Origin of the sequence: Citrobacter sp. Cf088, assembly GCF_030334295.1 — a bacterium.
GTDB classification, from domain to species: domain Bacteria; phylum Pseudomonadota; class Gammaproteobacteria; order Enterobacterales; family Enterobacteriaceae; genus Citrobacter; species Citrobacter freundii.
This window is the reverse complement of sequence record NZ_JAOWEE010000058.1, coordinates 172197-229867: the sequence shown is the minus strand read 5'-3', so window position 1 is coordinate 229867 and position 57671 is coordinate 172197. Positions and strand designations below refer to the sequence as shown.

Sequence of the window (57671 nt, the reverse complement as noted above, 5' to 3'; positions counted from 1 at the left end):
CGCGGGTCTTCTTGCCTGCGACTTTGATGTCGTAGCTTTGTCCAGGCGACAGCGGTTGTTCCGCCATCCAAACCACATCAATGGCTGCGCTTTGTACCGCCGGCAACGCCTCACCGGCATCAAGTAACAGGTCGCCCCGGCTGATATCGATCTCATCTTTCAGCACCAGGGTGATCGCTTCACCTGCATGCGCTTCCTGTAAATCGCCATCAAAGGTCACGATCCGCGCTACGCTGGACTCAACGCCGGACGGCAGCACTTTGACGCGCTGCCCGACCTTCACGCTACCGGAGGCCAGCGTTCCGGCATAACCACGAAAATCCAGATTCGGTCGGTTCACATACTGCACTGGGAAGCGCATCGGCTGAGTATCAATACTGCGCTGGATCTCAACGGTTTCCAGCACTTCCAGCAGCGTCGGACCGCTGTACCACGGCATACTGGCGCTTTGCGAAGCCACGTTATCGCCTTCCAGCGCAGAGAGCGGCACAAACCGGATATCCAGGTTGCCCGGCAGTTGTTCAGCAAAAGTAAGATAGTCTTCGCGAATGCGGTTAAATGTCTCTTCGCTAAAGTCCACCAGATCCATTTTGTTGATCGCCACCACCAGGTGTTTGATCCCAAGCAGCGTGGAGATAAAGCTATGACGACGAGTCTGATCCAGCACGCCTTTACGCGCATCGATCAATAGGATCGCCAGGTCGCAGGTCGACGCACCGGTCGCCATGTTACGGGTGTACTGTTCATGCCCGGGTGTGTCCGCAATAATAAATTTACGCTTCTCGGTAGAGAAATAACGGTAAGCCACGTCGATGGTGATGCCCTGCTCGCGCTCGGCCTGCAAGCCGTCAACCAATAACGCCAGATCAAGCTTTTCGCCTTGAGTGCCGTGACGTTTACTGTCATTGTGCAGCGATGAAAGCTGGTCTTCATAAATCTGACGCGTGTCATGCAGCAAGCGACCAATCAGGGTGCTTTTCCCGTCATCCACGCTACCGCAGGTTAAAAAGCGCAGCAGACTTTTGTGTTGCTGGGCAACCATCCAGGCTTCAACGCCGCCTTCATTAGCAATTTGTTGTGCAAGTGTCGTGTTCATGGCGGCTCCTTAGAAATACCCCTGACGTTTCTTCAGCTCCATGGAGCCCGCCTGGTCGCGGTCAATCACGCGGCCCTGACGTTCACTGGTGGTTGAGACCAGCATCTCTTCGATAATTTCCGGCAGCGTCTGCGCATTCGACTCCACCGCGCCTGTCAGTGGCCAGCAACCGAGCGTACGGAAACGCACCATGCGTTTTTTAATCACTTCCCCGGGTTGCAGATCGATTCTGTCGTCATCAATCATCATCAACATGCCGTCGCGTTCAAGCACCGGACGCTCCGCCGCCAGGTACAGTGGCACGATGTCGATGTTTTCCAGCCAGATGTACTGCCAGATATCCTGTTCGGTCCAGTTGGAGAGCGGGAAGACGCGAATACTTTCGCCTTTGTTAATTTGTCCGTTGTAGTTGTGCCACAGCTCCGGGCGCTGATTTTTAGGATCCCAGCGATGAAAACGATCGCGGAAAGAGTAAATACGCTCTTTGGCACGCGATTTCTCTTCGTCACGACGAGCACCGCCAAACGCGGCATCAAAACCGTATTTATTGAGCGCCTGCTTCAGCCCTTCGGTTTTCATAATGTCGGTATGCTTGGCGCTGCCGTGGACGAACGGGTTGATGCCCATCGCCACCCCTTCCGGGTTTTTATGCACCAGCAGTTCGCAGCCGTAGGCTTTCGCCGTACGGTCACGAAACTCGTACATTTCGCTGAATTTCCAGCCGGTATCAACGTGCAGTAATGGGAACGGCAGCGTGCCAGGATAAAACGCTTTACGCGCCAGATGCAGCATTACGCTGGAATCTTTGCCGATGGAATACATCATCACCGGATTAGAAAACTCGGCGGCCACCTCACGAATGATATGGATGCTTTCCGCTTCCAGTTGCCGCAGGTGGGTAAGTCGTTTTTGATCCATAACCGTTCCTATGTAATGCCGTTATTTTGCTAACGATGCTCAGATAACCTGACTATAGGGAGGGCAAGAGGGCGAATGAAATTACGAATTGGAATGAGTAGTTCCTCAAAGGAATAACGATCCGGAAAAGCAAATATCAAAAAGTGCTTAAGCTACCGGATTTCGGGCATTTAGGAGCAAATGAAATTGTTTTACCTCGATCACAGTTTCATACTAGCGGCTGAAAATTTCTGCTTGGTATTTAAGGACTCATTATGTTTTCCGCAACGCGCCACCTTATTGCTGCCATGGCGCTCGGCGCGTGTTTTATCCTTCCTGCACAGGCAACATCCTCCAAACCTGGCGATATCGCAAATACCCAGGCTCGATATATCGCAACGTTTTTCCCGGGCCGCGTGACGGGATCTCCGGCTGAAATGTTATCTGCTGATTATATACGTCAGCAATTTCAGCAGATGGGCTACAGCAGTGATATTCGGACGTTTAATAGCCGTTATGTTTATACCGCCAAAGATAACCGAAAAAACTGGCATAACGTAACGGGAAGCACCGTTATTGCAGCACATGAAGGCAAAGCGCCGCAGCAGATTATTATTATGGCGCACCTCGACACCTACGCCGCACAAAGCGATGCCGATTCAGATGCCAATCTGGGTGGATTAACCCTGCAAGGGATCGACGACAACGCTGCAGGTGTTGGCGTGATGCTGGAACTAGCGGAAAAACTCAAAGACGTGCCGACGCAGTACGGCATCCGATTTATCGCCACCAGCGGCGAGGAAGAAGGCAAACTGGGCGCGGAGAACATCCTGAAGCGAATGAGCGCCGCCGAGAAGAAAAACACGCTGCTGGTTATCAACCTCGATAACCTGATTGTCGGTGATAAGCTCTATTTCAACAGCGGTAAGAAAACCCCGGAAGCGGTGCGAAAACTGACGCGCGACCGGGCACTGGCTATCGCGCATAGTCGCGGCATTGTAGCCAGCACCAATCCAGGCCTGAACAAAGACTATCCGAAGGGAACAGGATGTTGTAACGATGCGGAGGTCTTCGACGACGCGGGTATTGCTGTGCTCTCCGTTGAAGCGACCAACTGGAACCTGGGCAAGAAAGATGGCTACCAACAGCGCGCCAAAAGCGCCTCGTTCCCGTCTGGCAACAGCTGGCATGATGTGCGACTGGATAACCAGCAGCATATCGATAAAGCCTTACCGGGCCGGATAGAGCGCCGTAGCCGCGACGTAGTACGCATTATGCTGCCGCTGGTAAAAGAACTGGCGAAAGCAGGTAAATCCTGAAGAAGAAGCCCGGTAATAAGTAAACGTTACCGGGCTTTTAACAGTTAGCCTTCGTGCAGCCCGCACTCTCTTTTCAGCCCAAAAAACCGCGTCTCTTCTTCCGCCATTCCCGGCTCCCATTTGCGGGTGGTATGGGTATCGCCGACTGACAGATAGCCCTGATCCCACAGTGGATGGTACTTCAGACCATGCTTTTGCAGATACTGGTAAACCGTACGGTTGTCCCAGTCGATGATCGGCAGAACTTTAAACACACCACGCTGAATAGCCAGCACCGGTAAATGCGCACGACTGCCCGATTGCTCACGGCGCAGACCGGCAAACCAGGTCTGCGCGTCGAGCTCCTGTAGCGCCCGGTTCATCGGCTCGACTTTGTTGATGTCATTGTATTTTTCAATGCCCTCAACGCCCTGCTCCCACAGTTTGCCATAGCGCGCTTCCTGCCAGGCCGCACTTTCCTTCGCCCGGTAGACTTGCAGATTAAGCTTGAGCTTGTCCGTTAACTCGTCAATAAACTGGTAGGTTTCCGGGAACAGATAACCGGTATCGGTGAGGATCACCGGGATATCCGGGCGAACCTGATTTACCAGGTGCAGGCTCACTGCCGCCTGAATACCAAAACTTGATGACAGTACATATTCGCCAGGCAGGTTTTCCAGCGCCCACGCCACGCGATCCTCGGCGCTCAATTTTTCCAGTTGGTCGTTGGTTTGCGCCAACGCCATAACGCGTTCAACTTTCGGCAGTTCGTTCAACGCGTTGAGATCGAGTTTGGACATAAGTTCCTCACTGTTTGCCTTGCCTGATGGCGCTGCGCTTATCAGGTCTGCCGATTCAGCAGACCCGATAAATCAATTTCACATTATTCCCAGAAATCCCGGGCAGGATCGAGCACCGGGCGAATAATGCCCGCACGCACCGTAAAGTCACCGAAGCCTTCACCCGCTTCGCGCTCTTTCGCCCAGCGCCCAATCAGTTCATCCAGCGATGCCAGAATTTCCGGCTCGGTGATGTTCTCTTTAAACATCCGGGGAATGCGAGTTCCAATACGGTTGCCCCCTAAATGGAGGTTGTAACGTCCGGGCGCTTTCCCCACCAGACCAACTTCCGCCAGCATCGCGCGGCCGCAACCGTTCGGGCAGCCAGTCACACGCATGACAATATTTTCATCACTCAGGCTGTGCTTCGCCATCAGCGTGTCGATGTTGTCGATAAACGCTGGCAGGAAGCGCTCGGCCTCCGCCATCGCCAGCGGACAGGTTGGGAACGACACGCAGGCCATCGAGTTTTCACGCTGCGGAGTGACCACATTCATTAAGCCACTCTTCTGCGCAATCTTCTCGATCTTCGCCTTTTCACTCTCAGGAACACCTGCAATGATCAGGTTCTGGTTCGCGGTAATACGGAACTCACCTTTGTGGATCTTCGCGATCTCAAGCAGACCGGTTTTCAATGGACGGCCCGGATAATCCAGGATACGGCCGTTTTCAATAAACAGCGTCAGATGCCATTTATTGTCGATCCCTTTCACCCAGCCGATACGATCGCCGCGACCGGTGAACTCGTACGGGCGGATAGGCTCAAACTTGATCCCCGCGCGGCGCTCAACTTCAGCTTTAAAGGTCTCAACGCCTACGCGTTCCAGCGTGTATTTGGTTTTGGCGTTTTTACGATCGGTACGGTTACCCCAGTCACGCTGAGTCGTCACCACCGCTTCTGCCACGGCCAGTGTATGCTCAAGCGGCAGATAACCAAATTCGCTTGCCGTCCGGGCGTAAGTTTTCTTATTGCCATGCTCAATGGACAAACCGCCGCCCACCAGCAGGTTAAAGCCCACCAACTTGCCGTTTTCTGCAATCGCCACGAAGTTCATGTCGTTGGCATGCAGATCGATGTCGTTCTGCGGTGGGATCACCACCGTGGTTTTAAACTTACGCGGCAGATAGGTTTGACCGAGGATCGGCTCCTCGTCAGTGGTCGCAACTTTTTCCTGATCAAGCCAGATCTCTGCATAGGCGCGGGTGCGCGGCAGCAGATGTTCGGAGATCTTTTTCGCCCACTCGTAGGCTTCGGCGTGCAGCTCAGATTCATACGGGTTGGAGGTACACAGCACGTTACGGTTCATATCGTTGGCGGTCGCCAGTGCGTCCAGGCCGACGGAGTGCAGCATCTGGTGTACCGGCTTAACGTTCTTCTTCAGAATGCCGTGAAACTGGAAGGTCTGACGGTTGGTCAGACGAATGCTGCCGTAAATGGTGTTGTCATGGGCGAACTTGTCGATCGCCTGCCACTGTTTGGTGGTGATCACTCCACCCGGCAGACGACAGCGCAGCAGCATCGCGTGACGCGGTTCCAGCTTTTGCTCGGCACGTTCGGCGCGGATATCGCGGTCGTCCTGCTGGTACATACCGTGAAAACGGATCAGCAGGAAGTTGTCGCCTTTAAACCCGCCGGTCAGGCCGTCGTTTAAATCTTCGGCAATGGTACCGCGCAGATAGTTGCTTTCCAGCTTCATACGCTCAGCGTCGGACAGTTTGCCTTCGACCACCAATGGTCCTGGATGTTTTTCGCTCATTAGTAGACATCTCGCTGATAACGGCGCTCAATGCGCAGCTCACTTAAAAATTCATCCGCCGCTTCGATATCCATACCACCGAATTCGGCAATCACTTCCAACAACGCCTGCTCAACGTCTTTCGCCATACGATTGGCATCGCCGCAGACATAAATGTGGGCACCGTCGTTAATCCAGCGCCACAGTTCCGCGCCCTGTTGGCGCAGTTTATCTTGTACGTAGACTTTTTCTTTTTGATCGCGGGACCAGGCGAGATCGATACGGCTCAGTACGCCCTCTTTGACGTAACGCTGCCATTCCACCTGATACAGGAAATCTTCGGTAAAGTGCGGGTTACCGAAAAACAGCCAGTTTTTGCCTTCGGCTCCATCAGCCGCACGCTGCTGCATGAAAGCACGGAACGGTGCAATTCCCGTACCCGGGCCAATCATAATCACCGGTGTCTGCGGGTTTGACGGCAGGCGGAAATTGTCGTTGTGTTCAATGAACACGCGAACTTCACCTTCTTCTTCCACGCGGTCGGCGAGGAAACTGGAAGCACCACCAGCACGGGCGCGGCCTTCTATCTCATAACGCACCACGCCCACGGTGACGTGCACTTCGCTTTCCACTTCCGCCTGAGAAGAGGCAATGGAGTACAAACGCGGCGTCAACGGACGCAGAAGATCAACTAACGCCTGAGCATCCAGTTGCGCTGGGGAAAAGCGCACCATATCGACGATGGGCGTGGTGGCGGCATAATGCTGCAACTGTGCTTTGTCACCCACTAACGGCAGCAATGTTTCGCTGCGGGTTAAGGTGGCATAGTTCTCCACGATATTGCCGGTATTCACCGTCAGCTCGAAATGCCACTGCAACGCTTCAGCGAGCGACAAGGTTTTGCCTTCAACCGTCACCGGTTCATCACCTTTCAGCCACAGCAGTTCAACCAGTTCTTTAACCAGATCCGGGTCATTCTGATACCAGACGCCCAAGGCATCGCCCGGCTGATAACGCAGGCCGGAATCGCCTAAATCAATTTCAATATGGCGTACGTCTTTTTCAGAGTCACGGCCGGTAATTTTCTGATTCACCGCAAGCGACGCCGTCAGCGGCGCTTCTTTGGTGTACGGGCTGGTGTGTACTTCATTTACCGCACCGCTCGCGGCAACTTGCACAGACGGTACTGCAGGCGCACGTGCTTTCAGGACATCAATCAAACGGGCACGCCACTGCGCGGCGGCGGCCTGATATTCGACGTCGGCATCTACACGATCGAGCAGACGTTCACCGCCCAGCTCAGCCAGTTTCGCATCGAAGTCTTTTCCTGACTGACAGAAAAACTCATAGGAGGTGTCGCCAAGACCAAACACGGCAAAAGCGGTGTTATCGAGCTTTGGCGCTTTTTTCGAGAACAGGAATTTATGCAACGCCACGGCTTCTTCCGCCGGTTCACCTTCCCCTTGCGTCGACGCCACCACGATCAGCAGTTTTTCATTGGCGATTTGTTTGAATTTATAGTCGCCAGCGTTGATCAGAGTGACGTTGAGCTTCGCGGCGATCAGATCATCGCGCAGGGCTTCCGCCACACGACGCGCATTACCGGTTTGCGAGGCGGAGATAAGCGTAATGCCTGGCATTTCAGCGACAGGCGCAAGCGCCGCTGCATTGCTACCAGGCAGCTGATTCAGCACGCCCCAAAAATAGCCAGAAACCCACGCAAGCTGTGCGGGAGTGAAATCGGTCGTGGCTGCCTGAAGGCGTGCCAGTTGCTCCGGGTTTAGCGGTAGCAGAGCGGAAGGTGGGGCCTGTGTCGTCATGCGTTGTCATGTTCCAGTAAGCAAAGCGGATTTCAGCAATAAAACCCAAACTGAAGATAAGGTTAACGGCGGGGATAGTAACAATTAAAGAAGGGATAGAAATAACAAATAACCAAATGGACTAACCTGTTTTAGTTATAGTCATTAACGACAAAACCGATTTAATAACTATATGATATATAAATAGTTATCAAACATTAACAGCGTAAATATGACGTTCTGATGCTTAGCGCCCTTTTAACTAATGATAAAAATTGTGCTTTACGGTACCCTACGGCGGTTTTTCGCATTCTTGAGAGTAAATAATGTCCACCACCTTGTTTAAAGATTTCACCTTCGAAGCCGCTCACCGCCTGCCGCACGTACCGGAAGGGCATAAGTGTGGCCGCCTGCATGGTCACTCATTTATGGTGCGTCTTGAAATTACCGGTGAAGTCGATCCGCATACCGGTTGGATCATGGATTTTGCTGAGTTAAAAGCCGCGTTTAAGCCGACTTACGACAGACTCGATCACTACTATTTGAACGATATTCCTGGCTTAGAAAATCCAACCAGTGAAGTGCTGGCCAAATGGATTTGGGATCAGATTAAACCTGTGGTCCCTCTGCTAAGTGCTGTAATGGTGAAAGAAACCTGCACAGCAGGCTGCGTGTACCGCGGCGAGTGATTGTAGGCTTGCCGGATGGCAATGCGTCTTATCCGGCCTGCAACGAGCAACAAACTCTGGCCGGGTAAGCGAAACGCTCCCGGCACAGTTATCAGGCAATATTCAGATATTTATGGGTTTGCATCGACAGACGCCAGTTGCGCGCAATACAGGTATCAATACACAAACGCGTCGCATCTTCTTTCTGGCTGATTGGCTGTAAGGCGATGATTCGTGGTTTGTCGTCGCTCAGCGTCGCCAGCAGTTCATCCAGCGCTTCAATATCGCGAACGCGACCAACCGGATGTTTGATTTCATTCGCGCGCTCCAGCGCCTGCGACAGCACATCATAACCGCCACGCATATTTACCTTCGGCGATACGGTCACCCAGGTATTCGGCGTACAGCGTACTTCGTGGGTACCACTAGTTTCAATCTGGCAGCTAAAGCCGTTCTTTTCCAGCAGGTCAGTCAGCGGCATCAGGTCATGAATGCAGGGCTCGCCGCCGGTGATCACCACATGACGGGCGGTATACCCCTGACGCGAAATGACCGCCAGCAGATCCTCACTACTCGCCGCCCCCCATTTGTCGCTTTCTTTGGTCTTGGCCAGGATGCTGTACAGGGAGACTTCCCGATCCTCAAGCTTATCCCAGGTGTGTTTGGTATCGCACCAGGCACAGCCAACCGGGCATCCCTGTAAACGAATAAAAATGGCGGGGACGCCGGTAAAGTAACCCTCACCTTGCAGGGTCTGGAACATCTCGTTAATCGGGTACTGCATAGCGCTCTCAATATGGGGATAAACGATAATTATCGCAGATCCCCGCCAAAGTATCATGCCCCATCGATGCTTTACGAGGCGATCGCCGCGACAAAGCGTGCCGTTATCTGCTGCGGACGCGTGATTGCGCCACCAACCACCACGGTATAGGCACCTAATTCCAGGCATCGTGCGGCACGTTCCGGAGTATCGACGTTTCCTTCTGCCACGACAGGTACGCTGACCGCCGCCAATACCTCACGTAAAAAACCGCAGTCGTTTTCCGCCAGCACATGCCCGGCAGTGTCAGCGGTATAGCCGTAGAGCGTGGTGCCCACGCAGTCAAAACCCAGACGCTCAGCTGTCACCGCCTCGTCTATGGTGGCGATATCCGCCATCAGCAGCACAGACGGGTAGCGAGCGCGGATTTGCATAACTAATTCTTCCAGCGTTTGTCCACCTGGGCGCGGGCGCGCTGTCGCATCCAGAGCAATAATCTCCGGCTCAACGGTCATTAGCTCATCCACTTCCTGGAGCGTGGCCGTGATAAACACATCGCTACCCGGATAATCACGCTTGATAATCCCAATCACCGGCAGGGAGACGCTCTCTTTGATCGCGCGAATATCCACCACGCTGTTCGCACGAATACCTACAGCACCTCCCTGCGCTGCCGCCAGCGCCATACGCGACATAATAAACGGACTGTGCAGGGGCTCATTTTCCAGCGCCTGGCAGGAGACGATTAATTTACCTTTCAGGGAATCCAGTACAGTTTTCATTACGATAAGATCTCTTCGACTTCGTTTTTGATGATGGTGACATGCGGGCCATAAATCACCTGAACCCCGTTGCCGCGAATAATTACGCCACGCGCTCCGGTCGCTTTCAGCGCCGCTTCATCGACCTTGCTACTCTCTTTTACCGTCACGCGCAGACGTGTGGCGCAACAGTCCACCTCTTCCAGATTCTCTTTACCTCCCAGTCCGGCAATCACAGCCGCAGCACGCTCACTTTGCGGCAGGCCGGATTCAGTCGGTGCTGCGTTTTCACGACCAGGCGTCAACCAGTTAAAGCGGTTAATCAAATAGCGGAAGGTGAAGTAGTAAAGGAAGAACCACGGGATCCCCACCATAGGGACGTACATCCAGTTGGTTTTAGCTTCCCCCTGTAGCACACCGAAGAGGAGGAAATCGATAAGCCCACCCGAAAAGGTTTGCCCGATGGTGATATGTAAAATATGTGCCATCATAAACGCCATACCATCGAAGAAGGCGTGAATGACGTATAACACAGGTGCGACAAACAGGAAGGAGAACTCGATAGGCTCAGTAATCCCCGTCAGGAAAGAGGTCAGGGCCGCCGACAACAGCAGACCAGCGACAAGCTTTCTGTTCTCTGGTTTTGCAGTATGGTACATCGCAAGACATGCGCCAAGCAGGCCAAACATCATGGTGATAAAGCGCCCGGACATAAAGCGCGAGGTGCCCGCATAGAACTGCTGCGTATTCGGATCGGCAAGTTGCGCGAAGAAAATACGCTGCGTGCCTTCAACCAACTGGCCGTTGACGATTTCACTCCCGCCAAGCGCTGTGGTCCAGAACGGTAAATAAAAGATATGGTGTAACCCCAGTGGGCCAAGCATACGCAGGATGAAGCCGTACAACAGCGTACCCAGATAACCGGTCGCATCCACCAGACCACCCAGTCCAAAAATGAGTTTCTGGAAATGCGGCCAAACCACCGTCATGACCGCACCCACTACAATCGCGGCAAGGGAGCTAATAATCGGCACAAAGCGCGAACCGCTGAAGAAACCAAGGAACTGAGGCAGCGAGACTTTATTGAAACGGCTATGCAGCGCGCAGGTGACAAGCCCAATCACCACCCCACCAAATACGCCTGTTTCCAGCGTCTGAATACCCAGCGTCATCCCCTGGCCTACGGCACCGGGATTCTCGTGCGCCAGCGTTCCGTTGAGTGTCAATAAAGCGTTGATGGTGGCGTTCATCACCAGAAATGCCAGCAATGCAGCAAGCCCGGCGGTGCCTTTGTCCGTTTTCGCCAATCCTACTGCCACACCCACCGCAAAAAGCACCGACAGGTTGGCAAACACAATAGAACCTGCGCTGGTCATGATCGTGAAGATTGCCTGTAACCAGTCAACGTCCAAAAACGGATACGCCGTCAATGTGTTTGGATTCGACAGTGCACCGCCAATCCCTAACAACAGCCCCGCAGCGGGCAGTACCGCAATCGGCAGCATGAACGATTTGCCGAACCGCTGTGCCTTTTCAAACCATGCGCCCGATGAGGCGCCGCTAAACATTTGCATCATTTTTTCATCTCCCCGATTAATGATGAAAATTTTTACCATAATTAATTTTATAAATGAAAATTATCATCAAAAACCAGGAAGCCGATCATACTTTTTTAAAATGACTGGCATCTCTCCCCTGCTTTCCGCCACACTATCAGCAGAGAAACGCATTAAGGATTTTGCATGTCAGAAAATGAAAACCTGCTGCTGAGATTGCGCCAGGGCGTTGACGGATATAGCCGAACACAGCAGAAGCTGGGAGAGTTTGTGCTTAGTGATCCGGCAAAAGTTGTCTACCTGACGATTACCGAACTGGCGCGTGAAAGCGACACCAGCGAGGCGAGCGTCACACGTCTGTGCCGCACGCTTGGGTGTAAGGGTTATAACGAATTCAAAATGGCGCTGGCTCTCGATCTCCAGCAAGGACAGCCGGTAGAGCACAGCGGGGATGAAATTGACAATGTGGTCAATGAATCCGTGCAAGCGCTGCAGGACACAGCAAAGTTACTCGACAGGACATTACTGGAATCCGCCGCTCTGGCGCTACATCAGGCTCAGTCGGTACAGATTTATGGCGTAGCGGCCAGCGCTATTCTGGGGGAGTATTTACATTACAAACTCCTGCGCCTCGGCAAACCCGCGCAACTGTTCAGCGACATGCACCGCGCAGCCATGAACGCCACTACGCTTAGCAAAAATACGCTTGTGGTAGCGATCTCCAGTTCAGGCTCCACGCGCGATCTGCTGCATGTCGTGAAACTGGCGCGTAAGCAAGGCGTGCGCGTACTGGCGCTAAGTAATACACCACGCAGTCCGCTGGCTTCGCTGAGCGATATTCAACTGGTCGCAGCCAAACCAGAAGGTCCGTTGAGTGCTGGTGCGCTAAACGCCAAGGTGGGTGTGATGCTGTTGGTAGAACTTCTCACCACGTCGCTGATTGCGCTGGATGAAAAGTACAGTGATGTGAGCCAGCAAACCGCCAGCGCAACACTTCCTCTACTGCTTTAAAAGCATAAAAAAACCCGCCGCAGCGGGTTTTTACGTTAAGAGTTAAAGAACAGGATTACGCCTGACCTTTGATCTCTTTACGACCGTTGTACGGTGCTTGTTCACCCAGAGCTTCTTCGATACGAATCAGCTGGTTGTACTTAGCAACGCGGTCGGAACGGCTCATAGAACCAGTTTTGATCTGGCCTGCAGCGGTACCAACAGCCAGGTCAGCGATGGTAGCATCTTCAGTTTCGCCAGAACGGTGAGAGATGACAGCGGTGTAGCCAGCGTCTTTCGCCATTTTGATCGCAGCCAGAGTTTCGGTCAGAGAACCGATCTGGTTGAATTTGATCAGGATGGAGTTAACGATGCCTTTTTCGATGCCTTCTTTCAGGATCTTGGTGTTGGTTACGAACAGATCGTCACCAACCAGCTGGATTTTGTCGCCCAGTACTTTAGTCTGGTATGCGAAACCGTCCCAGTCAGACTCGTCCAGACCATCTTCGATGGACACGATCGGGTACTGTTTGGTCAGTTCTTCCAGGAAGTGAGTGAATTCTTCGGAGGTGAATGCTTTGTTGCCTTCGCCAGCCAGAACGTATTTACCGTCTTTGTAGAATTCAGAAGCTGCACAGTCCATCGCCAGAGTGATGTCTTTGCCCAGCTCGTAGCCAGCTGCTTTAACCGCTTCAGCGATTACAGCCAGAGCTTCAGCGTTGGAACCCAGGTTCGGCGCGTAGCCGCCTTCGTCACCAACTGCAGTGTTCATACCTTTAGCTTTCAGAACTTTAGCCAGGTTGTGGAACACTTCAGAACCCATACGAACGGCTTCTTTCAGAGTCTTAGCGCCAACCGGCTGAATCATGAATTCCTGGATGTCGACGTTGTTGTCAGCGTGCTCACCACCGTTGATGATGTTCATCATCGGAACCGGCATGGAGTATTTACCCGGAGTACCGTTCAGTTCAGCGATGTGTGCATACAGCGGCAGGCCTTTAGCAGCAGCTGCTGCTTTGGCGTTCGCCAGGGACACAGCCAGGATGGCGTTTGCACCGAAGTTGGATTTGTTTTCAGTACCGTCCAGATCGATCATGATCTTGTCGATGCCAGCCTGATCTTTAGCATCTTTACCCAGCAGAGCCTGAGCAATTGGGCCGTTAACAGCTGCAACAGCTTTCAGTACGCCTTTACCCATGAAACGGGATTTGTCGCCATCGCGCAGTTCCAGTGCTTCGCGGGAACCAGTAGAAGCACCTGACGGAGCTGCTGCCATACCAACGAAACCACCTTCCAGGTGTACTTCGGCTTCAACAGTCGGGTTACCACGGGAGTCGATGATTTCACGACCGATGATTTTAACGATTTTGGACATTAGATTTTCCTCAGTACAAGTTAAACTAAAACTCCAGACAAACAATGCACCCTGATGGGTGCATTGCCGTTCTAACTTATTTACTTCTTACTTCGCCTGACGCTTCTGATGTTCACTGGCGGCTTTCACAAAGCCGGCAAACAGCGGGTGCCCATCACGTGGCGTGGAAGTAAATTCCGGGTGGAACTGACAGGCCACGAACCACGGATGATTCGGTACCTCAATGATCTCGACCAACTGATCATCACCGGAACGGCCTGCAATACGCAGACCCGCAGCTTCAATCTGTTTCAACAGCATATTGTTGACTTCGTAACGGTGGCGGTGGCGTTCAACAATTGTCGGCGCGCCGTACAGTTGACGAACCAGGCTATCGTCGCTCAACTGACACTGCTGCGCACCAAGACGCATAGTGCCGCCCAGATCGCTCTTCTCGGTACGGACTTCGACGTTACCGTCTTCATCGCGCCATTCGGTAATCAGGGCCACCACCGGGTACTTACAGTCTGGCACAAATTCCGTGGAGTTGGCGTTGTCCATACCCACTACGTTACGTGCAAACTCAATCAACGCAACCTGCATACCCAGGCAAATGCCCAGATAAGGAATATTGTTCTCACGCGCAAAGCGCGCCGTCGCGATTTTACCTTCAACACCACGGTAGCCGAAGCCGCCAGGGATCAGGATGGCATCAAGACCTTTCAGGATCTCAACGCCACGCGTTTCGACATCTTGTGAGTCGATCAGCTTGATATTGACGGTGACACGATTCTTCAGACCGCCATGCTTCAGCGCTTCGATAACTGACTTATAGGCATCCGGCAGTTCAATGTACTTGCCGACCATACCGATAGTCACTTCGCCTGCCGGATTAGCTTCTTCGTAGATAACCTGTTCCCATTCTGACAGATTAGCTTCCGGACAGTTCAAGCTGAATCGTTTACAAATATAATCGTCAAGGCCCTGAGATTTCAACAGGCCCGGAATTTTATAGATGGAATCGACATCTTTCAGAGAAATCACCGCTTTTTCCGGAACGTTACAGAACAATGCAATTTTTGCACGTTCATTAGCCGGAACTGCGCGATCGGAGCGGCAAATCAGGATATCTGGCTGAATACCGATAGAAAGCAGCTCTTTTACAGAGTGCTGAGTCGGTTTAGTTTTGACTTCACCTGCCGCCGCCATGTACGGAACCAGCGTCAGATGCATAAACAGCGTGTGCTCGCGACCAATTTCTACGGCCATCTGGCGAATCGCTTCAAGGAACGGCAGAGATTCGATATCCCCAACGGTTCCGCCGATTTCAACCAGAACAACATCATGACCTTCACCGCCTTCCAGAACACGCTCTTTAATGGCATTCGTGATGTGCGGGATAACCTGAACGGTCGCGCCCAGGTAGTCGCCACGGCGTTCTTTACGCAGAACGTCGGAGTAGATACGACCCGTAGTGAAGTTGTTGCGGCGGCTCATTTTGGTACGAATGAAACGCTCGTAGTGACCCAGGTCCAGGTCGGTTTCAGCGCCGTCTTCGGTAACGAACACTTCCCCGTGTTGGATTGGGCTCATAGTACCTGGATCGACGTTGATGTACGGATCCAGTTTCATCATGGTTACATTGAGGCCACGGGCTTCAAGAATGGCTGCCAGGGAGGCTGCGGCAATGCCTTTTCCCAGAGAGGATACGACCCCGCCGGTCACAAAAATATAGTTCGTTGTCATGCTGGACCTGAGAAGTTAGGGTGAAACGATGGAATTACCAAGACGGGAAAGTAGTATACCCGAACATGACGAGCGCCACAAACTTTCATTATTCCTCCTCTTCACCAGGCTCACATTAACATCGGGAGTGAGAAAATAGCCCCTTTGGGGTAAATGTTTTTGACGTAAATCAAGCGCTTGTTATTTAAAAAATCACACAAATCGCCCTTGACCGACGAAATCCCTTAGAGATCAATTTCCTGCCGTTTTACCTGTTGCCAGACTTCTTCCATAGTTTCCAGATCAACACCAGTCATTTCCAGACCGCGAGCAGCCACAATTCGCTCAACCTCACGAAAACGTCGCTCAAATTTCTCGTTCGCTTTTTGCAAAGCAGTCTCTGCTTTAGTGCCTAAATGCCGGGCCATATTGACCGTGGCAAACAGCAGATCGCCCATTTCCTCCTCCAGTTTAGCCTGGTCGACAACAGCCTGCTTCGCCTCAAACATGACTTCGTCGATCTCTTCGTAAACCTTGTCGACAACCGGTCCTAATGTTTTCCAGTCGAAGCCAACATTTGAGCAGCGTTTCTGGATTTTTTGGGCGCGCATTAATGCCGGTAAACTACGGGGAATATCGTCGAGCGCGGAATGCTGTGCCTTCTCAGCACGTTCTTCGGTTTTGATTTGCTCCCAACGGGTAAGCACCTCGGTGCTGTTACTTGCAGAAACATCAGCAAAAACATGCGGGTGGCGGCGTTCAAGCTTATCGCTTATCGCTGCGCAGATATCATCAAAGTTGAAGCGCCCTTCTTCCTGAGCCATCTGGGCGTAAAACACCACCTGGAACAGCAGATCCCCCAACTCTCCACGCAGGTCGTCGAAGTCTTCTCGCGCAATCGCGTCCAGCACTTCATAAGTCTCTTCGAGGGTGTAAGGAGCAATAGTGGCGAATGTCTGCTCTTTGTCCCACGGACAGCCGTTCTCCGGGTCGCGCAGGCGCTGCATAATACCGAGCAGTCGGTCGATTTGATTCATTGGAATATCCTGAAATTTCAATACGGTAGGCCGGACAAGGCGACATCAGGCAACATAGCAATGCCTGATGGCAACGCTAACGCGTCTTATCAGGCCTACAAGGTTATCCGGCCTACATAATGATTAATTACCGTGTAGACGACGCGCGTCGATCACATCCGGTACCTGGTTCAGCTTGCCGAGCACGCGCCCGAGCACCTGCAGGTTGTAGATTTCGATGGTCATATCAATGGTGGCAAGCTGTTGTTTGGTATCACTCCGGCTGGCAACTCCCAGCACATTCACCTTCTCGTTGGCGAGAATCGTGGTGATATCACGTAACAAGCCACTGCGATCGTTGGCCTGGACGCGAACCACCAGCGAATACCCTGCAGAGTAACTTTCGCCCCAGACCGCATCAACAATACGTTCCGGCGCATGGGAACGCAGCTCAGTCAGCTGTTCACAATCCGCCCGGTGCACGGAAATACCGCGTCCCTGGGTAATAAACCCGACAATCTCATCGCCTGGAATCGGCTGGCAGCAGCGAGCGATGTGGTGCATCAGGTTACCTACCCCTTCCACCACGACACGACCGTCGTCTTTACGGCGACTCTGCGGTGCGTGCGTTTTCTGCTGAAGCTGTTTCAGCGCGGCGGCATCCTGTTCGGCAGCGCTTGGCTTATTAAACTGCGCCTGCAGGAAATTCACCATCTGGTTGAGGCGGATGTCTCCTCCACCAATCGCCGCCAGCAGTTCATCCAGCTCATTGAAACTGTAGCGCGGCAGCAGATGTTTTTCAGCTTCTTTCAGGCTGATGCCTAAATGCGCCAGTTCATCGTCGAGGATCTGGCGACCTGCAAGAATGTTCTTATCACGATCCTGTTTACGGAACCAGGCGTGGATCTTCGAACGCCCACGACTGGTGGTTACGTAGCCAAGGTTAGGGTTCAACCAGTCGCGGCTTGGGTTTGGCTGTTTCTGGGTGATAATTTCAATTTGATCGCCCATCTGTAGTTGGTAGGTAAACGGTACGATGCGTCCACCAATTTTCGCGCCAATGCAACGATGCCCCACATCACTATGAATGTGGTAAGCAAAATCGAGCGGCGTGGAGCCTGCAGGCAGATCCACAACGTCGCCTTTCGGCGTAAAGACATACACGCGGTCATCAAAGACCTGGCTACGAACTTCATCCAGCATTTCACCGGAATCTGCCATCTCTTCCTGCCAGGCGATCAGCTTACGCAGCCATGCAATGCGATCTTCATGACCAGAGCGCGCCGCGCCTGAAGCGGTGCCCTCTTTGTACTTCCAGTGCGCCGCGACGCCCAGTTCGGCATCTTCGTGCATCTGTTTGGTACGGATCTGAATTTCAATGGTTTTCCCGCCCGGCCCCAGCACAACCGTATGGATTGACTGGTAGCCATTGGGTTTCGGGTTCGCGACGTAGTCATCAAACTCATCCGGCAGATGGCGATAGTGAGTATGTACTATCCCGAGCGCGGCATAGCAGTCCTGTAAACGCTCTGCCACGATACGCACTGCGCGCACATCGAACAGTTCATCGAAGGCCAACTGCTTTTTCTGCATTTTGCGCCAGATGCTGTAGATATGCTTCGGACGTCCGTACACTTCAGCTTTGACGCCTTCCGTTTTCATCTCTGAGCGCAAATGACTAACGAACTCATCAATGTAATGCTCTCTGTCGATACGACGTTCATGCAGCAGCTTGGCAATGCGTTTGTATTCAGCCGGGTGCAGATAACGGAAGCAATAATCTTCCAGCTCCCACTTTAATTGCCCGATTCCCAAACGGTTGGCCAGCGGTGCATAGATATTGGTGCACTCTTTTGCCGCCAGAACGCGTTCATCTTCCGGCGCGTCTTTCACTTCACGCAGATGGGCAATCCGCTCTGCCAGCTTGATGACCACACAGCGAAAGTCATCCACCATTGCCAGCAGCATGCGGCGGACGTTATCGACCTGCTCGGAAGAAACTGAATCGGTATGCGTGGCTTTAAGCTGGCGTATCGCCGCCATATCACGCACGCCGTGGATAAGATGAACAATGGATTTGCCCACGCTCTCGCGCAGGATGTCTTCACTTACCACGTTGGCATCAGCCAGTGGGAACAGCATTGCTGCACGCAGCGTGTCGATATCCATGCTCAACATGGAGAGAATTTCTACCATCTCCACGCCACGCCACAGCAGCAGATCCGCATCCGGATGCCCCTGTGTCTGCTGGAGGCAGTACGCCCAGGTTTCGGCTAAGCGTTCACACGACTGCTGGCTGGAGATCCCCAGACTCGCGATCCATTTCTTGGGATCAAACTCACCAGCTTTATTTAAATGTGCACTTCTTACCGCAACCATCGTCCTCTCCTTAAGGGGCATGGCCTGTCGAAGTCGACAAGCCGAACCCATTGTCTTTCACACAGCATTACAAGGCGAAATCCAATGGGTATTAAGTTCATTACAAACGCTCAAACAGGACCATTGATTCCAGGTGTCCAGTGTGCGGGAACATATCGAGCATCGCCAGCCGCCGGATGGCATATCCCGCATTGAGCAAAGCATCGCTGTCACGAGCCAGCGTTGCCGGGTTACAGGATACATAAACAACGCGTATAGGTTCTAATTTTATAATATGTTGCATCACACCAGCAGCCCCCGCACGCGCAGGATCGAGCAAAACTTTGTCGAATCCGTTTTTCGCCCACGGCTGCCGGGTAACATCTTCCTCAAGGTTCTCATGAAAGAATGTCACATTGTGTAATCCGTTATTCAGCGCATTCTCCCGGCCTTTTTCAACCAGCGCCGGAACACCTTCCACGCCAACCACGCTTGCTGCTCGAGTTGCCAGCGGCAGGGTAAAATTACCCATTCCACAGAACAGATCGAGTACGCGATCTTCAGGTTGCACATCGAGCCATTCCAGCGCACGAGCCACCATTTGTTGGTTTACCCCTTCGTTAACCTGAATAAAATCGCGCGGGCTGAAGGTTAACCGTAGTCCATTTGAGTCATACCAGGGCGATTCTTCTGATATTGATTCCAGTATCTCGCTTTGCGGGGCCAGAAACAAAGACAGCCCCAGAGAATGCGAAAAGCATTCCAGTTTTTCTTTATCCGCTGCACTTAATGGCGCCGTGTGGCGCAAAATCATCAGGGTTCCGCTCCCTGCCTGCACCAGTTCAACATGTCCAAGGTGGCGTAACCCTTGAAGACTTTCCAGACACGCCCTGAGATGGGGCAATAACGCTTCAAGCTGGGGCGCCAAAACAGGGCATTGTTTGACATCGATAATGTCGCTGGAGCCTGATTTGCGAAACCCCATCTGCAATTTGTGTTCTTTTGGCCGATAGTTCAGGCTCAATCGGGCACGACGACGATAGCCCCACGGCGTATCAGCTATAACATCTGACACGTCACATTTCATTAAACGCGACAACGCCGCGCTTTTACTACGCTGCTGTAACGAGATGCTGGCATGCTGCTGCTGGCAACCGCCGCATACGCCAAAATGCGGGCAACGTGGCACTTCACGCTCAGGGCTGTTGTTCAAACGTCGTTTTACTTGCGCGCGGGCGAACTGTTTTTTATCTTCGGTAATCACCACCTCGGCGCTTTCCTGGGGTAGCAATTCCGGTATAAACAACGCTTTTCCGTTATGGCGAGCGACGCCCTGACCAAAAGGATCGAGGTCATTGACGGTAACGGTTATGATCTGACGCGTCGTCACGCGTCGTTTTGCAGAGTAGAATTGCGCCATCGACGAGATATTTCTCTATTTAACAGTGTGACCCTAATTGTCCCATAACGGAACTCCATGACCAACTACAGCCTGCGCGCACGCATGATGATTCTGATCCTGGCCCCGACCGTCCTGATAGGTTTGTTGCTCAGTATCTTTTTTGTTGTGCATCGCTATAACGACTTGCAGCGTCAACTGGAAGATGCTGGTGCCAGCATCATAGAACCACTCGCGGTCTCCAGCGAATATGGCATGAACCTGCAAAACAGGGAATCCATCGGCCAGCTTATCAGCGTGCTGCATCGTCGCCATTCCGATATCGTGCGGGCAATTTCTGTTTATGACGAAAATAACCGACTGTTCGTCACCTCTAATTTTCATCTCGATCCGTCTGAAATGCAGTTGGCGACAGGTTCACCGTTTCCCCGTAAGCTGAGCGTCACCCGGCACGGGGATATCATGATCCTGCGTACCCCGATTATATCGGAAAGCTATTCACCAGATGAATCCGCCGTAAGCGATGCGAAAAACACCAAAAATATGCTGGGGTATGTGGCGCTTGAGCTGGATCTTAAGTCCGTGCGATTGCAGCAGTACAAAGAGATCTTTATCTCCAGCGTAATGATGCTGTTTTGTATTGGTATTGCGTTAATTTTTGGCTGGCGTCTGATGCGCGACGTAACCGGCCCGATTCGCAATATGGTGAATACCGTTGACCGAATACGTAGAGGACAGCTCGACAGCCGCGTGGAAGGTTTCATGCTGGGCGAGCTGGATATGCTCAAAAATGGTATCAACTCGATGGCGATGTCACTTGCGGCTTACCATGAAGAGATGCAGCACAACATCGATCAGGCCACCTCTGACCTGCGTGAAACGCTGGAGCAGATGGAAATCCAGAACGTCGAACTGGATCTGGCGAAGAAACGCGCCCAGGAAGCGGCGCGTATTAAGTCTGAGTTTCTGGCTAACATGTCGCACGAACTGCGAACACCGCTGAATGGCGTGATTGGCTTCACCCGTCTTACGCTAAAAACCGAGCTCAACACCACGCAGCGCGATCACCTGAATACCATTGAACGCTCGGCTAACAATCTGCTGGCTATCATCAATGATGTACTCGACTTCTCCAAACTTGAGGCGGGCAAGCTGATTCTGGAAAGCATTCCCTTCCCGCTGCGCAGCACGCTGGATGACGTCGTTACGCTGTTAGCGCATTCATCCCATGATAAAGGGCTTGAGCTGACGCTAAATATTAAGAATGACGTGCCGGACAACGTCATCGGCGATCCGCTGCGCTTACAGCAGGTAATCACTAATCTGGTTGGCAATGCCATCAAATTTACCGAAGGCGGCAATATCGACATTCTGGTCGAGAAGCGCGCCCTTAGTAATACGAAAGTGCAGATTGAAGTACAAATCCGCGATACCGGAATTGGTATTCCTGAGCGCGATCAGTCACGCTTGTTCCAGGCCTTCCGCCAGGCGGATGCCAGTATTTCCCGCCGCCACGGCGGTACCGGACTGGGCCTGGTCATTACGCAAAAACTGGTCAACGAAATGGGCGGGGATATCTCCTTCCATAGTCAACCGAACCGGGGTTCCACGTTCTGGTTCCATATCAGCCTCGATCTTAACCCTAACGTTCTCATTGACCGCTCAACCACGCTCTGCCTGGCCGGTAAACGACTGGCCTACGTCGAACCGAACGCCACTGCCGCACAGTGCACGTTAGATATCTTGAGCGAAACGCCGTTGGAGGTGATTTACAGCCCTTCATTCTCTGGGCTGCCGAAGGATCACTACGATATTCTGCTGCTCGGCATTCCGGTCACTTTACGCGAACCGCTCACCATGCAGCATGAGCGGCTGGCAAACGCTGCGGCGATGACCGACTTTTTGTTACTGGCCCTGCCTTGCCATGCGCAGATTAACGCCGAGAAGTTAAAACAGGGCGGCGCGGCGGCGTGTCTGTTGAAACCTCTCACCTCAACTCGCTTACTGCCTGCGCTGACAGAGTATTGTCAGTTAAATCACAGCGCGGATCCGCTGCTGTTAGACGATAGCAAAATCGCGATGACCGTTATGGCGGTAGACGACAACCCTGCGAACCTCAAGCTGATTGGCGCACTGTTGGAAGATAAGGTGCAGCACGTCGTGCTCTGCGACAGTGGGCATCAAGCGGTGGATCGCGCCAGACAAATGCAATTTGATCTGATCCTGATGGATATTCAGATGCCAGACATGGACGGCATTCGCGCTTGTGAACTAATCCACCAGCTTCCTCATCAACAGCAGACACCGGTCATTGCGGTCACCGCACACGCCATGGCCGGGCAGAAAGAGAAGCTGCTCAGCGCCGGGATGAACGATTACCTGGCGAAGCCTATCGAGGAAGATAAGCTGCATAATCTGCTGTTACGCTACAAACCCGGCGCAAGCACAGCCCTTAGGGCGATCGCCGTTGAACCCGTTGAGCCGGTAGTCAATCCGAATACCACACTCGACTGGCAGTTAGCATTAAGACAAGCCGCAGGCAAAAACGATCTGGCGCGGGATATGCTGCAAATGCTGCTCGATTTTCTGCCCGAAGTACGTAACAAAATTGAAGAACAGCTGGTCGGTGAAAACCCTGAAGGGCTGGTAGATATGATCCACAAGCTGCACGGCAGCTGTGGTTATAGCGGCGTTCCCCGCATGAAAAACCTGTGTCAGCTTATTGAGCAGCAATTACGTAGCGGGACCAAGGAAGAAGAGCTGGAGCCTGAGTTTTTAGAGCTTCTGGATGAAATGGACAACGTTGCGCGCGAAGCGAAGAAGTTGTTGGGGTGATATTCGCAGGAAGGCGGCGTGACCGCCTTATCCAACCTACAACTCAGCGTAATTGCTGCCCGGCTTTAAGCGTTGCGGCCACGTTTCGCGCCGTCATTCGTACGTTGTCGCTCGCGTTCTTTAGCGCCTCATCCAGGGTACAGATGGTATAGATGACGCTGAAAACCGCATCCAGCCCATGCTCGTGGACCACACCGACATCCGCCGTCAGGCTACCGGCAATGCCGATAACCGGTTTGTTGTAACGCTTTGCGACCTTCGCCACGCCAACCGGAACCTTACCGTGAATGGTCTGACTATCAATGCGTCCTTCACCCGTGACCACTAAATCCGCATCCGCAACGCAGGCGTCAAGGTGCAACGCATCCGTTACTATCTCAATACCGCAGCGCAACTGTGCGCCGCAAAACGCATATAGCGCCGCCCCCATACCACCAGCGGCGCCACCGCCGGCCAGATCCAGCACGTTGACGTCCAGATCGCGGGCAATGAGTTGCGCATAGTGCGTGAGTGCCCGATCCAGGCGGGTAATCATCTCCGGCGTCGCCCCTTTTTGCGGGCCAAAAACCGCAGAAGCGCCCTCTTCACCGGTCAACGGATTAGTCACGTCGCAAGCCACTTCAATACGACACGCAGCAAGTCGCTGGTCTAACTGAGAAATATCAATCCGAGCGAGCGATTCGAGGCCAGCCCCGCCATGGGCAATATCGTTATTTTGCGTATCCAGCAATTTTGCTCCCAGCGCTTGCACCATCCCGGCACCGCCATCATTGGTGGCGCTTCCGCCAATTCCAATGATGATATGCTCAACGCCAGCGTCCAACGCATGACGGATTAACTCCCCGGTTCCCCAGGATGTCGTTTTCAGCGGATCGCGTAACCCCGCAGGAACCTGTTCCAGTCCGCTGGCAGCCGCCATTTCGATAAACGCCGAGCGCTCATCACCGGATAAACCATAAAATGCCTGAATTGTGTTGCCCAAAGGGCCGGTAACATCAACATGCACAAGGTGACCTTGCGTTGCGGCAACCATCGCTTCGACCGTTCCTTCACCGCCATCTGCAACCGGAATCTTCACGTAATCCGCATCGGGCCAGATCTCACGAAACCCCTGCTCAATAGCCGTTGCCACTTCAAGCGCACTCAAACTTTCCTTATAGGAATCCGGTGCGATTACTATTTTCATAAAGCATCCTTACGCATGTTGACTGTGTTAAGCATATACCAGGATAAAAACCGCCCCTCAATGGGAGCGGTCCCAGTTCACTTAGCGTACCATGCACGGACGCTTATTATCAAACGTCCAGTTCGGGATCAGATACTGCATTCCCATCGCATCATCACGCGCCCCCAGTCCATGTTGCTGGTACAGCTCATGCGCTTTCATGACCTGATCCATATCCAGCTCCACGCCCAGACCCGGTTTTGCCGGAACCTGCACCATGCCGCCTTTGATTTCAAATGGCTCTTTGGTCAGGCGTTGATTACCTTCCTGCCAGATCCAGTGGGTGTCAATCGCGGTAATTTTGCCCGGAGCCGCTGCCGCGACATGCGTAAACATCGCCAGCGAAATATCAAAGTGGTTGTTAGAGTGCGATCCCCAGGTCAACCCAAACTCATGGCACATTTGCGCCACGCGGACAGAACCCTGCATGGTCCAGAAGTGCGGGTCCGCCAGTGGGATATCCACGGACTGCAGCGACAGCGTATGCCCCATCTGACGCCAGTCGGTAGCGATCATGTTGGTGGCGGTCGGCAGACCGGTAGCGCGGCGGAATTCCGCCATCACTTCACGACCAGAGAAGCCCTGCTCGGCGCCACACGGATCTTCCGCATAGGCCAGAGAACCCTTAAGATATTTGCCGATCTTAATCGCTTCATTTAGCGACCACGCGCCGTTCGGATCCAGCGTGACGCGGGCCTGCGGGAAACGCTTCGCCAGCGCAACGATAGATTCCGCTTCCTCAACACCTGCCAGCACGCCGCCTTTCAGTTTAAAGTCGTTGAAACCATACTTCTCATACGCAGCTTCCGCCAGGCGCACTACCGCATCCGGGGTCATCGCCTCTTCATGACGCAGACGATACCAGTCGCACTTCTCATCCGGCTGACTCTGGTACGGCAGCGGCGTTGCCTTACGGTTACCGACAAAGAACAGATAACCCAACATTTCAACTTCGCTACGCTGCTGTCCATCCCCCAGCAGAGAGGCGACGTTTACGCCCAGATGCTGACCTAACAGATCCAACATGGCCGCTTCGATCCCAGTAACCACATGAATAGTGGTACGTAAATCAAAGGTCTGCAAACCGCGACCGCCCGCATCACGATCGGCAAAAGTATTGCGTACCGCATTCAACACGTTTTTGTATTCACCTAACGTTTTGCCTACCACCAGCGGGATAGCATCTTCCAGCGTTTTGCGGATTTTTTCTCCGCCGGGAATTTCACCCAAGCCGGTATGACCGGAGTTATCTTTAATAATCACAATATTGCGCGTGAAGAATGGAGCATGTGCGCCGCTCAGGTTCATCAGCATACTGTCATGACCCGCAACCGGAATAACCTGCATAGAGGTAACCAATGGGGTAGAAAATTGTGCGCTCATAATTAAGTCCTTATTCAAAATTAGTGGCGGCCGAAAACGGGACGTTTACGGTCAAAAGTCCATCCGGGGATCAGATACTGCATTGGGCCTGCGTCATTACGCGCGCCGCCGGGCAGCGCCTTATAAGCCTCATGCGCTTTCTGTATCTGATCCCAGTCCAGTTCCACGCCCAGACCGGGCGCATCGGGTACCGCAATTTTTCCGTTTTTAATCTCCAGCGGATTTTTGGTCAGGCGGCAATCACCCTCCAGCCAGATCCAGTGGGTATCAATAGCCGTTGGATTACCCGGCGCAGCCGCACCGACGTGGGTAAACATCGCCAGCGAAATATCAAAATGATTGTTAGAATGGCAGCCCCAGGTCAGGCCCCAGTCATCGCATAACTGTGCCACGCGCACCGCGCCGGAAAGGGTCCAGAAGTGCGGATCGGCCAGCGGAATATCTACTGAGTTCAGCATCACCGCATGGCCCATTTCACGCCAGTTGGTGGCTATCATGTTCGTTGCTACCGGCAGACCGGTTGCACGGCGGAACTCGGCCATCACTTCGCGGCCAGAAAAACCCTGTTCAGCGCCACATGGATCTTCGGCGTAGGTCAGAACATCGTTCAGCCCTTTACACAGGGAGATGGCTTCATCCAGTAACCAGGCTCCGTTGGGATCAACCGTAATACGCGCATCCGGGAAGCATTTTTTCAGCGCACGAGCGGTGTCGATTTCCTGCTCGCCAGGCAGTACACCACCTTTGAGTTTGAAATCTTTAAAGCCGTAGCGATCCTGCGAAGCCTGAGCCAGACGTACCACCGCCTCACTGTTCATCGCTTGCTGGTGACGCAGGTGATACCACTCATGGTTTCCCGGCGTGCTTTCCAGATACGGTAAATCGGTCTTTGTGCGATCGCCCACGTAGAACAGATAGCCGAGTACGGTGACCGCATCGCGCTGCTTGCCCGGCCCTAACAGTTCACAGACAGGTACGTTGAGCGCCTTGCCCAACAGGTCAAGCAGCGCAGCTTCCAGCGCCGCCACTGCGTTTACCCGTAGCTCAAACGTCCAGGCGCCTTTGCCAAAGGTGTCAAAATCAGCGGCCTGGTTGCCTTTATGCACCTGCTGAACCACCTTATTCAGGCGCGCGACCTCCTGACCCAATACCATCGGGATAGCGTCAACCAGCGTCTGATAAATCACTTCGCCGCCCGGCGCTTCACCGAAGCCGGTATTGCCGGCGTTATCGGTAAGAACCACAATATTGCGGGTGAAATATGCATTGTGCGCACCGCCAATATTGAGCAGCATGCTGTCATGACCGGCCACCGGGATGACCTTCATATCGGTAATAACGGGACTCGATTGTGTTGTCATCATCATTGTCCTGCGACAGGTTTCAGTTCGATACGTTTAATATCGCCCACCAGTACCAGATAGCTCACCACCGCAATCAACGCATGCACCCCGACGTAAATCAACGCGCCGTTAAACGAGCCGGTGGTCCCTACGATGTAGCCGATAGCAATTGGCGTGACGATACCGGAGATATTGCCAAACATATTGAACAAACCGCCGCTCAGACCGCTGATCTCTTTAGGTGCAGTATCAGCCATCACCGCCCATCCCAACGCACCGATACCTTTGCCGAAGAAGGCCAGCGCCATAAAGCCGATGATCATCCACTCCACGTTGACGTAGTTACAGAACACCATCACCATCGACAGCAGCATGCCGAGTACGATTGGCGTTTTACGGGCGATATTTAGCGAACCGGTACGGCGCATCAGCCAGTCGGAAATAATGCCGCCAAGCACGCCGCCGGCGAATCCGCAAATGGCCGGGACCGAAGCGACAAAACCTGCTTTCAAAATCGACATACCGCGAGCCTGCACCAGATAAACCGGGAACCAGGTGATAAAGAAGTAGGTCAGCGCGTTAATGCAGTATTGCCCGATGTAAATACCGATCATCATCCGTGAGCCCAGCAGCTGTTTGATTTGCCCCCACTTCACGCTGAACGGCACTTTAGCTTTGGCGGCCGCCTGATCCATATTGATCAGCGCCCCGCCTTCAGCAATGTACTCCAGCTCTTTTTGGTTTACGCCCGGGTGCTGGTTTGGTTCATGAATCACCTTCAGCCAGATAAAGCTGATAACAATCCCGAGGCCGCCCATAAAGAAGAACACATGCGACCAGCCCACTTCGTGGGTCAGCCACCCCATGATTGGCGCAAAAATAACGGTGGCAAAGTACTGCGCAGAGTTAAAGATTGCGACCGCCGTGCCCCTCTCCTGTGCCGGGAACCATGCCGCAACTATACGACTATTGCCGGGGAAGGAAGGAGCTTCAGCTAAACCGACAAGGAATCGCAACGTAAACAGCGCAACGATAATGCCGAAGCCGCTAAAGATATCGACGAAGCCCTGCAGCAGGGTAAACATGGACCAAATAAAGATGGACCAGAAATAAACACGTTTTGAACCGAAGCGGTCGAGCAACCAGCCGCCAGGGATCTGGCCGATAACATAGGCCCATGAGAAAGCGGAGAATACATAACCCATCCCTACCGCATCCAGACCAATGTCTTTGGCCATCTCCGAACCGGCAATGGATAAGGTGGCGCGATCGCCGTAGTTGAAGGATGTGACGATAAACAACATCACCACTATCCAGTAGCGAGCGTTAGTGCGTTTTTCCGCGCTGCTCGCCGCCTGACTTAATGAACTCATTGTTGCACTCCTGAATCTTGGCTGTCGCCAGTTCATTCTGTACAGCACCTGTAGGGTGATCAGAATGAGAGGTTAGTGTGTGGCAGTTTTGGTACAGCTCAGGGCCGTTTTATTCTGACTCGCTGCCTTTTCGGGAACTGACGGGAAAAGTATATGAAGGAGTGCCACTTACCCTCACCGTGCAAAAACACAACATTGCGAGAGGTGAATGAGGTTGTTTATGGCATAAGCCTAATGGAATGGAAGATGCTTCACGAAATTGGCGTTTGGTGGGCGTTTTGTTGCCGCGTGGCGGCAACATCTAACCGGCGGTACCCATCTGGGTTTAAGGCGCTACTGCTTATGATGACTAACAGTTTGGGAAGCTGATCTCTTAGATTGCGCGCCAACTCCTAACGTGAACTCAAATTTTTTTAGTGGGTTATCACCTGCCACTACTTATGATGAGATTGTTGTTCAGGAATATGGAGCATTGAAATAAAAAAGGACTCTAGTTTATTCGAGCCACTATTAACATTCAGTTTCTCAGAAAAAATAATAAAGGATCGCCAAAAAAGCCAGAACAATAAATTCAACAAACCAGAACGCCGCTTCAACTTTAAACCCCGTGGTTAACTCTTTGGGTAAGGAACGAATAAAATGATATGCCTCAATACTCATATCATTATTAAAAACCCTATTATAGGGAAAAATCAGACTAGACATAATGAAATCTATCTTTGCAAAGTAGATACCGGGAGTACCAATTAAACTTGCTGTTCTCGCCAAACTTGCAGTGATAGGAAGACGACCAAGTTTGCCCTCGTATAATATTACTATTTTTTTATACTTCTCATCATTTATCACATAAGACATAAGTATTAAAATCAACGTTATAATAACCAGCATTATGCCAAGGCTAATATTAATGACATCTAGATTATCTGTTAAAAACTTTTTCATATATTAGAATACCTGCTGCTTCATTAAATGAATCTGGGTCATATAGTTTGAATTCTGAATTATCAAGTTCGTCATTCACTAATCCACCAAACCTATCACCTAGTTTCTCACCCACTTTTTCAAAATATATACCTCCTGCAATACTTGAAGCAATGCCACTTACCAGACATACACTTGCGCCAATACCTCCAGCTTCTGATGTAATCAATCCCAAAACCCATGTACAAGCGGCTCTTCCCATAATTCCCCTGGCAGCTCCGCCAGCAATACTTGCTGTTTGTTTGAGGCCGAATTTACTGTACTCCGTTATTGCTGCCTTTCTACATTCGCTTTCACGTCCTTTTGCGCAAGCCTCATAAACGTTAGTGGTATAACTCGTAAAATCAAGACCAATACCTATATAGCCTGTTGTTCTCATTATTTTTATCAGTTTCGCTGATGTTTCTATGTAGCTTGCATACCCCTCAATATCCTTTACACCTGTTTGATCCCAGTTATGCATAATCGATTTGGTTGATAAACCTAATGCCTTCTTTTATCTCACTTATTCATCTCATTAATTCATTCACAAAATCCAGTTTTTTGAGCCTGTTTTTTATTAAAACATGATAACTGGGTTATTTGTTTGTGCTTTTGATCTCATAAATGATAAAAAACCAGAATTTAATTTTTATAAATTAGTGTTACAAATAAGACCATGCAATTATATTTATAATACAGATAAATTAAAGCAAATTTTCCTTATTGATCACTTCATGTCCATCATTTGTTACAGGTCCGTACAAGCAAAACACCACAAGGCGAGAGATTATTTAAGCAAGGTTCCCTAGTTTATACCGAAGTCGCCAAAGACATTGACGAAGCCCTGCAGTAGGGTAGATCATAGCCAGATAATGTGTAGCAGTTTTGGTACACCTGGATTGTTGATTAAATACATGGCGAATTGAAATAAAAGTAAAGAAGGAACTCTACAAGAATCCCTTCTTTATTTTTACACTATATTCTCCATGAAAATCAAGCAAGATATTAAGATAATCAATATGAACCAAACAACCGCTTCCACCCTAAATCCTGTAATCAGATAACCAGGTAAACTCCGGATAAAATTATACCCTTCGACACTCATATCATTATTTGTAATGCGATTATATGGAAATATGAGGCTACCCATTATAAACCCAATTTTCGCATGATATGCAGCCGGCGAACTAATTAAACTTGCCCCCTTTGCCATACGTGCTGTTTGCGGTAGACGATCAAATTTCTTCTCATATAATTTTACTATTTGTTCATAATTGCATTTATTAATCACATATGAAATAAAAATCAAGATAACAAATCCAAACATAATAGCTATTATTAATAAAAATTTTAAATCATGGTAATTTTCTATCAAAAAGTTTTTCATAAATTAATAGACCTGATTCTTCATTAAACGTATCGGGATAATGGGTTAATTTATCTGGATTATTTTCAATAACATCATTAATAGCTTCTCCTAAGAATCCCCCCCATCCTTCACCTTCTTTCTCGGCTACTTTTCCCGCTACAATTCCTGTACTGATTCCAGTTGCCAGGCACAACCCCGCTCCAACTGCACCAATCTCTGATGTGAGAAGACCCAAAGCCCACATGCAAACTGCTCTTGCTGCTGGTCCAGCGACACCTCCCACAGTAATACCCACTGCTTGTTTACCACCAAATTTACTGTACTCCGTTATCGCTGCCTTTCTACATTCGCTTTCACGTCCTTTTGCGCAAGCCTCATAAACGTTAGTGGTATAACTCGTAAAATCAAGACCAATACCTATATAGCCTGTTGTTCTCATTATTTTTATCAGTTTCGCTGATGTTTCTATGTAGCTTGCATACCCCTCAATATCCTTTACACCTGTTTGATCCCACTTATGCATAATCGATTTGGTTGATAAACCTAATGCCTGCTTTATATCTTCATATTGTTTTAAATTTAGCCGTTCTTTTGAGAATTTATTCAAAATACCGTCTAATTTTTTAAATAGCCGTTCTCGTTGACCAAAAAACTCCTCTCCAGAAATACGACCAGAATTACTACTATATGTTTTCTTATAAAGCTCCTGTATTTCATTGAGTGTTTTATTTATTTCTTTATAATATCCACCACCAGCATCCTTTATGTAACCTAAGATATCCCCACTTTGTCCTAAAGCATCACTGTATAGTTGTGAAGAAAAAATATCCACGGAAGCTCTGTTTTCGTGTAACACACGGGCTTCTGGCAGTGTTAATGGTGCAAGCGCTTTATCAATTCTATCACGCGCTTTTTGCAATGTTTCAATCTGTTGCTGATCTTGCTTTTCAGGATCAACTACAAGCAGAATTGAACCCGGTTGTTTTTTTATATCTGGATTGAGCTTGTGATATAACTCACGTGTACCATCCGGAGGATTAATAAAAAACCTGGATTCGAAAGATGACGGTGTGGCCTCATAGGGCAGTACGCAAAATCCCGCATCTACAGGTTCACGGGACGATTTATCCTCTTCAACCGGACATGAAGGCCCTGGTACTACGGTAAGAGGTTTTAGTGTGGGTGCAATATAACCTGGTGCGCCATACTCAATCTTTTGAGTAGGTCTGGGTTTTCTCCCCTGCTCCCTGTCGAGCGTTTCCTGATAAGCTCTCCTTACGCTCTCTTCGAAGATGCTGTCGAATATATCGGGCATAAATGGTTCATAAACTAACTCTCCGTCCTCATCAAAATAAAAAGGATTTCTGTCCCAGGACCAATGCTCACCACAATCAATCGCTATTATCCCGCCCACATATAATTTGTGTTGTATCTCATCATAAATGGGATTACATCTACCAATGGGGGGTCTTTCATACGCAACGGAAGAATATCGGTTTACATTCCATTTTCTCTGTGGCAGGCCAACTATAGCTGAGCGCTGATTTTTATTATCATCAAGTTCATAATATATCCTTGCTAACCTAAGACCTTCTTTAGGTGACACTATTTTTTCAAAGACCTCTAATCTGGCACTTTGGCTAAAATCCCGAGTGTTATATAAAGTAAACAAGTTCCCCTCCTTAGCTTAATAATTTCCGTTATTATCATTTTATCTCATTTATTCATCTCATTAATTCATTCATAACTCTCAGTTGTTTGAGTCTGCTTTTTATTAAAACATGATGACTGGGTTACTTGTTTGTGCTTTTGATCTCATAAATAATAAAAAACCCGAATTTAATTTATATAAATTCGGGTTACAAATAAAACCATGCGATTGTATTTATAATACAGATAAATTAAAGCAATTTTTCCTTATTTATAATCAGATTGTTCTCTCCATGTCCATCATTTGTTACAGGCCCGTGCTAGCAAATCGCCGCCGGGCGAGAGATTATTTGAGCAAGGTTCCCCAGTTTTCTACCCAGGGGTTGGATTCGCTTTCTGGTTCAGGATGTTCGCTGGCGTCAATCAGCAACATTTCACCCACGCGCTGTGCGCTTTGCTCCTGTAACAGCGCATCAAACTGTTTGCCACCATTGCAGAAATTAACGTAGCTGCTGTCGCCCAGCGCAATTACCCCATAATGCAGATTTGGCTGGAAACCGAGATTATCTTTGATCCCCTGAAACAGCGGCACAATGCTATCGGGCAGATCGCCCTGCCCGGTCGTTGAGGTCACCACCAGCACATATTTATCCTGATATGCCTGCCAGTCGCTGAGCTCCGGATCTTCAAACACCGTGGCTTTATGACCCTGTGCCGTCAAAATGGCCTCGGCCTCTTCAGCAACCAGCAGTGCGTTTCCGTACATCGTGCCGACAAAAATTCCAATTTCCGCCATAACCGTAATCTCCTGGGACTTAAGAATCTATCTGCTCATCCTGACCTGACCGCTCGACGAACTCAACCCTTTCATTCTCAGGGAGAAGTCCACGCCAGCCAAATTGTGACAATGCCTGCATCCAGACGTCATCCAGCCCGGCGCGAATAACCAGCGGCTCACCGGTGAATGGATGCGTCAGCGCAAGCTGGCTGGCATGCAGCATCAACCGCTGACAGCCAAAATGCTCTGCGGCGCTGCGGTTTTGCCGTAAATCACCGTGCTTGCTGTCGCCAATTATCGGATGGCGTAAGTGGGCCAGATGGCGCCTGAGCTGGTGTTTCCGACCGGTTTTAGGATCCAGCTCCACCAGCCCGTAACGGGTGGTCGGATAACGTCCGGTCGCTACCGGCATTTCTACCGTTGCCAGGCCGCGATAATGGGTGACGGCAGGCTGCGGGCCTTTATCATCGCGGGCAAACTTATCGGCAATCTTATCCAGCTCTTCGACCAACGGGTAATCCAGCACGGTATCATCCATCAGCCAGCCACGCACAATCGCATGATAGCGTTTCTGAATTTGATGATGTTCAAACTGCTGAGACAACAAACGCCCGGCTTCGCTGGACAGTCCCATCAGCAGCACACCGGAGGTTGGTCTGTCGAGTCGATGGGCGGTAAAAACGTGCTGACCAATTTGGTCTCGCACCGTTTGCATCACCACCACTTTCTCATCCCGGTCGAGCCAACTGCGGTGAACCAACCAGCCCGAAGGTTTATTGACGGCAACCAGCCATTCGTCCTGATAAAGAATTTCCAGCATCAGGCGTTATCACTGGTAAACAGCGCATCCAGCTCCTGCAATGCCGCCAGGAGAATGTCGCGTTGCGGATGATCGGCTGCTAGCGCCATTTCGTAATACGGTGCAACGGCAAAAGCCTGCGGAAGCGGCTGCGCGTTATCGAGTAGCGTATGCATGCGGGGAATCAACACCCACTGCAGCCACTCGACCGGCTCCATGGTATCCATACAAAAAGGCTGCGTACTGGTAAACAGATGCTCTGCTGGCTCATCCATCCGCCAGTGATTATGTTCACGCAGTAGCGCTTCAAGTGCGTGTAACTGCTGGCGCACACGGTCATGAGTCGTCATGAAATAAACCTCAATGATGAAAAATCTGGCGCGAAGAATAGCACTAGTGGAAGGAAATAAAAAAAGGGAGCACTGTAAAAAAAACAGTGCTCCCGGTTCGTTTCGCAGCATTCCAGCTACTTTTAGTGCTCCCTGCTCATCCGTGACAACTTTTCCTGTGGTCTTGCGACCTTGTTCATCCTGAACTTTTGCATCCTGCTCACATCACCCCGATGTGAAAACTTCATCCTGAAGTATCCTGGCCATCCTGACCCGCCGAACATCCTGACCGGCTCTCATTCTCCGTCCTGGAGGTGTCCTTTAACGCATCCAGCGTCTTCCTCTTTGCTTCGTCCTGAAGCCTGTCCTTGCAACACCATCCTGGTGTGTCCAGGTGAAGAGCCATCATCCTGATGTTCTCTTCGTTGTGCGACTCCTTGTCGACAGATATAGAATCGCCTGTTTCGCTTTGTCTTACAAGATGCTTACAGGCTTACCCTTACGATTATTTTCGTATGAAAGTTGACAATAAAAGACTAACCAATTGAATAATAATCAATTATTATTTTATTAATTCATTAAGTCTTTACTTATCACCTGGCAATGTCCTACAGGGTTTGTAAGAGATATCTCACAAGATTCAGGGCAAACAGGATTACAGAACTGGCTTAAGTTGAGTGAGGAATTCCGCAAGTGAGGCCGCCAGCACCGTTCGTTTACGGGTTCCCAGCGTTTCTTTGCACACTTCACCGGACAGATTGCACACCGAAATGACGTCAAGCTCATTATCTTGTGTGGCAATAAAAAGCGTAGGCGAAAGCTTAAGTCGCTTTTGCGTAACCAAGTGACCAATCAGGTTTTCCTGAACACGCCTGAAGTCATCTTCACTCCAGGTCTGCAGCAGCGTCAGCTTTTCATCCGCAAACTGCGCGTGCATATCCCCGGCAAACTGGGTGGTGTAAAAAGCGTGAACGGCAGGTTGTATCACAATATCAAATGCCCGTTCAACCGCATTGAGGTTTTTTTCGCCGACAAAAGGTTGAGGCTGCCAAAATACCGCATCGTCTGTGGAAGAAATGATGCACGGAGAAGGTACGCCATACAGCTCTTCACTGAGTGGCCAACTGTTGTTTTTTTCATGCCATGCGTCGCAATAACGCGTCGTAAAGGCTACCAACGCCTGCGCTGTCAATTCGTCCACTGATTTCTCTCTTCACAAAAGCCAGGATACACTTGTCGCATAGTGTATCTGGTTTATGACGGTGAAACATGTCCTCTTATGAAAATCATCAGGCGCTTGATGGCCTGACTCTAGGTAAATCAACGGATTACCGAGACAATTACGATGCAAGTCTGTTGCAGGGTGTTCCGCGCAGCCTGAACCGCGATCCGCTGGATTTAAAGGCCGATGCCCTGCCTTTTCACGGTGCGGATATCTGGACGCTGTATGAACTGTCGTGGCTAAATGCCAACGGCTTACCGCAGGTCGCAGTCGGTCACGTGGAACTGGATTACACCAGCGTAAATCTGATTGAATCGAAAAGCTTTAAGCTTTACCTGAACAGTTTTAATCAGACGCGTTTTGATTCCTGGGATGCGGTACGTCAGACACTGGAAAACGATCTTCGCGCCTGCGCTCAGGGCGATGTCAGCCTGGCGCTGTACCGCCTTGACGAACTGGAAGGGCAGCCTATAGCCCACTTTAACGGCACCTGTATCGACAATCAGGATATCGTCATCGATAACTACCAGTTCAGCACTGCGTATCTGGAAAATGCCGTGAGCGGTGAAAAGGCAGTGGAAGAGACACTGGTCAGCCATCTGCTGAAGTCCAACTGTTTAATCACCCACCAGCCAGACTGGGGCTCCATACAAATTCAGTATCGCGGACGTAAAATCGACAGAGAGAAGCTGCTGCGTTACCTGGTCTCCTTCCGCCACCATAACGAGTTTCATGAACAGTGTGTGGAACGCATTTTCAATGACATTCTGCGCTTCTGCCAGCCGGAGAAACTGAGCGTTTACGCACGCTACACGCGACGTGGTGGCCTGGACATTAACCCATGGCGCACCAACACCGATTTCACTCCGGCAACCGGTCGTCTGGTACGTCAGTAATCTTTTTTCTCAATTTTGCGTGTCGGATTCCGCGCTCAAGGTTGTGAAAGGTCATAAGCCAGGGCTATTGTAATCACAGGGAATGACGTGTTGCGTCCCATAAGGAGTTTACTTGATTACACATATTAGCCCGCTTGGCTCAATGGACATGTTGTCGCAGCTGGAAGTCGATATGCTTAAACGCACGGCCAGCAGCGACCTGTATCAACTGTTTCGTAACTGTTCGCTTGCCGTTCTGAACTCCGGCAGTTTGACCGACAACAGTAAAGAACTGCTGTCACGCTTTGAAAGTTTCGATATTAACGTACTGCGCCGCGAACGGGGCGTGAAGCTGGAACTGATCAACCCACCTGAAGATGCGTTTGTTGATGGACGCATTATTCGTGCGCTACAGGCTAACCTGTTTGCCGTGCTGCGCGACATTCTGTTCGTCAATGGCCAGATCCATAACGCCGGTCGTTTTCAGCATCTGGATCTCGAAAGCTCGGTCCATATCACCAACCTGGTATTCTCGATCCTGCGTAATGCCCGGGCGCTGCACGTCGGTGAAGCGCCGAACATGGTCGTCTGTTGGGGCGGTCACTCAATCAACGAAAATGAGTACCTGTACGCTCGTCGCGTCGGCACCCAGTTGGGCCTGCGCGAACTGAACATCTGTACCGGCTGCGGTCCAGGGGCGATGGAAGCGCCAATGAAAGGCGCTGCGGTAGGCCACGCCCAGCAGCGATACAAAGACAGCCGCTTTATTGGCATGACCGAACCGTCAATCATCGCCGCTGAACCGCCTAACCCGCTGGTAAACGAACTGATCATCATGCCGGACATTGAAAAACGTCTGGAAGCGTTCGTGCGTATCGCCCACGGTATTATCATCTTCCCGGGTGGCGTAGGGACAGCGGAAGAGCTGCTGTATCTGCTGGGGATCCTGATGAATCCGGCCAACAAAGATCAGGTTCTACCACTGATCCTGACCGGACCAAAAGAGAGTGCGGATTACTTCCGCGTGCTGGACGAATTTATCGTGCACACGCTGGGAGAAGATGCGCGTCGCCACTATCGCATTATCATTGACGATGCAGCGGAAGTGGCGCGCCTGATGAAAAAAGCGATGCCGCTGGTGAAAGAAAACCGTCGCGACACAGGTGATGCTTACAGCTTTAACTGGTCGATTCGTATCGCGCCCGATCTGCAGATGCCGTTCGAACCGTCCCATGAAAACATGGCCAACCTGAAGCTGTACCCGGATCAGCCCGTTGAAGTACTGGCGGCCGATCTACGTCGCGCATTCTCCGGTATTGTGGCTGGTAACGTGAAGGAAGTCGGCATCCGCGCTATTGAAGAGTTTGGCCCGTACAAAATCCACGGTGACCGCGAAATGATGCGCCGCATGGACGATCTCCTGCAGGGCTTTGTTGCACAACATCGTATGAAGTTACCGGGCACTGCGTATATCCCTTGTTACGAGATCTGCGCCTAACCTTCTACACCCGCTAGCAGCACTATAGCGATGACAGTTTTGTCCATATCAAAGCCGGGTTTGGCGCATTTGCCTCCCGGCTTTTTTTAGTGATACCAGTCACATAGCTCTGACAATCACATAAATACCAGTGATGATTCATTAAAAACAGCGCGCCACGCAAACGATTACCTTGAAAAACCAACCGTGATTTATCTTAGTAAATTATTATTAGTCGCCGAAATCATCTAAAAACAACAGTTTTTACAGCTGAACACGCCTATCTTCGCGCCTTCGCTTTCATGAGATATGTCGTTAATGTTAGCCTTCGCGCCCGTAAATTCGCTTTGACTATTTTTTAACAGATTAATGGCCCAAATTTATCCACATAAAAGGTGGATTATTGCATTTGGGATCCCGATCACTGATACATTCATTACTAAAATGTATCTTTCCGCCCGAAAATTATTACGGCGAAAAATTATATAAAAATCGCTCAACGAATTTCGATTTACAGCCGGGTACTTTCTCATTGGATTGACCTCAAACCCGGCTTTTTAAGCTTCCTCCAGGAGAAATAGATGGAAAACACTCAAACCAGCACTATCGTTACGGGCCAGACCCGCAGCGCATGGCGCAAGACAGACACCATGTGGATGCTGGGCCTTTACGGCACGGCGATTGGCGCGGGTGTATTGTTCCTGCCGATCAACGCAGGCGTAGGCGGTATGATCCCGCTGATCATCATGGCGATCCTTGCCTTCCCAATGACCTTCTTTGCACACCGCGGTCTGACTCGCTTTGTGCTGTCCGGTAAAAATCCGGGTGAAGACATCACCGAAGTTGTAGAAGAACACTTCGGCGTTGGCGCAGGTAAACTGATTACCCTGCTCTACTTCTTCGCTATCTACCCGATTCTGTTGGTTTACAGCGTAGCAATCACCAATACCGTTGAAAGCTTCCTGACCCATCAGCTGGCGATTACTCCTCCGCCGCGTGCAATCCTGTCTCTGATCCTGATTGTCGGCATGATGACCATCGTGCGCTTCGGTGAGCAGATGATCGTTAAGGCGATGAGCATCCTGGTATTCCCGTTCGTTGCGGCTCTGATGCTGCTGGCGCTGTATCTGATCCCTCAGTGGAGCGGTGCGATTCTGGAAACCATGTCTTTTGACTCTGCGGCAACCACCGGCAACGGCCTGCTGTTGACCCTGTGGCTGGCGATTCCGGTAATGGTGTTCTCCTTCAACCACTCCCCGATCATCTCCTCCTTCGCCGTGGCGAAGCGTGAAGAGTACGGTGATGAAGCTGAGAAGAAATGCTCCAAGATTCTGGCATTCGCTCACATCATGATGGTACTGACCGTTATGTTCTTCGTCTTCAGCTGCGTATTCAGCCTGACCCCGGCGGACCTGGCAGCAGCAAAAGAGCAGAACATCTCGATTCTGTCTTACCTGGCGAACCACTTTAACGCGCCGATTATTGCCTGGATGGCACCGATCATCGCGATTATCGCTATCACCAAATCCTTCCTCGGCCACTACCTGGGCGCACGTGAAGGCTTCAACGGGATGGTGATTAAGTCTCTGCGCGGCAAAGGCAAATCCATCGAAATCAACAAACTGAACAAAATCACTGCACTGTTCATGCTGGTAACCACCTGGATTGTGGCGACACTGAACCCGAGCATCCTCGGTATGATTGAGACCCTGGGTGGCCCAATCATCGCGATGATTCTGTTCCTGATGCCGATGTATGCCATCCAGAAAGTACCGGCAATGCGTAAGTACAGCGGCCATATCAGCAACGTCTTCGTTGTGATTATGGGCCTGATCGCTATCTCCGCTATTTTCTACTCTCTGTTCAGTTAATTCCCCTGCGCCGCTCTTCGGGGCGGCGCATCTCGATACACAATGGACGCCTCATGATTAGCGTATTCGATATTTTCAAAATCGGCATTGGCCCTTCCAGCTCCCACACTGTTGGCCCGATGAAAGCAGGCAAACAATTCACGGATGACCTGATTGCACGCGGAATTCTCACTGACGTAACCCGCGTAGTGGTTGATGTCTATGGCTCCTTGTCTCTGACGGGGAAAGGTCACCATACCGACATCGCGATTATTATGGGCCTGGCGGGTAATCTGCCGGATACCGTAGACATTGATGCCATCCCTTCCTTTATCCAGGATGTGAATACTCATGGGCGTTTGCTGCTGGCAGACGGTCAACATGAGGTCGAGTTCCCGGTCGACAAGTGCATGAATTTCCATGCGGACAATCTGTCCCTGCACGAAAACGGGATGCGTATTACCGCACTGGCGGGCGAAAAAGCCATTTACAGCCAGACTTACTATTCCATTGGCGGTGGGTTCATCGTTGATGAAGAACATTTTGGTTTACCGAACAACTCTCCGGTAAACGTGCCGTATCCGTATAAATCCGCAGCTGATTTGCAACGTCATTGCCAGGAAACCGGCCTGTCACTTTCCGGTCTGATGATGCAAAACGAACTGGCCCTGCACAGTAAAGAAGAGCTGGAACAGCACTTTGCTAACGTCTGGGAAGTGATGCGTAGCGGGATTGAGCGCGGCATCACCACCGAAGGTGTATTGCCGGGCAAACTGCGCGTTCCGCGTCGTGCTGCTGCGCTGCGTCGTATGTTGGTCAGCAGCGACAAAACCACCACTGACCCGATGGCGGTTGTTGACTGGATCAACATGTTCGCGCTGGCCGTGAACGAAGAAAACGCAGCAGGTGGACGTGTAGTTACCGCGCCAACCAACGGTGCATGCGGGATTGTTCCTGCCGTACTGGCGTATTACGACAAGTTTATCCGTGAAGTGAACGCTAACTCTCTGGCACGCTATATGTTGGTCGCGAGCGCCATTGGTTCACTGTATAAGATGAACGCCTCTATCTCTGGTGCCGAAGTCGGCTGTCAGGGTGAAGTTGGCGTGGCCTGCTCCATGGCAGCGGCTGGTCTGGCTGAACTGCTGGGTGGTAGTCCAATGCAGGTGTGCATCGCAGCGGAAATCGGTATGGAACATAACCTGGGTCTGACCTGCGATCCGGTTGCCGGCCAGGTACAAGTACCGTGCATTGAACGTAACGCGATCGCGTCCGTGAAAGCGGTGAACGCCGCACGTATGGCGCTGCGCCGTACCAGTGAGCCACGCGTGTGCCTCGATAAAGTTATCGAGACCATGTACGAAACCGGTAAAGACATGAATGCCAAATACCGCGAAACATCTCGCGGCGGTTTGGCAATGAAAATTGTCACCTGCGATTAAGTCCCACCCCATTGCCGGATGGCGCAAGCTTATCCGGCCTACAGTGCCGTATTCATTTGTAGGCCGGATAAGGCTTCAGCCGCCATCCGGCAAAATGTTGTATCAGATCTTCGCCTCCACTCGCCGTGAATGTTACCCTACAGACTGATTTGTTAGGGAGAACACCGTGGCCGTCCATCTGCTCATTGTCGATGCACTGAATCTTATCCGCCGAATTCACGCCGTACAGGGCTCACCCTGCGTGGAGACGTGCCAGCACGCGCTCGATCAGTTGATTGTGCACAGTCAGCCCACACACGCCGTGGCGGTATTTGATGACGAAGCGCGCAACAGCGGCTGGCGTCACCAACGCTTACCTGACTACAAAGCCGGTCGCCCGCCAATGCCTGACGATTTACACAAGGAAATGCCCGCCTTACGCGCCGCTTTTGAACAGCGCGGTGTCTGCTGCTGGGAATCCAGCGGGAATGAAGCCGATGATTTAGCCGCAACTCTGGCGGTGAAAGTTAGCCAGGCCGGACATCAGGCAACCATCGTCTCAACCGATAAAGGCTATTGTCAGCTACTCTCCCCAACGCTGCGTATTCGCGATTATTTCCAGAAACGCTGGCTGGATGCGCCGTTTATCGAGAAAGAGTTCGGCGTACTGCCGCAACAGTTGCCTGATTACTGGGGACTGGCAGGGATCAGCAGTTCTAAGATACCTGGGGTTGCCGGTATTGGTCCTAAAAGCGCCACACAATTGTTGACGCAGTTTCCAACGCTGGAAGCACTGTATGAACATCTGGATGACGTACCGGAGAAATGGCGCAAGAAACTCGAAGAACATCGTGAGATGGCGTTTTTGTGCCGCGATATCGCGCGGCTGCAAACGAACTTACATATCGACGGAAACCTACAGCAGCTACGGCTGGCACGGTAGTCTTATTTTCGGATGGCGCTGCGCTTATCCGGCCTACTTAACGTATAACCCTGTAGGCCAGATAAACGCCAGGTGATTACCAGGCAGTATGGTACAGCTCGACGATATCCCCAAGGCTCGCTTCACGCGGATTTCCCCCGGTACAAACATCGTCAAATGCGGCCTGCGCCAGCGCAGGAATATCCTCTTTACGGACGCCAACATCGCGTAAGTGCAGGGGGATCCCTACATCGCGATTAAGGGCGAAGACAGCATCCACTGCCGCTTTGCGTGCTTGCGCCAACGTCAGCCCTTCAACCTTAACCCCCATTACCCGGGCAATATCGCGGAATTTTTCCCCAGTGAATTCGGCGTTGTAGTGCATCACGTGCGGCAGCAAAATGGCATTCGCGATGCCGTGCGGCGTGTTGTAGAACGCGCCTAACGGGTGTGCCATGCCATGCACTAATCCCAGACCAACGTTGGAGAAGCCCATCCCGGCAACGTACTGGCCCAGGGCCATCGCTTCACCCGCCTGGCTGTCACCCGCAACGGAACCGCGCAATGACCCGGCAATAATTTCGATGGCTTTAATGTGCAGCGCATCGGTAAGCGCCCACGCTGCCCGGGTGATGTAACCTTCAATGGCATGAGTCAGTGCATCTACCCCAGTAGCCGCTTTTAATGCAGCAGGCATGCCGTCCATCATATCAGCATCGATGAACGCCACCTGCGGGATGTCATGTGGATCGACACAAACAAACTTACGCCGATTCTCTTCGTCAGTGATCACGTAGTTAATGGTCACTTCCGCCGCTGTTCCCGCGGTGGTTGGGATAGCCATAACTGGCACACTCGGGAAGCGTGTCGGCGATAACCCTTCAAGGCTGCGTACATCCGCAAACTCCGGGTTATTATTGATAATGCCAATCGCTTTACAGGTATCCTGCGGGGAGCCTCCGCCGATGGCTATCAGATAGTCTGCGCCGCTTTGCTGAAAGACACTCAATCCCTCCTGCACTACCGCAATGGTTGGATTAGGAATAACGCCTGAATAGATTTCCCATGCCAGACCTGCAGCATCCATTCGGGAAGTCACTTTCTCAACAACGCCGCACTGCACCAGATTTTTATCAGTCACAATCAACGCCTTGCGATAACCGCGACGAATAACTTCATCGGTTAATGCGCCAACAGCCCCCCGGCCAAACCATGCCGTTTCATTCAGAATCATTCTGTTCGCCATTGTATTTCTCCTTTTCGCTATGCGAAATTACTCTTCAATGCGTAATCCGTAAGATTTGAATTTCTCCAGCACAATAGCGATCTCCTCGTCATCCAGCACCGGCACCGGGTCAACAATCGCCAGCGTGCTCAGGTACAGACGGGCCAGAACTTCCACTTCATGCGCCAACCACAGTGCTTTTTCCAAATTCGCTTCGCAAGCAATCAACCCATGGTGCTGTAAAAGCGTTGCCTTACGGTTTTTCAACGCTACCGCAACGTGCTCTGACAGCTCTCGTGTGCCAAACGTCGCATAAGGCGCACACGGAATAGAGTTTCCCCCCGCCGCCGCAATCATGTAATGGATTGCCGGGATTGGACGATTGAGAATAGAAACAGCCGTGCAATGTACGGCGTGGTTATGAACCACCGCCTGAGCATCCGGACGTGTTTGATAGGCTGCCATATGGAACCGCCACTCGCTGGAAGGTAACTTCCCTTCTTCGTGCTGTCCCTCAGCATTGATATAGACAATGTGGGATTCAGTGAGTTTTTCATATGGAATGCCCGTCGGGGTAATTAACATCCCGTCCTGAAAGCGCACGCTTACGTTACCCGCAGTCCCCTGATTCAACCCCAGACGGGTCATTTCCAGGCAGGTATCGATAATCTGCCGTGCCAGCGTATTTCGTTCCATTACTTACCTCTCTCAGTGAGTCAAAATGCGACAACAGAACATTGCTAATACCTCGGCGCTCTGTTGAATTAGGCGGCTATTTGCTAACTATCATCATGCTGAATAAAGAGAAGGGAATTTTTAGCACTGGATTTTGTGACCTTCATCAACTAATAACACAGAATAAAAAAAAGCAGGATAAATATCATATTGTAAAAATGTCCGTTCTTAATGAAAGCATTATAAAACGGTCACTTGCGAATAATTTGTTAAAGCTGCCCGTTTTCTTCCCAACTAATTAATTCGGGCATTTACTCTGTGGGTTTTAATAACTTATTTCTCAAACGGTCATTGTTTTACAGAAATTAAAGTGATGATAATCACATAAACTCGCGCCCTGAGCATAAGTGTGACCGTCATCATATTAATAGCCGTTTTTTATTTGAAAATGAATTCATGAGTTCATTTGTGAAGGCCAATTCTGGCTGGCAGATTACCGGAACTCACCTGGATTAGCAGGTTGGTGAAATCACCCGCCTTACTCTTAAGCTGTTGAACATGCTTATGAACTGATGAGGATGCTATGGGAAACACATCAATACAAACGCAAAGTTTTCGTGCAGTAGACCGGGGGCAGACAAAAAATTATCTCATTCCCTTCGCGTTACTCTGCTCTCTGTTTTTTCTTTGGGCTGTTGCTAATAATCTTAATGACATCTTATTACCACAGTTTCAGCAAGCTTTTACACTGACTAACTTTCAAGCTGGCCTGATTCAATCTGCTTTTTATTTTGGTTATTTCATCATTCCAATCCCGGCAGGGATCCTGATGAAAAAATTAAGTTACAAAGCAGGGATTATTACCGGATTATTTTTATACGCCGTCGGCGCGGCATTATTCTGGCCCGCAGCCGAGGTAATGAATTACACCCTATTCCTGATTGGTTTATTTATTATCGCTGCTGGTTTAGGTTGCCTTGAAACTGCAGCCAACCCGTTTGTAACGGTACTGGGCCCGGAAAGCGGCGGCCACTTCCGACTCAATCTGGCACAAACTTTTAACTCATTTGGTGCCATTATTGCGGTCGTTTTTGGGCAAAGTCTTATTTTGTCTAATGTGCCGCATCAATCTCAGGACGTACTCGATAAAATGGCTCCGGAACAACTGAGTGCCTACAAGCACAGCCTGGTTTTATCGGTACAAACCCCTTATATGATCATCGTCGCGGTCGTTTTACTGGTCGCCCTGCTGATTATGTTTACAAAATTTCCGACCCTGCAAAGTGACGACCACAGTGACAACGCTCAGAGTTCATTCTCCGCATCCCTTTCCCGTCTGGTGCGTATTCGTCACTGGCGTTGGGCTGTGCTGGCGCAATTCTGCTACGTCGGCGCGCAAACTGCCTGCTGGAGCTACCTGATCCGTTACGCTATCGAAGAGATCCCTGGCATGACCCCAGGTTTCGCCGCTAACTATCTGACCGGCACCATGGTGTGCTTCTTTATCGGTCGTTTCTCCGGCACATGGCTTATCAGCCGCTTCGCGCCGCATAAAGTGCTGGCCGCTTATGCCCTGCTCGCCATGGTCTTGTGCCTGATTTCCGCCTTCACCGGTGGTCAAATCGGCCTGTTGGCTCTGACGTTATGCAGCGCATTTATGTCGATTCAGTATCCAACCATTTTCTCTTTGGGGATCAAAAACCTGGGACAGGACACTAAATACGGCTCGTCTTTTATTGTCATGACCATTATTGGCGGCGGCATTGTGACGCCAGTAATGGGTTTTGTCAGCGACGCCGCTGGCAATATCCCTACAGCAGAACTGGTCCCAGCACTTTGCTTCGCCATCATCTTTATTTTTGCCCGCTTCCGCTCACAAACGGCAGCCAACTAAATATTTATCCGAATAACGTGAGGAATCTGTGATGAAAAAAATCAGCTTACCAAAAATTGGTATTCGCCCGGTTATTGACGGACGTCGTATGGGTGTACGTGAGTCTCTCGAAGAACAAACCATGAATATGGCTAAAGCCACCGCCACGCTGATCACGGAAAAACTTCGGCATGCCTGTGGCGCACAAATTGAATGTGTGGTTGCCGACACCTGCATCGCCGGGATGGCTGAATCTGCCGCTTGTGAAGAAAAATTCAGCAGTCAAAACGTGGGCGTGACAATTACCGTTACCCCATGCTGGTGCTACGGGAGCGAAACCATCGATATGGATCCGATGCGCCCGAAAGCTATCTGGGGCTTCAACGGCACGGAACGTCCGGGGGCCGTTTATCTGGCGGCCGCGTTGGCAGCCCACAACCAGAAAGGTCTTCCTGCGTTCTCCATTTATGGTCATGACGTACAAGACGCGGACGACACCTCGATTCCTGCTGATGTTGAAGAAAAACTGCTGCGCTTTGCCCGCGCGGGTTTAGCCGTTGCCAATATGAAAGGCAAAAGCTATCTGTCTGTCGGTGGCGTGTCTATGGGTATTGCAGGTTCTATCGTCGACCATAACTTCTTTGAATCCTGGCTGGGCATGAAGGTGCAGGCGGTGGATATGACCGAGTTGCGTCGTCGTATTGACCAGAAAATATATGATGAAACCGAGCTGGAAATGGCGCTGGCGTGGGCGGACAAAAACTTCCGCTACGGCGAGGATCAGAACGCGCAGCAATATAAACGCAATGCAGAACAGAGCCGCGCGGTGCTGAAAGAGAGTCTGCTGATGGCCATGTGCATTCGCGACATGATGCAGGGTAACCAGAAGCTGGCAGACAAAGGTCTGGTCGAAGAATCTCTGGGTTACAACGCGATTGCCGCAGGCTTTCAGGGTCAACGTCACTGGACGGATCAATATCCGAATGGTGATACCGCCGAAGCGCTGCTCAACAGCTCCTTTGACTGGAATGGCATACGCGAACCGTTCGTTGTCGCCACCGAAAACGACAGCCTGAACGGCGTGGCGATGCTGTTTGGCCATCAACTCACCGGCACGGCGCAGGTCTTTGCCGATGTGCGCACCTACTGGTCGCCAGAAGCGGTAGAGCGCGTCACGGGTAAACCGCTGACCGGCCTTGCTGAGCACGGCATTATTCACCTGATTAACTCCGGCTCGGCAGCACTGGACGGCTCCTGCAAACAGCGCGACGGCGAAGGGAAACCAACCATGAAACCGCACTGGGAAATCTCGCAGAAAGAAGCGGATGATTGCCTGGCGGCAACCGAATGGTGTCCTGCTATTCACGAATACTTCCGTGGGGGCGGCTACTCTTCTCGCTTCCTGACCGAAGGCGGCGTGCCGTTCACCATGACCCGCATCAACATCATCAAGGGCCTGGGACCGGTGCTGCAAATCGCCGAAGGTTGGAGCGTGGAATTGCCGAAAGACATGCATGACCAGCTTGATGCGCGCACCAACTCCACCTGGCCGACCACCTGGTTTGCCCCGCGCTTAACCGGTAAAGGTCCATTCAGCGATGTCTATTCCGTGATGGCTAACTGGGGCGCAAACCACGGCGTACTGACGATTGGTCACGTGGGTGCGGACTTCATCACTCTTGCCGCCATGCTGCGTATCCCGGTGTGTATGCACAACGTGATCGATGAGAAAATTTACCGCCCTTCCTCCTGGGCTGCCCATGGTATGGATACTGAAGGCCAGGATTACCGCGCCTGCCAGAACTATGGCCCGCTTTATAAGCGTTAATGCGACTCAGCCCGGTGGCGCAAGCTTACCGGGCCTTACAGCAGTGGCTTTTGTAGGCCGGATACGGCTTTAACCCCATCATCCGGCAACGTTTCAGGAGTTTTTATGAAACAAGACGTTATCCTGGTCCTCGACTGTGGCGCGACCAACGTACGGGCTATCGCCGTTGACCGACAGGGAAAGATTGTCGCTCGTGCGTCGACCCCAAACGCCAGTGACATCGCTGCTGAAAACAGCACCTGGCATCAGTGGTCGCTGGAGGCCATTCTGCAACGTTTTGCCGACTGCAGTCAGCGGCTCTCTGCGCAACTGGCCGCCTGCCAGGTTCGTGCGATCGCCGTCACCACCTTTGGCGTAGACGGCGCGTTGGTTGATAAAAATGGCAAACAACTCTATCCGGTGATCAGCTGGAAATGCCCACGCACCACGGCGGTAATGGAGAATATCCACCGCTACATGTCACCGCAGCAGCTGCAGGAAATTTCCGGCGTCGGCGCGTTTAGCTTCAACACACTGTATAAACTGGTTTGGCTAAAAGAAAACCATCCGCAACTACTGGAACAGGCGCACGCCTGGCTATTCATCTCGTCGCTCATTAACCACCGTTTAACCGGCGAGTTCACCACCGATATCACCATGGCGGGCACCAGCCAGATGCTGGACATCCAGCAGCGCGATTTTAGTCATGACATCTTACAGGCAACGGGTATACCGCGTCGTCTGTTCCCACGTTTGGTTGAAGCGGGAGAACAAATAGGCGTTCTGCAACAGGAGGCCGCCAGCCTGCTTGGGCTTACGGCGGGTATTCCGGTCATATCTGCCGGACACGACACGCAGTTTGCGCTATTTGGCGCTGGAGCCCAACCAAATGAACCGGTGCTCTCTTCCGGTACATGGGAAATTCTGATGGTGCGCAGTGCGCAGGTGGATACCTCCCAGCTTAGCCATTATGCGGGTTCAACCTGTGAACTGGATAGCCAGCCCGGACTGAATAACCCCGGTATGCAGTGGCTGGCTTCCGGAGTCCTCGAATGGGTACGCAAGTTGTTGTGGACTGCTGATACCCCATGGCAAACCCTGATTGACGAAGCCAGGGCAATCCCGGCAGGTGCCGAAGGCGTGAAGATGCATTGCGACCTGCTGGCCTGTCAAAATGCGGGCTGGCAAGGCGTCACGCTCAATACTACCCGCGGACACTTCTATCGCGCCGCGCTGGAAGGGCTGACAGAACAACTGCAGCGAAATCTGCACACGCTGGAAAAAATCGGTCACTTCCAGGCGACCGAGCTGCTTTTGGTTGGCGGGGGAAGCCGCAACGCATTGTGGAATCAGATCAAAGCGAACGTGCTCAAAATGCCGGTCAAAGTGCTGGATGATGCCGAAACCACCGTAGCGGGTGCCGCGATGTTTGCCTGGTCAGGCATTAGGGAATTTACCTCACCGGAACAGGCGCGCGCGCAGGTGCGGTATCAGTACCGTTACTTTTATCCGCAAACCGAATCCGAACACACAGGAGTCGAGTAACATGCTCAAAACGATATCTCCCTTAATTTCGCCCGACCTGCTGAAGGTGCTGGCTGAAATGGGCCACGGCGATGAGATTATCTTTTCCGATGCCCACTTCCCGGCCCACAGCATGGGGCCGCAGGTTATTCGCGCTGACGGCCTGATAGTCAGCGACCTGCTGCAGGCGGTTATTCCACTCTTTGAACTGGACAGCTATGCCCCACCGCTGGTGATGATGGCCGCTGTTGAAGGAGACGCCCTCGATCCCGACGTCGAGGCTCGCTACCGTCAGGCGCTTTCACTACAGACCCCTTGCCCGGACATTACGCGTATTGATCGCTACGCCTTCTATGAACGCGCACAAAAGGCGTTTGCGATCGTTATCACAGGAGAGCGGGCAAAGTACGGGAATATTCTTTTAAAAAAAGGGGTAACGCCGTAATCTCTGGTCAGAATGCCCGTCTGGTACGGGCATTCATCATATAATGAGGATCAGAACATGAAAGCGGCGCGCCAGCAGGCAATCGTAGATCTGCTTACTAACCATAAAAGCCTGACAACCGAAGCTCTGGCGTTGCAACTGAACGTCAGCAAAGAGACCATCCGCCGCGATCTCAGTGAGTTACAGACCCAGGGAAAAGTGCTACGTAATCACGGGCGGGCGAAAGTTATTCACCGGGAAAACAAGGACAGCGGCGATCCGTTTCATATGCGACTCAAAAGCCACTATGCCCACAAAGCGGATATTGCCCGCGAAGCGCTGGCATGGATCGAAGAAGGTATGGTGATAGCCTTAGACGCCAGCTCAACCTGCTGGTATCTGGCGCGACAGCTACCGGACATCAACATTCACGTTTTTACCAACAGCCAGCCCATCTGCCAGGAATTGGCTAAACGTGAACACATTCAGCTTATCAGCTCCGGCGGTCGCCTCGAGCGCAAATACGGTTGCTACGTTAATCCCTCACTTATCTCGCAGCTAAAATCCCTCGATATTGACCTGTTTATTTTTTCCTGCGAAGGGATCGACAGCGACGGCGCGCTCTGGGACTCCAATGCCACCAACGCCGACTTCAAGTCCATTCTGCTTAAGCGCGCATCGCAATCTTTATTGCTGATCGATAAAAGTAAGTTTAATCGTTCGGGGGAGGCCCGGATTGGGCATCTGGATGACGTGACGCATATCGTTTCAGATACGCCGCTGATTGAAACAATTCAGGCCGAATAAGACGTTGACGCTTCATCCGGCCTGCAATGTTAACTTATCGCTCGTCGCGACGACCACCGACGGCAGCCCACAGACGGCGCACGTGAACGGTTACTTCTTCACGGTCATGATACAGCTGACGCGCCTGAATTTGGGCATTTACGCCATGTTCATCAAGCTGGGCCTGAATGTAAGCCAGGTTCTGTGATACCTCTTCGTAGCGTTTTTTCATCGGCAGCTTGAGGTTGAATATTGTCTCACGACACCAGCCGTTGACCAGCCATTGTGCCATCAGCGCGGCGACCTTCGCCGGCTTCTCCACCATATCGCAGACCATCCACGAAATATTGTTGCGATTCGGACGGTATTTAAATCCGTCTTCACGCAGCCAGGTGACCTGTCCGGTATCCATCAGGCTTTGAGCCATTGGACCGTTATCCACCGAGTAAACCCACATGTTGCGTTTAACCAGCTGATAGGTCCATCCGCCCGGGCAGGCCCCTAAATCCACCGCATACATTCCGTTCGCCAGACGCTCATCCCATTCATCGGCAGGGATAAACACGTGCAGCGCTTCTTCCAGCTTCAGCGTTGAGCGGCTCGGCGCATCGGCCGGGAATTTCAGTCGCGGAATACCCATGTAGAACGGTGAGTTATTGTCAGGCCAGGAATAACCGGTATAACAACAGCCAGGGGCGATAAAGAAAACATGAACCACCGGACGTTTCGGCGTTTCATATTTTGCCAGTACGCCCGCTTCACGCAGCGCCGCGCGCAGCGGTACGGTAAATTTACGGCAGAACTTAACCAGCTCTTTGCTTTCATTGGTGTCGGCGACTTCGACACGCAGATCGCCACCCTTTTCCACCACGCCCTGCAGCATGCCAACGATCGGCGTAATGCGGTCTTCCGGCGGTAAATATTGCAGCAGTTCGCCCACCACAAACATTTGACGGGCAAAAATCAGTGAGCTAAACGGCAGCTCTTTCACTAGCTTTTCGGCATCATCCTGCTGATAGCATTCGAAGATGACGTAACCCGCATTGTCTTTCACGCGGGCAAAACCGAAGATTTCCCGGCGCCCTGCTTTATCCGTAATTTCTGCGGCGCACTCTTTTTCAAAACCCGGGCGACACAACAACACAACCTTATTCATGGCTAACGCCCTTACGTTTCAATCTAATAGCACCCACTAACATCAGCGCCCAGCCCACAAGGAAGCTGAAACCGCCGACGGGGGTAACAAACGCCCACAGGCGTAAATGAGAGAGTGCAAGGCAATACAGGCTGCCGCTAAACAGCACCGTTCCTAATGCCAGAAACACGCTACTCCAGTAAAACCAAATGCTAATGCGTCGCTGCATGGCGACCGCCAGGCCAAAGATAGCCAACGTATGGAACGCTTGATACTCAAGGCCAGTCTGGATCCACCCCATCTCAACGACACCGAGGGTTTTACTCAGAACATGTGCCCCAAAGGCACCCAACGCCACAAAGATAAAGCCACTTACGGCGGCAAAAATCAGCATAAAACGGCTGGTCATGTGAATACCCTACGTAAATTATTGTTCATAACGAAAGCGGAATTTTTCTTGTTCCGTGGCCGCTTTAGCCAAAATCCACTGACGGAAGGCGGCTATTTTACCCAGTTCTGCCTGACTGTCATGACAAACCAGATAAAATGCGTTTTTGCTGACCAGAACATCGTTAAACGGACAGACCAGACGTCCGGCTTCTATTTCGGACTGCGCCATGACGTTATTCGCCAGCGCAATCCCCTGTCCGTGGATAGCAGCCTGTAGCACCATGGCGCTATGGCTGAAGATAGGTCCCTGCTGTACGTTGATATGATTCAGGCCAAGCTGGCGCGTATAGGCTTGCCAGTCACGGCGCGACGCATCGTGCAATAATGTGTGTTTAGCCAGATCGTCGGGCGTCTTCAACGGTTTATCACCGGTGAGTAATAGCGGCGAGCAGACCGGCAATAAATATTCTGCGTACAATTTTTCAACGCGCAGACCCGGCCAGTTGCCGCGTCCGTAGAAAATCGCCACATCTACATCGTCCGCCAGTTTGTCTTCCTGACGGTCCACCGCCTGGATCCTGACATCGATTCCCGGATAAGCTGAGTTAAAGCTAGAGAGTCTGGGCACCAGCCATTGGATCGCAAAACTGGGCAATAAACTGACGGTAAGTGCACCTTTTGCACTACGTGCCTGAAGTTTACGCGTCGCGTCGGTTAATTGCGAAAAAATCTCTTTGATGTCGAGGAAGTAGCTTTGGCCTTCTTCCGTTAACAGCAAAGATCGATTGCGTCGACGAAACAGCTTCAGCCCCAGGAAATCCTCAAGAGACTTGATTTGATGACTTACTGCGGCCTGCGTCACAAAAAGCTCTTCTGCTGCGCGAGTAAAGCTCAAATGACGCGCTGCAGCATCAAAAACACGCAACGCATTTAAGGGTGGTAATCGTTTTGACATGACTTTTAGGCTTTGATGTTAAATGAATTTAACAATTAGCTAACAGGCTGTAACCTATTAGTTTTTTTTATCTGAGCCATTATAAATTGTCCGTTGAGGTTCTACCAGCAAATACCTATAGTGGCGGCACTTCCTGAAGCCGGAACGAAAAGTTTTATCGGAATGCGTGTTCTGGTGGGCTTTTGGCTTACGGTTGTGATGTTGTGTTGTTGTGTTTGCAATTGGTCTGCGATTCAGACCATGGTAGCAAAGCTACCCTTTTTCACTTCCTGTACATTTACCCTGTCTGTCCATAGTGATTAATGTAGCACCGCCAAATTGCGGTGCTTTTTTTTGTCCGACTCTTTGTCGATGGATGACCGGTTAGTTATCCAGTTCTACCATCTCTTTCACGTCAGTGCGGTTAATCTGCTGTTTGTTGCCGTTAGCGTCTTTATACGAAATCATCCCCGTTTCACTATCGGTCTGTGGCTTACCGTCAGCTACGATTGATCGACCATCGTTGGTGTGCATCACGTAATTCGAACCGGAACAGGCGCTCAGGGCAAAAGTCAGCATACAGGCAGAAATTATGGCGGCAGTCTTTTTCATCTTCTTCTCCTTAAAGCGATTTATGCTATTAAAAACACACTCCGTAACAGGCAAAATTGTTCACCTAACGCTATTTAGCATAAGACACTGAGCGGGCTTTGCCAGGATATCCAGAGTATTCCGATGGTTAGCGCAACCCTTGTATCAATGCCCTTTTTGCGCCACGATCGGTTTACTGAACTGAGGAATACCATGAACGCTTTTAACCCCGCGCAGTTTCGCGCACAATTTCCCGCACTCAACGATGCTGGCGTCTATCTCGACAGCGCTGCTACGGCGCTGAAGCCACAGGCGGTAATTGAGGCTACCCACCAGTTTTATAGCCTGAGCGCCGGAAACGTCCATCGCAGCCAGTTTGCTGAAGCCCTGCGCCTGACCGCACGCTATGAAGCCGCGCGGGAAAAAGTCGCAAGCCTGATTAATGCGCCGGATGACAAAACCATCGTCTGGACCCGCGGCACAACGGAAGCGATCAACATGGTTGCTCAAAGCTATGCGCGTCCACGCCTTCAGCCGGGTGATGAGATTATCGTTAGCGCAGCGGAACATCACGCCAACCTCGTGCCCTGGCTGATGGTCGCGGAGCAAACGGGGGCTAAGGTCGTCAAACTCCCACTCACCCCCGATTTATTGCCAGACGTTGAGCGCCTTACGCAACTTATTACCCCGCGCAGCCGCATTCTGGCACTCGGGCAAATGTCGAACGTCACCGGTGGCTGCCCGGATCTGGCCCGCGCCATCACGCTCGCCCATGCGGCTGGCATGGTGGTGATGGTTGATGGTGCCCAGGGGATTGTCCATTTTCCTGCCGACGTACAACAGTTAGATATTGATTTCTATGCGTTCTCGGGCCACAAGCTGTATGGCCCAACCGGTATTGGCGTGCTGTACGGTAAGCCTGAATTACTGGAAGCTATGTCACCGTGGCTCGGCGGCGGAAAGATGATTAGCGAAGTCAGCTTCGACGGTTTCACCACCCAGGCAGCCCCATGGAAGCTGGAGGCCGGTACGCCTAACGTTGCTGGCGTTATCGGGCTAAGCGCAGCGCTCGAATGGCTGGCGGACGTCGACGTTGCACAGGCCGAAAAGTGGAGCCGGGGTCTGGCGACGCTGGCAGAAGATGCGCTGGCGAAACGCCCCGGCTTTCGGTCCTTCCGCTGCCAGGATTCCAGTCTGTTAGCCTTTGATTTCTCGGGTGTTCATCACAGCGATATGGTTACGCTATTGGCCGAATATGGCATTGCGCTGCGCGCGGGGCAACACTGCGCGCAACCGCTGCTGGCAGAACTGGGCGTATCCGGGACACTACGCGCCTCATTTGCCCCTTATAATACACAAAGCGATGTGGATGCGTTGGTCGCAGCCGTCGACCGCGCGCTGGAAATATTGGTGGATTAATGACAAGCCCTCTGTTCGCCGGACACCCGTTTGGCACAACCGTAACCGAAGAGACGTTACGCAATACCTTCATCCCGCTCACTCAGTGGGAAGATAAATATCGTCAGCTGATACTGCTGGGTAAGCAGTTGCCGGCACTTCCGGATGCGCTAAAAGCACAGGCCAAAGAAATCGCGGGCTGTGAAAACCGCGTCTGGCTGGGGCATACTCTTCATGCGAATGGCACTCTGCATTTCTTTGGTGACAGCGAAGGTCGAATAGTACGCGGGCTGTTGGCGGTATTACTCACCGCGGTCGAAGGTAAAACGGCCGCCGAGTTACTGGCGCATTCACCAATGGAATTATTTGACGAGCTGGGTTTACGCGCGCAGCTTAGCGCCTCGCGTAGCCAGGGGCTACATGCTCTTAACGAGGCGATTCTTGAGGTTGCTCAGAAAGCCGGATGACGGCGCTAATACGTCTTATCCGGCTTATAACACCGCACAAACCGTAGGTCGGATAAGCATAGCGCCATCCAATACAATCAGGACTGGCGCGCCGCTTTGGCCATCATCTTCTTCAGCGCATGGGAGACGGCAACAAAACCAAAGGTGGCGGTCACCATCGTGGCCGCGCCAAACCCGGATGCGCAATCCATACGTTTCGGCCCTTCCGCCGTCGCTTTCATCGCACACACCGAGCCATCTGCCTGCGGGTACACCAGCGCTTCGGTCGAGAACACACAGTCCACGCCCAGCTTGCCTTTGCTGTTTTTCACCACGCCAAAATCGCTTTTCAGCCGCTCACGTAGCTTGGCCGCCAACGGATCCTGGATGGTTTTTGCCAAATCAACGACCTGAATCTGCGTAGGATCGATCTGTCCGCCCGCACCACCGGTGGTCACCAGCGGAATTTTGTTACGCCGACAGTACGCGATCAGTGCCGCTTTTGGGCGCACGCTATCAATCGCATCAATGACATACGAAAATCCCGCACTCATATATTCAGCAACGTTATCCGGCGTGACAAAATCATCGACCACGTTCACCCGGCACTCCGGGTTAATCTGGCGGATACGTTCAGCCATCACTTCAGCTTTTGCCAGGCCGACGTTATCGCGTAAAGCATGGATCTGGCGGTTAGTATTGGTGACACACACATCATCCATATCGATGAGCGTGATGGCGCCAATGCCGGTTCGCGCCAGCGCTTCCGCCGCCCATGACCCCACTCCGCCAATCCCAACCACGCAAACGTGCGATTGAGCAAACAGTTGCAGCGCATTTTCGCCATACAGACGCGCCGTACCGCCAAAACGCTGACGCCAGGCATCACTTATAACCACAGACATAGAACCTCAGATATAGAAAACAAAAAGGGCGGACAAATACCGCCCTTGATGACTGCATCACTGCCTGATGGTGGCTACGCCTTATCAGGCCTACTCAATAATTCAGGCTTGATAAGCGAAGCGCCATCCGGCAATTAACCGCTGAACACGTTACCCGCACCCAGCGCTGTTTTTAGTACCCATACGCGACCGTAATGATTATACCACCCGGCACGGTGTCCGGCGTCTGCGCCAATACCCTGATAGATGTCGAAGTGCTGCCCTTTTATCGCCCCGCCCACATCCAACGCCACCATCAGACGCAGTTCGTACTGGCCGGTAAACTTGCCGTTATTGTCCAGTAACGGGACTTCCGCCAGTAACGTTGTGCCCGCAGGAATGATACTGCGGTCAGAAGCCACGGATGCGCGGCCAATCAACGGTACCGCGCTGGCCCCTTTCACCGGAGCAAAAGATTGTGGTTTAAAGAAGACAAACGATGGGTTCTGCTCCAGCAGCTCACGCACTTCGGCTTCGCTGTGCGTTTCACCCCAATGACGAATAGCCTGCATCGACATATCTTCTTTTTTCACTTCGCCACGGTCGATAAGCACTTTACCGATACTGCGATAGGCGTGGCCGTTTTTCCCGGAATAGCTAAAGAAGTTGAGCGGGCTGCCATCGCCAAAATCGATGTAACCACTGCCCTGAACATCCATAATGAAGTTATCCATCAGGGAGTTGCTGTATGCCAGAATATAATTGTCGCTTAGCGCGCCCGCGTAGATCTCGGCACGGGATGGTAAGCGCCCACGTTTTGGCGGCATACGATAGATAGGATACTGAAACTCGCCCTGGCGCGTATGCCGCGCCTGGATAACCGGCGTGTAGTAACCGGTAAACTGGACGTTACCGTAGTTATCAGCCCCTTCCATTTGCCATGCATCAATACCAAACTGACGCATACTGCGCGTATCACCGCCCGCGCGTAACCATTGCTGGATAGCGTTGTAGACGTTGCTCTGGTTACCGTACAAACGTGGCGAAGCGCTACGAATTTGATTAACCTGCTCGGCGAAATCACCGGCATTGATTGGTGCGCCAACCGCATCAGGCTGGTTCACCAGTGAGAAAGGCTGGGTAAATTTCCCGTCTTTATACTGCTGCCCACGATCGGTGGGTTTTGAGGAACACGCGGCGAGCATCGCGACTACAGCTCCCGCCAGAAGATATTTTGCCCAACGTCCTTTCATTGTTCTCGTCTTATGTTGCCTGAATGCGAGACGAAGATAACAAACCCCCGAACCTAATGAAATGCGTATACATACCCGAACGCAAATTTTGAGCAAAAAATAATCCAGAATGCGTTGTTTTTGTTCATTTTCACCCTAAAAACGTGATCAAGGTGAAAAAAGGGTTGCATGAAAATGCGAGCAGAGTATAGTGCGCATCCACGGACGCGGGGTGGAGCAGCCTGGTAGCTCGTCGGGCTCATAACCCGAAGGTCGTC

At 51.5% G+C, this 57671-nt stretch carries 49 protein-coding genes (1 of these 49 only partly in view); 16 read left to right on the top strand and 33 right to left on the bottom strand.

What is annotated here, in order from left to right:
• Window positions 1–1096 carry the 5' portion of a sulfate adenylyltransferase subunit CysN gene (cysN, locus tag OGV71_RS24390; protein WP_204583318.1) on the bottom strand. 332 nt of this gene lie to the left of the window's left edge, so the window shows 1096 of its 1428 coding nt (coding positions 1–1096); its start codon is at window positions 1094–1096; its stop codon lies off the left edge, out of view.
• 9 nt (window positions 1097–1105) lie between these two features.
• On the bottom strand, window positions 1106–2014 hold the full coding sequence (gene cysD / locus OGV71_RS24385) for a sulfate adenylyltransferase subunit CysD (protein WP_003034152.1): 909 nt from the start codon (window positions 2012–2014) through the stop codon (window positions 1106–1108).
• Between the two features lie 254 nt (window positions 2015–2268).
• On the opposite strand from cysD, the gene OGV71_RS24380 reads away from it, so the two are divergent.
• Complete coding sequence (locus tag OGV71_RS24380) at window positions 2269–3312, top strand: aminopeptidase (RefSeq protein WP_032938348.1); 1044 nt, start codon at window positions 2269–2271, stop codon at window positions 3310–3312.
• Between the two features lie 44 nt (window positions 3313–3356).
• Here OGV71_RS24380 and cysH read toward each other — a convergent pair whose 3' ends face one another.
• The 3 genes from cysH to cysJ form a co-directional block, all read right to left on the bottom strand.
• Window positions 3357–4091, bottom strand: coding sequence for a phosphoadenosine phosphosulfate reductase (gene cysH, locus OGV71_RS24375; protein WP_003034149.1), 735 nt, complete (start codon window positions 4089–4091; stop codon window positions 3357–3359).
• Between the two features lie 83 nt (window positions 4092–4174).
• Window positions 4175–5887 carry an assimilatory sulfite reductase (NADPH) hemoprotein subunit gene (gene cysI / locus OGV71_RS24370; protein WP_204583317.1) on the bottom strand — a complete coding sequence of 571 codons (1713 nt, stop codon included), beginning with the start codon at window positions 5885–5887 and terminating at the stop codon, window positions 4175–4177.
• A complete protein-coding gene (gene cysJ / locus OGV71_RS24365) occupies window positions 5887–7686 on the bottom strand; it encodes an NADPH-dependent assimilatory sulfite reductase flavoprotein subunit (protein ID WP_286534141.1) in 1800 nt (599 codons plus the stop codon). Before cysJ ends, cysI begins: the two co-directional genes overlap by 1 nt.
• Before the next feature lie 305 nt (window positions 7687–7991).
• Between cysJ and queD the strand changes: the two genes are divergently transcribed.
• A complete protein-coding gene (gene queD, locus OGV71_RS24360) occupies window positions 7992–8354 on the top strand; it encodes a 6-carboxytetrahydropterin synthase QueD (RefSeq protein ID WP_003034142.1) in 363 nt (120 codons plus the stop codon).
• 91 nt (window positions 8355–8445) lie between these two features.
• On the opposite strand, the gene queE is transcribed toward queD, so the two are convergent.
• The 3 genes from queE to OGV71_RS24345 all read right to left on the bottom strand — a co-directional run bounded on the left by queE (window position 8446) and on the right by OGV71_RS24345 (window position 11434).
• The gene (queE, locus tag OGV71_RS24355; protein ID WP_003034139.1) at window positions 8446–9117 is read right to left on the bottom strand and encodes a 7-carboxy-7-deazaguanine synthase QueE; all 672 of its coding nucleotides are present in this window, start codon (window positions 9115–9117) and stop codon (window positions 8446–8448) included.
• 71 nt (window positions 9118–9188) lie between these two features.
• Complete coding sequence (locus tag OGV71_RS24350) at window positions 9189–9878, bottom strand: N-acetylmannosamine-6-phosphate 2-epimerase (RefSeq protein ID WP_204583316.1); 690 nt, start codon at window positions 9876–9878, stop codon at window positions 9189–9191.
• The gene (locus OGV71_RS24345; RefSeq protein WP_204583315.1) at window positions 9878–11434 is read right to left on the bottom strand and encodes a maltose/glucose-specific PTS transporter subunit IIC; all 1557 of its coding nucleotides are present in this window, start codon (window positions 11432–11434) and stop codon (window positions 9878–9880) included. The genes OGV71_RS24350 and OGV71_RS24345 overlap by 1 nt, the downstream gene beginning before the upstream one ends.
• Before the next feature lie 165 nt (window positions 11435–11599).
• On the opposite strand from OGV71_RS24345, the gene OGV71_RS24340 reads away from it, so the two are divergent.
• Entirely contained in the window at window positions 11600–12424 is an 825-nt protein-coding gene (locus tag OGV71_RS24340; protein WP_003034131.1) for a MurR/RpiR family transcriptional regulator, read from the top strand.
• Window positions 12425–12479: 55 nt separating this feature from the next.
• On the opposite strand, the gene eno is transcribed toward OGV71_RS24340, so the two are convergent.
• The 5 genes from eno to rlmD form a co-directional block, all read right to left on the bottom strand.
• On the bottom strand, window positions 12480–13778 hold the full coding sequence (eno, locus tag OGV71_RS24335) for a phosphopyruvate hydratase (protein ID WP_003034129.1): 1299 nt from the start codon (window positions 13776–13778) through the stop codon (window positions 12480–12482).
• Window positions 13779–13865: 87 nt separating this feature from the next.
• Window positions 13866–15503 (bottom strand): glutamine hydrolyzing CTP synthase, encoded by a 1638-nt coding sequence (gene pyrG, locus OGV71_RS24330; protein WP_003034127.1) that lies wholly within the window; start codon window positions 15501–15503, stop codon window positions 13866–13868.
• Between the two features lie 224 nt (window positions 15504–15727).
• Window positions 15728–16519, bottom strand: a complete 792-nt coding sequence (gene mazG / locus OGV71_RS24325; protein ID WP_003840346.1) for a nucleoside triphosphate pyrophosphohydrolase — start codon at window positions 16517–16519, stop codon at window positions 15728–15730.
• A gap of 123 nt (window positions 16520–16642) precedes the next feature.
• Window positions 16643–18877, bottom strand: a complete 2235-nt coding sequence (relA, locus tag OGV71_RS24320; RefSeq protein ID WP_048218507.1) for a GTP diphosphokinase — start codon at window positions 18875–18877, stop codon at window positions 16643–16645.
• Window positions 18878–18977: 100 nt separating this feature from the next.
• The gene (rlmD, locus tag OGV71_RS24315) at window positions 18978–20276 is read right to left on the bottom strand and encodes a 23S rRNA (uracil(1939)-C(5))-methyltransferase RlmD (protein WP_204583314.1); all 1299 of its coding nucleotides are present in this window, start codon (window positions 20274–20276) and stop codon (window positions 18978–18980) included.
• A 57-nt stretch (window positions 20277–20333) separates the two neighbouring features.
• Between rlmD and barA the strand changes: the two genes are divergently transcribed.
• Window positions 20334–23090: a two-component sensor histidine kinase BarA gene (gene barA / locus OGV71_RS24310; protein WP_003034117.1), complete on the top strand. Its 2757-nt coding sequence runs from the start codon at window positions 20334–20336 to the stop codon at window positions 23088–23090.
• 43 nt (window positions 23091–23133) lie between these two features.
• Here barA and OGV71_RS24305 read toward each other — a convergent pair whose 3' ends face one another.
• The 12 genes from OGV71_RS24305 to syd all read right to left on the bottom strand — a co-directional run bounded on the left by OGV71_RS24305 (window position 23134) and on the right by syd (window position 35503).
• Entirely contained in the window at window positions 23134–24276 is a 1143-nt protein-coding gene (locus tag OGV71_RS24305) for a glycerate kinase (protein WP_048218511.1), read from the bottom strand.
• 81 nt (window positions 24277–24357) lie between these two features.
• On the bottom strand, window positions 24358–25698 hold the full coding sequence (gene gudD, locus OGV71_RS24300; RefSeq protein ID WP_204583313.1) for a glucarate dehydratase: 1341 nt from the start codon (window positions 25696–25698) through the stop codon (window positions 24358–24360).
• 20 nt (window positions 25699–25718) lie between these two features.
• Window positions 25719–27059, bottom strand: a complete 1341-nt coding sequence (locus tag OGV71_RS24295; RefSeq protein WP_286534135.1) for a glucarate dehydratase family protein — start codon at window positions 27057–27059, stop codon at window positions 25719–25721.
• 2 nt (window positions 27060–27061) lie between these two features.
• Window positions 27062–28414 carry a galactarate/glucarate/glycerate transporter GudP gene (gene gudP / locus OGV71_RS24290; protein ID WP_003034105.1) on the bottom strand — a complete coding sequence of 451 codons (1353 nt, stop codon included), beginning with the start codon at window positions 28412–28414 and terminating at the stop codon, window positions 27062–27064.
• A 525-nt stretch (window positions 28415–28939) separates the two neighbouring features.
• Window positions 28940–29356 carry a hypothetical protein gene (locus OGV71_RS24285; RefSeq protein ID WP_061547664.1) on the bottom strand — a complete coding sequence of 139 codons (417 nt, stop codon included), beginning with the start codon at window positions 29354–29356 and terminating at the stop codon, window positions 28940–28942.
• A complete protein-coding gene (locus tag OGV71_RS24280) occupies window positions 29334–29858 on the bottom strand; it encodes a hypothetical protein (protein WP_071524454.1) in 525 nt (174 codons plus the stop codon). The genes OGV71_RS24285 and OGV71_RS24280 overlap by 23 nt, the downstream gene beginning before the upstream one ends.
• A gap of 489 nt (window positions 29859–30347) precedes the next feature.
• Complete coding sequence (locus OGV71_RS24275; protein WP_003035066.1) at window positions 30348–30764, bottom strand: hypothetical protein; 417 nt, start codon at window positions 30762–30764, stop codon at window positions 30348–30350.
• On the bottom strand, window positions 30733–32418 hold the full coding sequence (locus OGV71_RS24270; RefSeq protein ID WP_286534133.1) for a DUF8093 domain-containing protein: 1686 nt from the start codon (window positions 32416–32418) through the stop codon (window positions 30733–30735). Before OGV71_RS24270 ends, OGV71_RS24275 begins: the two co-directional genes overlap by 32 nt.
• Window positions 32419–32742: 324 nt before the next feature.
• Complete coding sequence (locus OGV71_RS24265; RefSeq protein ID WP_003034096.1) at window positions 32743–33192, bottom strand: flavodoxin; 450 nt, start codon at window positions 33190–33192, stop codon at window positions 32743–32745.
• 19 nt (window positions 33193–33211) lie between these two features.
• On the bottom strand, window positions 33212–33994 hold the full coding sequence (truC, locus tag OGV71_RS24260; RefSeq protein WP_003034092.1) for a tRNA pseudouridine(65) synthase TruC: 783 nt from the start codon (window positions 33992–33994) through the stop codon (window positions 33212–33214).
• On the bottom strand, window positions 33994–34323 hold the full coding sequence (locus OGV71_RS24255) for a YqcC family protein (protein ID WP_003034091.1): 330 nt from the start codon (window positions 34321–34323) through the stop codon (window positions 33994–33996). Before OGV71_RS24255 ends, truC begins: the two co-directional genes overlap by 1 nt.
• A 634-nt stretch (window positions 34324–34957) precedes the next feature.
• Window positions 34958–35503, bottom strand: a complete 546-nt coding sequence (syd, locus tag OGV71_RS24250; protein WP_003034087.1) for a SecY-interacting protein — start codon at window positions 35501–35503, stop codon at window positions 34958–34960.
• 68 nt (window positions 35504–35571) lie between these two features.
• Between syd and queF the strand changes: the two genes are divergently transcribed.
• The 5 genes from queF to xni all read left to right on the top strand — a co-directional run bounded on the left by queF (window position 35572) and on the right by xni (window position 42090).
• Window positions 35572–36420, top strand: coding sequence for an NADPH-dependent 7-cyano-7-deazaguanine reductase QueF (gene queF / locus OGV71_RS24245; protein ID WP_286534131.1), 849 nt, complete (start codon window positions 35572–35574; stop codon window positions 36418–36420).
• A gap of 112 nt (window positions 36421–36532) precedes the next feature.
• On the top strand, window positions 36533–37897 hold the full coding sequence (gene ppnN, locus OGV71_RS24240; protein WP_003034076.1) for a nucleotide 5'-monophosphate nucleosidase PpnN: 1365 nt from the start codon (window positions 36533–36535) through the stop codon (window positions 37895–37897).
• A gap of 560 nt (window positions 37898–38457) precedes the next feature.
• Entirely contained in the window at window positions 38458–39747 is a 1290-nt protein-coding gene (locus OGV71_RS24235) for an HAAAP family serine/threonine permease (protein WP_003034073.1), read from the top strand.
• Window positions 39748–39800: 53 nt separating this feature from the next.
• Window positions 39801–41168, top strand: a complete 1368-nt coding sequence (locus OGV71_RS24230; protein WP_003034070.1) for an L-serine ammonia-lyase — start codon at window positions 39801–39803, stop codon at window positions 41166–41168.
• Window positions 41169–41334: 166 nt separating this feature from the next.
• Complete coding sequence (gene xni / locus OGV71_RS24225; RefSeq protein WP_003034067.1) at window positions 41335–42090, top strand: flap endonuclease Xni; 756 nt, start codon at window positions 41335–41337, stop codon at window positions 42088–42090.
• 76 nt (window positions 42091–42166) lie between these two features.
• On the opposite strand, the gene fucO is transcribed toward xni, so the two are convergent.
• Together fucO and fucA are read right to left on the bottom strand one after the other, a co-directional pair.
• Entirely contained in the window at window positions 42167–43315 is a 1149-nt protein-coding gene (gene fucO, locus OGV71_RS24220; protein ID WP_003034064.1) for a lactaldehyde reductase, read from the bottom strand.
• A 27-nt stretch (window positions 43316–43342) separates the two neighbouring features.
• Window positions 43343–43990: an L-fuculose-phosphate aldolase gene (fucA, locus tag OGV71_RS24215; RefSeq protein ID WP_286534129.1), complete on the bottom strand. Its 648-nt coding sequence runs from the start codon at window positions 43988–43990 to the stop codon at window positions 43343–43345.
• Window positions 43991–44552: 562 nt separating this feature from the next.
• On the opposite strand from fucA, the gene fucP reads away from it, so the two are divergent.
• The 5 genes from fucP (at window position 44553) to fucR (ending at window position 50404) form a co-directional block, all read left to right on the top strand.
• Window positions 44553–45863 carry an L-fucose:H+ symporter permease gene (gene fucP / locus OGV71_RS24210; RefSeq protein WP_286534127.1) on the top strand — a complete coding sequence of 437 codons (1311 nt, stop codon included), beginning with the start codon at window positions 44553–44555 and terminating at the stop codon, window positions 45861–45863.
• 31 nt (window positions 45864–45894) lie between these two features.
• A complete protein-coding gene (fucI, locus tag OGV71_RS24205) occupies window positions 45895–47670 on the top strand; it encodes an L-fucose isomerase (protein ID WP_151218267.1) in 1776 nt (591 codons plus the stop codon).
• Window positions 47671–47775: 105 nt separating this feature from the next.
• Entirely contained in the window at window positions 47776–49194 is a 1419-nt protein-coding gene (gene fucK, locus OGV71_RS24200; protein ID WP_286534123.1) for an L-fuculokinase, read from the top strand.
• 1 nt (window position 49195) lies between these two features.
• On the top strand, window positions 49196–49618 hold the full coding sequence (gene fucU / locus OGV71_RS24195) for an L-fucose mutarotase (RefSeq protein ID WP_187253135.1): 423 nt from the start codon (window positions 49196–49198) through the stop codon (window positions 49616–49618).
• A 57-nt stretch (window positions 49619–49675) separates the two neighbouring features.
• A complete protein-coding gene (gene fucR / locus OGV71_RS24190; RefSeq protein ID WP_204583308.1) occupies window positions 49676–50404 on the top strand; it encodes an L-fucose operon activator in 729 nt (242 codons plus the stop codon).
• Between the two features lie 34 nt (window positions 50405–50438).
• On the opposite strand, the gene rlmM is transcribed toward fucR, so the two are convergent.
• The 4 genes from rlmM to OGV71_RS24170 form a co-directional block, all read right to left on the bottom strand.
• Window positions 50439–51539, bottom strand: coding sequence for a 23S rRNA (cytidine(2498)-2'-O)-methyltransferase RlmM (rlmM, locus tag OGV71_RS24185; RefSeq protein ID WP_003034040.1), 1101 nt, complete (start codon window positions 51537–51539; stop codon window positions 50439–50441).
• Window positions 51532–51927, bottom strand: coding sequence for a DUF423 domain-containing protein (locus tag OGV71_RS24180; protein ID WP_003034037.1), 396 nt, complete (start codon window positions 51925–51927; stop codon window positions 51532–51534). The genes rlmM and OGV71_RS24180 overlap by 8 nt, the downstream gene beginning before the upstream one ends.
• 18 nt (window positions 51928–51945) lie before the next feature.
• Complete coding sequence (gcvA, locus tag OGV71_RS24175) at window positions 51946–52863, bottom strand: glycine cleavage system transcriptional regulator GcvA (RefSeq protein WP_003034035.1); 918 nt, start codon at window positions 52861–52863, stop codon at window positions 51946–51948.
• Window positions 52864–53226: 363 nt separating this feature from the next.
• Window positions 53227–53454 carry a YgdI/YgdR family lipoprotein gene (locus OGV71_RS24170; RefSeq protein ID WP_003034032.1) on the bottom strand — a complete coding sequence of 76 codons (228 nt, stop codon included), beginning with the start codon at window positions 53452–53454 and terminating at the stop codon, window positions 53227–53229.
• Window positions 53455–53646: 192 nt separating this feature from the next.
• Between OGV71_RS24170 and csdA the strand changes: the two genes are divergently transcribed.
• Both csdA and csdE read left to right on the top strand, forming a co-directional pair.
• Window positions 53647–54852, top strand: a complete 1206-nt coding sequence (csdA, locus tag OGV71_RS24165) for a cysteine desulfurase CsdA (protein ID WP_204583307.1) — start codon at window positions 53647–53649, stop codon at window positions 54850–54852.
• Window positions 54852–55298 carry a cysteine desulfurase sulfur acceptor subunit CsdE gene (csdE, locus tag OGV71_RS24160; RefSeq protein ID WP_003034025.1) on the top strand — a complete coding sequence of 149 codons (447 nt, stop codon included), beginning with the start codon at window positions 54852–54854 and terminating at the stop codon, window positions 55296–55298. The genes csdA and csdE overlap by 1 nt, the downstream gene beginning before the upstream one ends.
• A 77-nt stretch (window positions 55299–55375) precedes the next feature.
• Here the strand turns inward: csdE and tcdA are convergent, their stop codons facing one another.
• Complete coding sequence (gene tcdA / locus OGV71_RS24155; protein WP_204583306.1) at window positions 55376–56182, bottom strand: tRNA cyclic N6-threonylcarbamoyladenosine(37) synthase TcdA; 807 nt, start codon at window positions 56180–56182, stop codon at window positions 55376–55378.
• 134 nt (window positions 56183–56316) lie between these two features.
• Entirely contained in the window at window positions 56317–57414 is a 1098-nt protein-coding gene (gene mltA / locus OGV71_RS24150; protein ID WP_204583305.1) for a murein transglycosylase A, read from the bottom strand.
• Window positions 57415–57671 lie beyond the last annotated feature (257 nt).

Bases quoted from the DNA above. Each gene is read 5' to 3' on its own strand.
- cysD (WP_003034152.1), bottom strand. From the start codon at position 2,014: ATGGATCAAAAACGACTTACCCACCTGCGGCAACTGGAAGCGGAAAGC.
- OGV71_RS24380 (WP_032938348.1), top strand. From the start codon at position 2,269: ATGTTTTCCGCAACGCGCCACCTTATTGCTGCCATGGCGCTCGGCGCG.
- cysH (WP_003034149.1), bottom strand. From the start codon at position 4,091: ATGTCCAAACTCGATCTCAACGCGTTGAACGAACTGCCGAAAGTTGAA.
- cysI (WP_204583317.1), bottom strand. From the start codon at position 5,887: ATGAGCGAAAAACATCCAGGACCATTGGTGGTCGAAGGCAAACTGTCC.
- cysJ (WP_286534141.1), bottom strand. From the start codon at position 7,686: ATGACGACACAGGCCCCACCTTCCGCTCTGCTACCGCTAAACCCGGAG.
- queD (WP_003034142.1), top strand. From the start codon at position 7,992: ATGTCCACCACCTTGTTTAAAGATTTCACCTTCGAAGCCGCTCACCGC.
- queE (WP_003034139.1), bottom strand. From the start codon at position 9,117: ATGCAGTACCCGATTAACGAGATGTTCCAGACCCTGCAAGGTGAGGGT.
- OGV71_RS24350 (WP_204583316.1), bottom strand. From the start codon at position 9,878: ATGAAAACTGTACTGGATTCCCTGAAAGGTAAATTAATCGTCTCCTGC.
- OGV71_RS24345 (WP_204583315.1), bottom strand. From the start codon at position 11,434: ATGATGCAAATGTTTAGCGGCGCCTCATCGGGCGCATGGTTTGAAAAG.
- OGV71_RS24340 (WP_003034131.1), top strand. From the start codon at position 11,600: ATGTCAGAAAATGAAAACCTGCTGCTGAGATTGCGCCAGGGCGTTGAC.
- eno (WP_003034129.1), bottom strand. From the start codon at position 13,778: ATGTCCAAAATCGTTAAAATCATCGGTCGTGAAATCATCGACTCCCGT.
- pyrG (WP_003034127.1), bottom strand. From the start codon at position 15,503: ATGACAACGAACTATATTTTTGTGACCGGCGGGGTCGTATCCTCTCTG.
- mazG (WP_003840346.1), bottom strand. From the start codon at position 16,519: ATGAATCAAATCGACCGACTGCTCGGTATTATGCAGCGCCTGCGCGAC.
- relA (WP_048218507.1), bottom strand. From the start codon at position 18,877: ATGGTTGCGGTAAGAAGTGCACATTTAAATAAAGCTGGTGAGTTTGAT.
- rlmD (WP_204583314.1), bottom strand. From the start codon at position 20,276: ATGGCGCAATTCTACTCTGCAAAACGACGCGTGACGACGCGTCAGATC.
- barA (WP_003034117.1), top strand. From the start codon at position 20,334: ATGACCAACTACAGCCTGCGCGCACGCATGATGATTCTGATCCTGGCC.
- OGV71_RS24305 (WP_048218511.1), bottom strand. From the start codon at position 24,276: ATGAAAATAGTAATCGCACCGGATTCCTATAAGGAAAGTTTGAGTGCG.
- gudD (WP_204583313.1), bottom strand. From the start codon at position 25,698: ATGAGCGCACAATTTTCTACCCCATTGGTTACCTCTATGCAGGTTATT.
- OGV71_RS24295 (WP_286534135.1), bottom strand. From the start codon at position 27,059: ATGACAACACAATCGAGTCCCGTTATTACCGATATGAAGGTCATCCCG.
- gudP (WP_003034105.1), bottom strand. From the start codon at position 28,414: ATGAGTTCATTAAGTCAGGCGGCGAGCAGCGCGGAAAAACGCACTAAC.
- OGV71_RS24285 (WP_061547664.1), bottom strand. From the start codon at position 29,356: ATGAAAAAGTTTTTAACAGATAATCTAGATGTCATTAATATTAGCCTT.
- OGV71_RS24280 (WP_071524454.1), bottom strand. From the start codon at position 29,858: ATGCATAACTGGGATCAAACAGGTGTAAAGGATATTGAGGGGTATGCA.
- OGV71_RS24275 (WP_003035066.1), bottom strand. From the start codon at position 30,764: ATGAAAAACTTTTTGATAGAAAATTACCATGATTTAAAATTTTTATTA.
- OGV71_RS24265 (WP_003034096.1), bottom strand. From the start codon at position 33,192: ATGGCGGAAATTGGAATTTTTGTCGGCACGATGTACGGAAACGCACTG.
- truC (WP_003034092.1), bottom strand. From the start codon at position 33,994: ATGCTGGAAATTCTTTATCAGGACGAATGGCTGGTTGCCGTCAATAAA.
- OGV71_RS24255 (WP_003034091.1), bottom strand. From the start codon at position 34,323: ATGACGACTCATGACCGTGTGCGCCAGCAGTTACACGCACTTGAAGCG.
- queF (WP_286534131.1), top strand. From the start codon at position 35,572: ATGTCCTCTTATGAAAATCATCAGGCGCTTGATGGCCTGACTCTAGGT.
- OGV71_RS24235 (WP_003034073.1), top strand. From the start codon at position 38,458: ATGGAAAACACTCAAACCAGCACTATCGTTACGGGCCAGACCCGCAGC.
- OGV71_RS24230 (WP_003034070.1), top strand. From the start codon at position 39,801: ATGATTAGCGTATTCGATATTTTCAAAATCGGCATTGGCCCTTCCAGC.
- fucO (WP_003034064.1), bottom strand. From the start codon at position 43,315: ATGGCGAACAGAATGATTCTGAATGAAACGGCATGGTTTGGCCGGGGG.
- fucA (WP_286534129.1), bottom strand. From the start codon at position 43,990: ATGGAACGAAATACGCTGGCACGGCAGATTATCGATACCTGCCTGGAA.
- fucP (WP_286534127.1), top strand. From the start codon at position 44,553: ATGGGAAACACATCAATACAAACGCAAAGTTTTCGTGCAGTAGACCGG.
- fucI (WP_151218267.1), top strand. From the start codon at position 45,895: ATGAAAAAAATCAGCTTACCAAAAATTGGTATTCGCCCGGTTATTGAC.
- fucK (WP_286534123.1), top strand. From the start codon at position 47,776: ATGAAACAAGACGTTATCCTGGTCCTCGACTGTGGCGCGACCAACGTA.
- fucU (WP_187253135.1), top strand. From the start codon at position 49,196: ATGCTCAAAACGATATCTCCCTTAATTTCGCCCGACCTGCTGAAGGTG.
- fucR (WP_204583308.1), top strand. From the start codon at position 49,676: ATGAAAGCGGCGCGCCAGCAGGCAATCGTAGATCTGCTTACTAACCAT.
- rlmM (WP_003034040.1), bottom strand. From the start codon at position 51,539: ATGAATAAGGTTGTGTTGTTGTGTCGCCCGGGTTTTGAAAAAGAGTGC.
- OGV71_RS24180 (WP_003034037.1), bottom strand. From the start codon at position 51,927: ATGACCAGCCGTTTTATGCTGATTTTTGCCGCCGTAAGTGGCTTTATC.
- gcvA (WP_003034035.1), bottom strand. From the start codon at position 52,863: ATGTCAAAACGATTACCACCCTTAAATGCGTTGCGTGTTTTTGATGCT.
- OGV71_RS24170 (WP_003034032.1), bottom strand. From the start codon at position 53,454: ATGAAAAAGACTGCCGCCATAATTTCTGCCTGTATGCTGACTTTTGCC.
- csdA (WP_204583307.1), top strand. From the start codon at position 53,647: ATGAACGCTTTTAACCCCGCGCAGTTTCGCGCACAATTTCCCGCACTC.
- csdE (WP_003034025.1), top strand. From the start codon at position 54,852: ATGACAAGCCCTCTGTTCGCCGGACACCCGTTTGGCACAACCGTAACC.
- tcdA (WP_204583306.1), bottom strand. From the start codon at position 56,182: ATGTCTGTGGTTATAAGTGATGCCTGGCGTCAGCGTTTTGGCGGTACG.
- mltA (WP_204583305.1), bottom strand. From the start codon at position 57,414: ATGAAAGGACGTTGGGCAAAATATCTTCTGGCGGGAGCTGTAGTCGCG.